This is a genomic window from Nostoc sp. NOS(2021) (assembly GCF_017115025.1).
GTDB lineage: Bacteria > Cyanobacteriota > Cyanobacteriia > Cyanobacteriales > Nostocaceae > Nostoc.
In genome coordinates this window covers 1-57,671 of record NZ_JABXKM010000218.1, presented here as the reverse complement: position 1 = coordinate 57,671, position 57,671 = coordinate 1, and the positions used below count along the sequence as shown (strand labels likewise).

40 protein-coding genes, 1 pseudogene and 1 CRISPR repeat array (1 of these 42 running past the window's edge) are annotated in these 57,671 nt (G+C 44.3%); of the genes and pseudogenes, 21 read left to right on the top strand and 20 right to left on the bottom strand.

The genetic code is table 11. The features are described from left to right. The 10 genes from HWQ41_RS23510 to HWQ41_RS23465 all read right to left on the bottom strand — a co-directional run. Positions 1–1,800: the 5' portion of an S-layer family protein gene (locus tag HWQ41_RS23510; protein WP_292768285.1), read on the bottom strand. It extends 669 nt beyond the left edge of the window; only the first 1,800 of its 2,469 coding nucleotides appear in the window; it begins with the start codon at positions 1,798–1,800; its stop codon lies beyond the left edge, outside the window. A 146-nt stretch (positions 1,801–1,946) separates the two neighbouring features. After that, positions 1,947–4,349, bottom strand: coding sequence for an S-layer family protein (locus HWQ41_RS23505; protein ID WP_292768313.1), 2,403 nt, complete (start codon positions 4,347–4,349; stop codon positions 1,947–1,949). A 132-nt stretch (positions 4,350–4,481) separates the two neighbouring features. Next, positions 4,482–6,281: a ShlB/FhaC/HecB family hemolysin secretion/activation protein gene (locus tag HWQ41_RS23500; RefSeq protein ID WP_292768282.1), complete on the bottom strand. Its 1,800-nt coding sequence runs from the start codon at positions 6,279–6,281 to the stop codon at positions 4,482–4,484. A 222-nt stretch (positions 6,282–6,503) separates the two neighbouring features. Beyond that, a CRISPR array of direct repeats spans positions 6,504–7,059; the repeat unit is 37 nt; unit sequence GTTTCCACTAACAAAATCCCCTCACGGGGACTGAAAC. A gap of 45 nt (positions 7,060–7,104) precedes the next feature. After that, a complete protein-coding gene (locus HWQ41_RS23495; RefSeq protein ID WP_292768279.1) occupies positions 7,105–10,227 on the bottom strand; it encodes an efflux RND transporter permease subunit in 3,123 nt (1,040 codons plus the stop codon). 258 nt (positions 10,228–10,485) lie between these two features. Continuing rightward, positions 10,486–11,466 (bottom strand): HEAT repeat domain-containing protein, encoded by a 981-nt coding sequence (locus tag HWQ41_RS23490; RefSeq protein ID WP_292768277.1) that lies wholly within the window; start codon positions 11,464–11,466, stop codon positions 10,486–10,488. A gap of 253 nt (positions 11,467–11,719) precedes the next feature. Then, on the bottom strand, positions 11,720–14,842 hold the full coding sequence (locus HWQ41_RS23485) for an efflux RND transporter permease subunit (RefSeq protein ID WP_292768274.1): 3,123 nt from the start codon (positions 14,840–14,842) through the stop codon (positions 11,720–11,722). Continuing rightward, positions 14,839–16,359, bottom strand: coding sequence for an efflux RND transporter periplasmic adaptor subunit (locus tag HWQ41_RS23480; protein WP_292768272.1), 1,521 nt, complete (start codon positions 16,357–16,359; stop codon positions 14,839–14,841). The genes HWQ41_RS23485 and HWQ41_RS23480 overlap by 4 nt, the downstream gene beginning before the upstream one ends. 179 nt (positions 16,360–16,538) lie before the next feature. Further along, positions 16,539–17,447 carry a hypothetical protein gene (locus tag HWQ41_RS23475; protein WP_292768269.1) on the bottom strand — a complete coding sequence of 303 codons (909 nt, stop codon included), beginning with the start codon at positions 17,445–17,447 and terminating at the stop codon, positions 16,539–16,541. A 282-nt stretch (positions 17,448–17,729) separates the two neighbouring features. After that, the gene (locus HWQ41_RS23470) at positions 17,730–19,010 is read right to left on the bottom strand and encodes a S41 family peptidase (RefSeq protein ID WP_292768267.1); all 1,281 of its coding nucleotides are present in this window, start codon (positions 19,008–19,010) and stop codon (positions 17,730–17,732) included. Positions 19,011–19,252: 242 nt separating this feature from the next. Next, positions 19,253–19,630: a hypothetical protein gene (locus HWQ41_RS23465; RefSeq protein WP_292768264.1), complete on the bottom strand. Its 378-nt coding sequence runs from the start codon at positions 19,628–19,630 to the stop codon at positions 19,253–19,255. A 538-nt stretch (positions 19,631–20,168) separates the two neighbouring features. Between HWQ41_RS23465 and HWQ41_RS23460 the strand changes: the two genes are divergently transcribed. Then, entirely contained in the window at positions 20,169–21,389 is a 1,221-nt protein-coding gene (locus HWQ41_RS23460) for a sensor histidine kinase (RefSeq protein WP_292768261.1), read from the top strand. A gap of 2 nt (positions 21,390–21,391) precedes the next feature. Beyond that, a complete protein-coding gene (locus HWQ41_RS23455) occupies positions 21,392–22,039 on the top strand; it encodes a response regulator transcription factor (RefSeq protein WP_292768258.1) in 648 nt (215 codons plus the stop codon). Between the two features lie 109 nt (positions 22,040–22,148). Here the strand turns inward: HWQ41_RS23455 and HWQ41_RS23450 are convergent, their stop codons facing one another. The 3 genes from HWQ41_RS23450 to HWQ41_RS23440 all read right to left on the bottom strand — a co-directional run bounded on the left by HWQ41_RS23450 (position 22,149) and on the right by HWQ41_RS23440 (position 23,849). Further along, a complete protein-coding gene (locus tag HWQ41_RS23450; protein WP_292760889.1) occupies positions 22,149–22,277 on the bottom strand; it encodes a hypothetical protein in 129 nt (42 codons plus the stop codon). Between the two features lie 375 nt (positions 22,278–22,652). After that, a complete protein-coding gene (locus HWQ41_RS23445) occupies positions 22,653–23,333 on the bottom strand; it encodes a tetratricopeptide repeat protein (RefSeq protein WP_292768255.1) in 681 nt (226 codons plus the stop codon). A 291-nt stretch (positions 23,334–23,624) separates the two neighbouring features. After that, on the bottom strand, positions 23,625–23,849 hold the full coding sequence (locus HWQ41_RS23440; RefSeq protein WP_366931698.1) for a hypothetical protein: 225 nt from the start codon (positions 23,847–23,849) through the stop codon (positions 23,625–23,627). A 661-nt stretch (positions 23,850–24,510) separates the two neighbouring features. Between HWQ41_RS23440 and HWQ41_RS23435 the strand changes: the two genes are divergently transcribed. From HWQ41_RS23435 to HWQ41_RS23400, 8 genes and pseudogenes are all read left to right on the top strand, one after another. Next, a complete protein-coding gene (locus HWQ41_RS23435) occupies positions 24,511–26,844 on the top strand; it encodes a GMC family oxidoreductase (RefSeq protein ID WP_292768252.1) in 2,334 nt (777 codons plus the stop codon). A gap of 74 nt (positions 26,845–26,918) precedes the next feature. Then, on the top strand, positions 26,919–27,968 hold the full coding sequence (locus HWQ41_RS23430) for an alpha/beta fold hydrolase (RefSeq protein ID WP_292768249.1): 1,050 nt from the start codon (positions 26,919–26,921) through the stop codon (positions 27,966–27,968). A gap of 13 nt (positions 27,969–27,981) precedes the next feature. Beyond that, a complete protein-coding gene (locus tag HWQ41_RS23425) occupies positions 27,982–28,908 on the top strand; it encodes an acetoacetate decarboxylase family protein (RefSeq protein WP_292768247.1) in 927 nt (308 codons plus the stop codon). Next, entirely contained in the window at positions 28,883–29,407 is a 525-nt protein-coding gene (locus HWQ41_RS23420) for a hypothetical protein (RefSeq protein WP_292768244.1), read from the top strand. The genes HWQ41_RS23425 and HWQ41_RS23420 overlap by 26 nt, the downstream gene beginning before the upstream one ends. Positions 29,408–29,507: 100 nt before the next feature. Beyond that, on the top strand, positions 29,508–29,927 hold the full coding sequence (locus tag HWQ41_RS23415) for a hypothetical protein (protein WP_292768241.1): 420 nt from the start codon (positions 29,508–29,510) through the stop codon (positions 29,925–29,927). Beyond that, complete coding sequence (locus HWQ41_RS23410) at positions 29,908–31,476, top strand: patatin-like phospholipase family protein (RefSeq protein ID WP_292768238.1); 1,569 nt, start codon at positions 29,908–29,910, stop codon at positions 31,474–31,476. The genes HWQ41_RS23415 and HWQ41_RS23410 overlap by 20 nt, the downstream gene beginning before the upstream one ends. A gap of 447 nt (positions 31,477–31,923) precedes the next feature. After that, complete coding sequence (locus HWQ41_RS23405) at positions 31,924–34,140, top strand: family 1 glycosylhydrolase (protein ID WP_292768235.1); 2,217 nt, start codon at positions 31,924–31,926, stop codon at positions 34,138–34,140. A gap of 330 nt (positions 34,141–34,470) precedes the next feature. Beyond that, positions 34,471–34,563, top strand: a pseudogene (locus HWQ41_RS23400) (dienelactone hydrolase family protein); the annotation flags it as partial. 374 nt (positions 34,564–34,937) lie between these two features. Here the strand turns inward: HWQ41_RS23400 and HWQ41_RS23395 are convergent. Both HWQ41_RS23395 and HWQ41_RS23390 read right to left on the bottom strand, forming a co-directional pair. Then, entirely contained in the window at positions 34,938–36,173 is a 1,236-nt protein-coding gene (locus HWQ41_RS23395) for a transposase (RefSeq protein WP_292768233.1), read from the bottom strand. Positions 36,174–36,277: 104 nt separating this feature from the next. After that, a complete protein-coding gene (locus HWQ41_RS23390) occupies positions 36,278–37,096 on the bottom strand; it encodes an SDR family oxidoreductase (RefSeq protein ID WP_292768230.1) in 819 nt (272 codons plus the stop codon). A 536-nt stretch (positions 37,097–37,632) separates the two neighbouring features. Here HWQ41_RS23390 and HWQ41_RS23385 point away from each other — a divergent pair. From HWQ41_RS23385 to HWQ41_RS23375, 3 genes are all read left to right on the top strand, one after another. Continuing rightward, complete coding sequence (locus HWQ41_RS23385; RefSeq protein WP_292768228.1) at positions 37,633–39,345, top strand: ATP-binding protein; 1,713 nt, start codon at positions 37,633–37,635, stop codon at positions 39,343–39,345. 108 nt (positions 39,346–39,453) lie between these two features. Beyond that, on the top strand, positions 39,454–39,642 hold the full coding sequence (locus HWQ41_RS23380) for a hypothetical protein (protein ID WP_292768225.1): 189 nt from the start codon (positions 39,454–39,456) through the stop codon (positions 39,640–39,642). Positions 39,643–39,704: 62 nt separating this feature from the next. After that, positions 39,705–41,183 carry a HAMP domain-containing sensor histidine kinase gene (locus tag HWQ41_RS23375; protein ID WP_292768222.1) on the top strand — a complete coding sequence of 493 codons (1,479 nt, stop codon included), beginning with the start codon at positions 39,705–39,707 and terminating at the stop codon, positions 41,181–41,183. A gap of 25 nt (positions 41,184–41,208) precedes the next feature. On the opposite strand, the gene HWQ41_RS23370 is transcribed toward HWQ41_RS23375, so the two are convergent. From HWQ41_RS23370 to HWQ41_RS23360, 3 genes are all read right to left on the bottom strand, one after another. Next, positions 41,209–42,762, bottom strand: a complete 1,554-nt coding sequence (locus HWQ41_RS23370) for a DICT sensory domain-containing protein (protein ID WP_292768220.1) — start codon at positions 42,760–42,762, stop codon at positions 41,209–41,211. 220 nt (positions 42,763–42,982) lie between these two features. After that, positions 42,983–44,485: a UDP-N-acetylmuramoyl-L-alanyl-D-glutamate--2,6-diaminopimelate ligase gene (locus HWQ41_RS23365; protein ID WP_292768217.1), complete on the bottom strand. Its 1,503-nt coding sequence runs from the start codon at positions 44,483–44,485 to the stop codon at positions 42,983–42,985. Positions 44,486–44,538: 53 nt separating this feature from the next. After that, a complete protein-coding gene (locus tag HWQ41_RS23360) occupies positions 44,539–44,820 on the bottom strand; it encodes a glutaredoxin family protein (protein ID WP_292768215.1) in 282 nt (93 codons plus the stop codon). A gap of 252 nt (positions 44,821–45,072) precedes the next feature. Between HWQ41_RS23360 and HWQ41_RS23355 the strand changes: the two genes are divergently transcribed. The 4 genes from HWQ41_RS23355 (at position 45,073) to HWQ41_RS23340 (ending at position 49,606) form a co-directional block, all read left to right on the top strand. Further along, a complete protein-coding gene (locus HWQ41_RS23355; protein ID WP_292768212.1) occupies positions 45,073–45,261 on the top strand; it encodes a DUF4089 domain-containing protein in 189 nt (62 codons plus the stop codon). A gap of 88 nt (positions 45,262–45,349) precedes the next feature. Beyond that, positions 45,350–45,964, top strand: coding sequence for a DUF4328 domain-containing protein (locus tag HWQ41_RS23350; protein WP_292768210.1), 615 nt, complete (start codon positions 45,350–45,352; stop codon positions 45,962–45,964). Positions 45,965–45,973: 9 nt separating this feature from the next. Then, entirely contained in the window at positions 45,974–47,374 is a 1,401-nt protein-coding gene (locus tag HWQ41_RS23345) for an AtzE family amidohydrolase (RefSeq protein WP_292768208.1), read from the top strand. A gap of 633 nt (positions 47,375–48,007) precedes the next feature. Continuing rightward, positions 48,008–49,606, top strand: coding sequence for a B12-binding domain-containing radical SAM protein (locus HWQ41_RS23340; RefSeq protein ID WP_292768206.1), 1,599 nt, complete (start codon positions 48,008–48,010; stop codon positions 49,604–49,606). 336 nt (positions 49,607–49,942) lie between these two features. Here the strand turns inward: HWQ41_RS23340 and HWQ41_RS23335 are convergent, their stop codons facing one another. Together HWQ41_RS23335 and HWQ41_RS23330 are read right to left on the bottom strand one after the other, a co-directional pair. Beyond that, positions 49,943–51,739, bottom strand: coding sequence for a hypothetical protein (locus HWQ41_RS23335; RefSeq protein WP_292768203.1), 1,797 nt, complete (start codon positions 51,737–51,739; stop codon positions 49,943–49,945). A 308-nt stretch (positions 51,740–52,047) separates the two neighbouring features. Beyond that, positions 52,048–52,311 carry a hypothetical protein gene (locus HWQ41_RS23330; RefSeq protein ID WP_292768200.1) on the bottom strand — a complete coding sequence of 88 codons (264 nt, stop codon included), beginning with the start codon at positions 52,309–52,311 and terminating at the stop codon, positions 52,048–52,050. A 41-nt stretch (positions 52,312–52,352) separates the two neighbouring features. Here HWQ41_RS23330 and HWQ41_RS23325 point away from each other — a divergent pair, with 41 nt between their 5' ends. The 4 genes from HWQ41_RS23325 (at position 52,353) to HWQ41_RS23310 (ending at position 57,506) form a co-directional block, all read left to right on the top strand. Continuing rightward, positions 52,353–53,396, top strand: coding sequence for a DUF2891 domain-containing protein (locus HWQ41_RS23325; protein ID WP_292768197.1), 1,044 nt, complete (start codon positions 52,353–52,355; stop codon positions 53,394–53,396). Positions 53,397–53,654: 258 nt separating this feature from the next. Next, positions 53,655–54,698: a type I glyceraldehyde-3-phosphate dehydrogenase gene (gap, locus tag HWQ41_RS23320; RefSeq protein ID WP_292768194.1), complete on the top strand. Its 1,044-nt coding sequence runs from the start codon at positions 53,655–53,657 to the stop codon at positions 54,696–54,698. Between the two features lie 223 nt (positions 54,699–54,921). Then, on the top strand, positions 54,922–56,352 hold the full coding sequence (pyk, locus tag HWQ41_RS23315; RefSeq protein WP_292768191.1) for a pyruvate kinase: 1,431 nt from the start codon (positions 54,922–54,924) through the stop codon (positions 56,350–56,352). A 149-nt stretch (positions 56,353–56,501) separates the two neighbouring features. After that, on the top strand, positions 56,502–57,506 hold the full coding sequence (locus HWQ41_RS23310) for a transaldolase (protein WP_292768190.1): 1,005 nt from the start codon (positions 56,502–56,504) through the stop codon (positions 57,504–57,506). The last annotated feature ends 165 nt before the right edge of the window (positions 57,507–57,671 follow it).

Sequence of the window (57,671 nt, the reverse complement as noted above, 5' to 3'; positions counted from 1 at the left end):
ATTACCTGATTCTGTTTGTGCTTGGATGCTTCCTTGACGGTCTAATCGGATGGTATTGGCTGTGATGTTGATACTGCCACCATTGCCGCTACCTTGACTGGTGACACTGACTGTCCCGCCATCTCTCAGCGTTAGGCTCGGCGTTGTGATGCTGATCGTACCGGCATCGGCTGTCAGTATATTAGGCAAACGAAGTAGCTTCTGGAATGTTGGGTTTATGTGCATGGTAGACGAGTCGATGGCGCTATTTCTTAACTTAGTGCCACCACTAATTTGGATGGATTCTGTAGCATTTACGCTAATATCTCCTCCATGACCGACAAAAAACGAGCCTGTGGTAATTGTTCCCCCATCTAGCAGTTGTAACCTGGCAGTATCTAGTGTTATGCTTTTGGCATTTCCTCTACTGAAGGCAGTTGAGCTAATTACAGTGGGGCTAGGTCGGGAGCTACTTCCCCTGATGATGGTATCAATGTTGTGAATGATAACTTCACCACTGTCACCAACACCCAGCGACGCTGAAAACAATGCTCCACCATTAGATATTAGTAAACTATCGCCATTGACGAAGATATTACCTGCGTTCCCGGAACCGAATGTACTAGTGTTAATAACGCTGGCATTTGAATTGGTCAGCGAGAAGCCAGATATCTCTAGGGCTGAGGCATCGATCTGAATATTGCCACTGGCAGATACTCCATAGGTTATGCTACTTAATGCCGCTCCCTGCTGGAGGCTGAATCGGGGAGTAATGACGCTGATGTTACCACCAGTTCCAATCCCCAAGGTTTCACTCCGAACTCCGCTGGTTGTACCAGTCAGATCGATTCCTGCCGATGCCTGAAGATGCAGGTTGCCACCAGGGAGATTACCGAGATTTTGTGCCAGCGCCAGCGAACTATCGGTAAATTGGATCTCTTTACCCTGAATTTCAACCGAACCTGCATTCATCCCACTCACATCCAGCAGCGATCGCCCAGTGAGTTTAACGTCACTAAAGCTTTGCCCATTAGCATACCCAAGCGTATAACCCTGAGCATCTGGTATCAAGTTAACTAGCCCGATGCCACTCACACTGCCCAATTCAATTTGCCCTTGTTCGGCAGTCAGGGTTGCCCCATTCAGATTTAGATTACCACCCACCAACGCCAGAGTTTTTCCAGGCTGTACTCGCAGTTCTGTCGGACTAGGAGTGCGAGTGATGGAAGCTAGATTATTGGCAAGGCCTAAGGTTAAGGCATGTCCTGTGCCTTGAACGTTGATCGATGCGGGATTGCTACCCATTTGCAAACCAATGGGAACATTGATACTCAACAACGGGGCTGATTGAGAATTAATTGCGCTAAACTCAATACCATCGGCAAATTTAATACTGTTGGCAGTTGTACCAATAAACGAACCCCCGATGTTCAGTTTGGCATTGGCTCCAAAGATTATCCCACTAGGGTTGATCAACAACAAACTAATGGGGTTGTTGCTGTTAATCGTCTGAATTAAGCCATCAATATTAGATATATTACCGCCAGTAACACGGCTAAAGATGGTGGAAATGTTGGGCGTATTGATTAAGTTAAAGGTAGCTGAACCACCAGTGGGAACCGAAAACTGCCTGAAACTGTGAAATAGGTTACTGTTGGCGGCACTACCGTTAGTAATGGTGAAGTTATTGCCACTTTGGGAGACTGTAGTATTCAAGGTGCCATCGGGAGTTACTTGGGCACTCACAGATCTGCACCAAAGGAGCATCCCACCTGTCAGCATTACATTGATCAAACCCCAGCAAACAGAGGGTATTTTCATCGCTCGGTTTCCATTAATACTTAATATAAACAGGGTTCCCTAAACGGCATTGTGTTTGAACAGCATTAACAGTTTTAATTTAATAGTCATCTTGGTGTCGTTCTGTGAAAACGAAACTTGCCACAGCCATCGCAATTGCTCGAACTTCAGTTCCTAAGCGCAGCACAGGTTAAAGATGGTTGTACGTGGGCTGGTTTAGCTGCAATTAACTCAACTTTGCCGTCAGCATTGCGATGCCAAGTTGTGGCTTCGACGAGAACCTCCGGTGATGCTGGGATCTGGGCATTTAGCTCACCCGTTTTGCGGTAAGCAGACAAATCTCGCACATCGTCCCAAGTGCGATCGCTCGTCACCTGTTGAAGGGGATTTTGCGGCACACCACCCCGACCCGTGGCGACAAAACTACTACCATTCGTATTAGAACAACCTGTAGCAATTTGCTGGGATGGATCGGTGACATTTGCTGGTAGTTCCACTAAGCCGGAATTTGGATCAACGCCGATAGTATTAACTTGAACAGTGCCACTCAACCCAAATTGCGAACTGGCGGTGATGTCACTATCAGGTGTGAGTTGATTGCGTAACTTCAGCCCAAAGATGCCTTGGGTGGTGATTTGAATATTGCCCCCCCGGCCTTTAATCGCATTAGCAATAATGTCACTGTTTTCTAAGCCGGCGATGATCGGTGCATTAATGTTTATATTACCTCCATCACCATTACCACCTGCTGTTGCGGCGATCGCGCTATGGTGACGCAGCAGCAACAACTTCCCAACTTGTAAGTTAATATTACCTCCATTACCTGATTCTGTTTGTGCTTGGATGCTTCCTTGACGGTCTAATCGGATAGTATTGGCTGTGATATTGAGACTGCCACCATTTCCACTGCCTTGACTGGTGACACTGACTGTCCCGCCATCTGTCAGCGTCAAGTTGGGTGTAATAACGCTAACATTACCTGCATTCGCCGTCAGTATATCTGGCAAACTAAAGAATTGACGCAATTGCGAATTCAAGCGGACGCTAGACGAGTTGATGCTACTTTTATTGTTACGACTGCTACCACTAATTGCGATCGATTCGGTAGCATTGATGCTTACATTTCCCCCATTACCAATAAAGAATGCGGATGAACCAACTGTTCCTCCATCCAAAATTTTTAAATTGGCAGTATCGAGTATCAAGTCTTTGGTATTTCCGGTCGCAAACGTAGTTATACTAATGTTGCTATAAAGTCCAAAAGGATTTTCTCCCATTACTGTGGTATTTTTATTGTGAATTGTAACTTTACCACTGGAGCCACTACCAAATGTCACCGAAGACAATGAGGCTCCACCCGATATTAGTAGACTATTGCCATTTACGAAAACATCACCAGCATTCCCAGTACCTAGTGTGGCAGTATTAATGGCGGTAACGCTAGTAGGATTAGTGGGTGGGAAGCCAGACAGTTCAATCGCGGTTGCATCGATGTGGATATTGCCACTGGGAGCAGCTCCAAAAGTTGAGCTATACAACAACCCTCCCTGCTTGAGAGTCAGCCTGGGAGTAATGACGCTGATGTTCCCACTAGCTCCGATACCCAGAGCCTCACTACGTACCCCGCTCGGAATTGTGCCATCAGCTGTTGTGCCAATCAAATCAATCCCCTCTGTAGCCTGAAGGCGAATGTCGCCGCCGGGGAGATTGCCGAAATTTCGCGCCAGCACCAGAGAGCCATCGCTGAATTGAATGTGTCGCCCCCGAATTTGAACCGAACCTGCATTCACCCCACTGATATCTAATAGCGATCGCCCTGCTAGCTGAATATCACCAAAGCTTTGCCCATTTTCATATTTCAAAGTATAGCCTTGTGCAGTTGGGATTAAACTAACCAACCCTGCACCACTCACACTGCCTAATTCTACTTGCCCTTGCTTGGCGGTGAGAGTTGCCCCATTTAGATCCAGATTGCCACCCACTAAAGCTAGGGTTTTTCCCGGCTGTACCCGCAGTTCTGTAGCACTCGGATTTTGAGTGACAAGAGCCAGTCCACCGGGATTGCTCAAGGAGTGTCCTGTGCCTTGAACGGTGATTGATGCGGGATTGCTGCCCAGTTGCAACCCAATGGGAACATTGATGCTCAACAACGGAGTAGCTTGGGAATTAATCGCACTAAACTCAATACCATCTGCAAATTTAATACTGTTGGCAGTTGTACCAATAAACGATCCGCCAATATTCAATTGAGCATTTGCGCCGAAAATAATCCCACTGGGATTGAGCAGAAACAGATTAGCGCTACCATTCGCCCGTATTAAACCATCAATTTGGGAAACACTGCCTCCAGTGACGCGGCTGAAGATATTTTGAATATCTGAGGCGTTGTTAAAGAAAGCAGAGCCGTTGGTAGGAACTGAGAATTGGCTGAAGCTGTGGAACAGGTTGTTGCCAACTCGATTACCGTTGGTTATGGTAAAGTTATTGCCAGTTTGAGAGACATTAGTATTGAGGGTGCCATCAGGGGTTACTTGGGCGTTGGCAAAGCCGCACCAAAGTGGCATTAACATCAACGGCACTATTCCACCGCACAGACCTAAACAAATAGAGGTTGCTGTCATCGCCAAGCCTTTATTTATACTTTGTATTTAGGATGCCCAAAACCGTATGGTCTTGAACCATCAACTGGGCGATCGCCTCGATCAAAATGGCGAATAATTCACCGAGAAGTACAGCCCATTTTCTTGGAGCGATCGCCTTTCACCCTCCACTGAAATCAGGGGAATACCCCAATCAAAACGGGCCCAGAAGCGATCACCTTGTTTCCACAACAGCCCCAACCCAGTACTAAGAAGCATACTCTGCGATGGATTTTCGCCCTTGACATTCCAGCCTTTGCCAAAATCAATGAAGGGTGTCAGTTGCAGCACCCCACCAATCTTGGCAGCGCGGACAATGGGTACTCGAAATTCTGCCGAAAATAACAGACCATTATCTGTGAGTAATGCGTCTTGGCGATAGCCCCGTACACTTAGCTGTCCACCAAGACCAAATTGCTCCAAAGGCACTAAGGAATCTGCTGCCAATTGGAAATCGCCCCTGGCTAAAAATAGAGTGTCAGGTGCTAATTGCCGCACCCACTGCGCCTGTCCCCGCCATGCGAAAAAGCGGCTATCTGGTTCATTATTATTGACATTTGCACCAAACCAATCTACACCAAGGCTAAATTGCGATCGCGCCGCAAATACATATTGGTTGCTTCGTTGAGTATATTCTTGGAAAAAGCGCAGGGCAGAAATATTGGTTTTTCCGTTCGCATCTGCACCGGGCGAGAGTCGAAACGGCCCAATCTTATCAATACCCAACTCAGTTTGGCTTTCCTGACGCGAGAATGACAGCCCGATTGCCAACTCTTGGCTTGGTTTTTGCAGCACTGGTTGGCGATAACCCAATTCGTAAGACCGGGTATTTGACTGAATATCAAGGACGCTGAATGGCTTTTCAATCACGCGGTTCCATCCTTGGCTAAAACCAAAGGATACAGTGCCATTATGGGCATTGACCGGCAGGGTGTAATTAGCATTGATTGTATTACTGCCATCGGTATTGGCGTATCCCACGCTCAGGGTATCGCCCAAGCCCAATAAATTGGCTTCTTCCAGATCAACTCCCCGGCGAAAACTGCCGACACTGGGCGATCGCCCATTATCCAGGCTTGTCGTCAGCTTAAAAGTTTCTGCTTCTTTAACCTCAACTTGCAACACATTGGTTCCCGGATGCACGCCTGTTTGCAACTCGGCTGACAGGTTTTGAATCCGCGGATCGAGGCGGAGTAGTTGCAGCTTTTCCAGTAAGTGTGGTACATTTAGGGGTTTGCCAGCACCAAGTTGGATGCGATCGCGAATGTATTGACTGTGCAATCGTCGATTACCGATAATCTTGATTTCTTGCACACTACCCTCGATCACCTGAATTTTGATCACCCCAGTTTCTACTGTCTGCGTTGTAATCAATGCTCCTGTGGTTACATAGCCGTTATCAGTGTAGAGCTTGGTGATCGCATCTCTAACTTGCAACAACTCTGCAAACGTCAGTTCGCGTCCCACAAAGGGAGCTGTGACAGTGGCAAACTGTTCTGCTTTGAAAACTGTACTACCAACGACTTCAATGCGATCAACCCGAAATCTGGCATTAGGGTCATCCTGTCCCGGAATTGGCTGATTCGGTACTTTTGGGGATGGAAGCAATTGATTGTTGTCTGGTAACTTCGGCAGTACATCCGAAGGTAAGGGGTTGACAGGAATATCGTCTAACCGACCTGGGGGTAATGTCTGAGGATTAGGAGTTTGGGCCACAGCTACGCCCGTCGTAGACATCGCATCCTGATAGTTGCACAATACTGCTATCACAAAGCTGAGTGTTAGAGATCCAGCAAAAATCCTCAGTTTGCCCACTAACTTAACGACCTCTGGCTGATTTATAACCAAGGTTTTTCTAATCATTATTTGTAATTAAATAAATTACAGATTGAAACCTTAATAATTGAAAAGTATAACTAAATACCTTGCAGGTACTATACTTAACTTAAATTTTCCGAGAATAAAATCGGTAACATTACTGTTATTTATGTAAATTTTTATTCAAAAGTTCGCGGCGATAGCGTTGAGGTTGACCACACAACAATATACAGATGGGTGATGGACTACGCACCAGAATTAGAGAAGAGAGCCAGTAACAAAATCCCCTCACGGGGACTGAAACCATCACTTCTTAAAGATTCATATTTTTTGGCCATTGTTTCCACTAACAAAATCCCCTCACGGGGACTGAAACTCATCTGGAATCCTCATGAACTGAGTTGCATCCGACAAGGTTTCCACTAACAAAATCCCCTCACGGGGACTGAAACGCACATCTAAATTCTGAATGTGCCAATTGTGCTTGAGTTTCCACTAACAAAATCCCCTCACGGGGACTGAAACCAGAGTTCTGATATTTGCCGTGCTGAAGGCTCATAAAGGTTTCCACTAACAAAATCCCCTCACGGGGACTGAAACTAGCGATCGCTAAAGTATTGTTCTAGCAATTCTTCACGGTTTCCACTAACAAAATCCCCTCACGGGGACTGAAACGCGCTTAACGCATCGGGAGAGACAGCCATCGAAGTTCGAGTTTCCACTAACAAAATCCCCTCACGGGGACTGAAACGACCAATTAACCTGGGAGAACCCAGATCCATTCTGGTTTCCACTAACAAAATCCCCTCACGGGGGCTGAAACCTCCATTATTGAAGTAGGTTATAGGCGATTTTGATATCAGTATTCTCAGCTGACCTTGGGCTTTTTGAAGAAAAAGCGGTAAAACTTAGGTTGGCCAAGGTTTTTCCGCAATGCCTCCATGTAAATGTAAAACACTGGAGTCAGATAGAGAGTCAATATCTGAGAAAACAACAATCCCCCAACGATCGCAATACCCAAAGGACGACGCGCTTCTGAACCAACTCCCGTCCCCAAAGCAATAGGCAATGTCCCAATTAAAGCTGCCATCGTCGTCATCATAATCGGGCGGAAGCGAGTCAAGCAAGCGGCATAGATGGCATCATAGGAATTTTTACCTTCCTTTCGCTGGGCTTCAATGGCAAAATCCACCAGCATAATGCCGTTTTTCTTGACGATGCCCACTAGCAGAATGATGCCGATAAAAGAGTAAAGATTTAAATCAACCTGGAAAATCAGCAGCGTCAGTAATGCGCCAAAACCCGCCGAAGGTAGACCGGAAAGAATAGTGATCGGGTGAATGAAATCCTCATAGAGGATACCGAGAATCAGATAGATGACTACAATAGACACCAACAACAGCGCACCTAAATCGTTGAAGGACTGTTGGAAGGTTTGGGCTGAACCCTGAAAGCTGGGGGTAATTGTTGAGGGTAGCAACTCACTGGCTGCTTGCTTGATGGCATCTGTAGCCTGACTTAGAGACGTTCCTGGGAGCGTGTCAAAAGAGATAGTCGAAGAGGGGAGTTGAGCAACGTGAGCGACGGTGAGAGGGCCGACATTCTGGGTGATATTAGCGATCGCACTCAGGGGAACCTGTTTGCCAGTACTCGATTGCACATATAGTAATGATAGGGCGCTGGGATCTCGCTGAAACTCCGGTTTCACTTCTAAGATTACATAGAATTGGTCATTTGGGGTATAGATAGTGGAAACCTGGCTGGAACCATAAGCAGCGCTGAGGGTTTGTTCAACCTGTTGGGCGGTAATCCCCAGAGTTGCAGCTTTGTTGTGGTCAACTTGGACTTGAATTTGGGGAGTGCTGAGTTGTAAATCGCTGTCAACGTCCCGGAGTCCTGGTAGGGTTTTGACTTTATCCACAAGTTTGGGAACGTATTGGCGCAAGTCTTGTAAATTCAAGCTCTGCAACGTGAACTGATAAGTAGAATTAGTTTGTTGACCACCGATGGGAATAGCTGGCGGAGAGCGGAGGAATGTTTTAATCCCAGTTGTGCGTCTTAACTTGGGGGTTAACTCTTGAATGATTTGGTCAGCACTGAGTTGACGTTGAGAACGTGGTTTTAGCCGAATGGTAATTCGCCCACCGTTGACTGAACCGTTCGGGCCACTTGCACCCACAATTGAGTCAACTGCTTCAATGTTGGGGTCTTTACGAATGATATCAACAACCGTTTGCTGGTGACGCAGCATATCATCAAAAGAAATATCTTGTGCGGCTTTCGTGTTCGCCATCAGTTGTCCGGTGTCTTCCGTAGGAATAAATCCTTTGGGAACGATGACGAACAAATAGACGGTCATTAGCAGCAGAATGCCAGAACCAATGAGTGTCATCAGGCGGTATTTTAAGATGGGCTTGAGCGTCCAATCATATCCCCGCAGTAGTAAATCAAATCCCCCTTCTAAGACTCGATAGAGCCGATTTGGTTTTTGCTGATGCGATGAACTTAAGAAACGACTGCACAACATTGGGGTGAGACTGAGGGAAACAAAACCCGAAACCAAAATTGCCACTGCGATCGTCACGGCGAATTCATGAAATAATTTACCGATTATTCCACTCATAAACATGATCGGGATGAACACCGCCACCAAGGAAAGGGTCATTGACAAAATTGTGAAGCTGATTTCCCTTGATCCCTTCAATGCTGCGTCTAGGGGAGATTCGCCCATTTCCCGATAACGGACGACATTTTCCAACACAACGATCGCATCATCCACGACAAAGCCCACGGAGAGGGTCAACGCCATGAGTGAGATGTTGTCTAGGGAGAAGCCCGACAGATACATCACGGCAAAAGTGCCAATGATGGCTACAGGTAGTGCCAAACTGGGAATCAGCGTCGCCGTGACATCACGCAAGAATAAGAAAATCACCAAGACAACTAGACAAATCGAGAGAACCAAGGTAAACTTCACATCGTTGACAGAGGCTCGGATGGTTTGGGAGCGATCGTACATAATCCCCATCTCAATGGATTTGGGAACTTGTTCGCGGAGCGTAGGTAAAAGTTCATTGATGGCATCAACAATATTTACAGTGTTAGCTCCGGGCTGCGGCTGCACAGCGAGAACAACAGAATGGCGGTTTGTCACCTTGTTATCGCTATACAAATTTGAGACTTTGACGTTTTGTTCACTGTCAATCACGTCCCCCAAATCCTGGAGGCGCACGGGCGCACCATTGGCGTAAGTTACAATAAGTTGACGATAGCCGGCAGCGTCGGTAAGTTGACCGTTCGCCTGAATCGTATAATTTTTGTAAGCGTCAGAGAGACTGCCGGTTGGCAAATCAACATTTCCCTGTTGAATTGCAGTTTTTACCTGATTTAGACCAATTCCCCTCGATGCCAACTCTCGCGGGTCAAGCTGCACGCGGACTGCATATTGCTGTTGACCATAGACCTGTACCTGAGCAACACCATCAATCATTGAGATTGGCTGACCAACTGTTACCTCTGCGTATTCATCTACTGTCGAGATTTGCTGTGTCTCAGAATACATATAGAGGTAGAGAACCGGTGAGACAGACGGGTTAACTTTGCGGTAGGTGGGCGGGTGAGGCATTCCGGCGGGCAGTTGTCCGGCTGCGGCTGAGATGGCTGCCTGTACATCTTTGGCGGCATCCTCCACTCTGCGGCTAAAGTCAAATTGTAGGGAGATGCTGGTGCTGCCAGTTGAACTGGTGGAATTGAATGAATTTAGTCCGGCAATTTCGGTAAACTGTCTTTCTAGGGGTGCGGCGACCGAAGATGCCATTGTTTCGGGCGTGGCACCAGGGAGACTAGCAGAGACAGAAATAAAAGGATATTCAACGTTGGGCAGCGCACTGATGGGTAACAATACATAACTCATCAGACCGAAAATGAGGATACCCATCATCACCAAGGTGGTCATGACTGGACGACGAATGAAGAGTTCTGAAAGGTTCATGGGTTTTATTCTCCCAGAAATGTGATGGGGATGCGATCGCTAAATAGCAATGCGCTTGGGTTAAGGCTTAACTCTTTGTCAAAGTCAATTTTTTAAACGTAGACGCGGAGCGGCTTGCCGCAGGCTACCGCAAAGGACGCAAAGAACGCAAAGGAAGAGAAGGAAGAGAAGGAAGAGAAGGAAGAAATGCTTAACTGAAACTGTATTGAAATATAATGTCAACGTGAGTTTGATAAATGCGTGATAGGTGCAACGGCTCTATCTCTGATTTTTAAACATCTCTAACGCCTCCTTCACTGCTTCTTGAACAACTGGATCTGGATCTTCTAAAAGCTGTGATACAAACTCCACAGCCTCAAATGCTTTTATTTTTCCTAAAGCAAACGCCGCTCGACTCCGAACCCATTTGCTAGGGTGTTTAAGTCCTTGAATTAATGCATCTACTGCTCGAAGTTCTTCGAGTACTAGTACTACAGAAAAGCCGGAATCATATTTTTCATCTTGCAGCAGATTAAGAAGAGTATTAACTACTTTAGTTTTCAGGCTACTTGGTGGAATTTCTATTCCATAGGTATTGCTCATATATAGGTCGTTATGAAGTAGTTGTACGGGTTTCCAAGAGGAATCTTCAGGAAATGTTTTCAGAAATCTTTCGAGAGCTAAGTCTGTAATTCCTGAGTTGTATTTTCGATATGCAGCAGCATACTTTTTCTCATCTTTCTCTATGTAACCTTTGCAATCGATGAACAACCCCCCAGTCTCGTAAGATTCTGCCAGAGTCAACATCATGGATGTTAAATTGGTGTATTGCAGTGAAATTTCGGCAATTTCAGAGATATGAATTACAGGAGAAGTTGTTTGTTCATCATCCGTTGCAGCAACTGCTAAAAACTCAATATCTGACATGCAGATTGGGAAGACAGGTTTACCTGCATACTTATACATCAGGGCTATTTCTTCATGTTCTTCTACCCAAGTTTGAGCCTCTTTCGCTGCTGACTCTAAACTTAGAAGAAACATATAATAAAATATCCAATCATCTGCACAATCATATTTGGGATATCCATTTGACCATTCATAAATTTCCTGAACTTCTTGGGATACTTTAAAAGATAGGGTACTCAACACATTATCTATTTCTAATGGACTTAAACCTGATGCCAATGATGCAATCTTTGCTGGATGATTTTCTTGAAACCAGTAATGAATTCGGTCTAATGCATCTTTAATATCTGACATAAGTGTTTAATTCGTAATTCGTAATTCGTAATTGAGAAAATCAGAAGTAGGGTGTGTTATGCCGTAGGCTAACGCACCTTGAATTGTTGACGGTGCGTTAGTTGAAAGCGTAACTATATTTAAATTTCTTAACTCTCTGTGTCCTCTGCGTCTCTGCGGTTCGTTTAAAAAATAATTAATTTTTACAACTCATTTAGGATTGCGATAGATTCTCTAACTCAGTCAGTTGTAAACTGCTATTGCTTCTTGAATATCACGATCGCCCGCCTGAAAATGAAAACACCCGCCGGAACTTAACTTGACTAAGCTTTTTCCGCCATGATTCCATATATATAAAGAACACGGGAGTTAAATACAGGGTCAATATCTGAGAAAATACCAGTCCACCCACAACTGCAATACCTAGAGGACGGCGGGATTCGGAGCCAGCCCCAAATCCGATCGCGATCGGTAAAGTTCCCATTAATGCTGCCATCGTCGTCATCATAATCGGGCGGAAGCGCACCAAGCAAGCTTGATAAATCGCCTCAGAGGGCTTTTTCCCTTCATTTCGCTGGGCTTCAATGGCAAAATCCACCATCATAATGCCGTTTTTCTTAACGATGCCCACCAAGAGAATTATGCCGATGAAGGAGTAAACATTCAGTTCGACATGGAATATGATCAGCGTTAACAATGCGCCAAAACCTGCTGAAGGCAAACCGGAAAGAATTGTAATTGGGTGAATGAAATCCTCATAGAGAACACCCAGGATCAGATAAATTACTAAGACTGCGATCGCTAACAATAAACCCAAACTCGGCAGTGAACTCTGAAATACCTGACTTGCGCCCTGAAAGTTCGTGCTAATACTCGCAGGAATCACCTGATTAATCAGTTCTTCAATCTCTTGGTTGGCATTTCCCAAGGACACACCGGGCGCGAGGTTAAAGGAAATCGTAGCGGCGTTCATCCGACCGTTATGATTGACCATTAATGGGCTGACTCCCTGAGATAGTTTGGCAAATGTCTTCAGAGGAACTGCTACTCCTGTGCTGGAGTTAATATATAATGTCAACAAAGCATTGATATTCTCCTGATATTGGGGTGCTAATTCCAGAATCACTTGATATTCATTGGTCGCTGCATAGATGGTTGACACTTGGTAAGAGCCATAGGCACTTCTTAAGGTATTTTCGATTTGCTCGGCGGTGATCCCATAAGTTGAGGCTTTATCGCGGTCAATGTCAATTTGAATCTTAGAAGCAAACTGTAAATCGCTGTTGACATCCTGGAGTTCTGTCAAGGTCTTCATCTTGAGAACAAGTTGAGGAACATACTCCTGCAAGGGTTTGACATCTGAACTCTGGAGTGCCAATTGATAAAGTCCCGTGCTTTGTTGAGCGCCAATGGGAATCGCTGGGGGATTTTGTAAGAATACTTGGATGCCGGGAACAGTGGCGAGTTTGATTCGCAAATTTTGCACGATTTCGTCGGCACTAAGTTGGCGCTGCGATCGCGGTTTTAACCGAATAAACAAACTACCAGAATTGGCTGCAACTGCTGCCCCACCGCCACTTCCACTCGCTCCCGCCCCAATATTGGAGTTGACTGCATCCACGTTCGGGTCTTGGCGGATCAGGTTAGCAACTGTCTGCTGATGCTGGACAAGATTATCAAAGGATGCATCCTGGGCTGCTTGGGTAATGCCTGTAATTTGTCCGGTATCTTCGCTAGGAATAAAGCCTTTGGGAACGATCACCAACAGCCCAACTGTCACCACCAATAGAAAGCCAGATAAAATCATCGTGGTGAGGTGATATTTTAAGACTTTTTTGAGACTCCAATCGTACAAACCGAGGAAGCGATCAAAGACATATTCGGAAGCTTGATATAACCGACTTTGATGGGCATGATCCACCGGACGCAGAAAACGACTGCACAACATCGGAGTCAGACTCAAAGACACAAAACCAGATACGAGAATTGCCACTGCGATCGTCACCGCAAATTCATGAAATAATCGTCCCAGCACTCCACTCATGAACAACATCGGGATGAAGACTGCAACTAAGGAAAGGGTCATTGATAGGATGGTGAAACCAATTTCTCTCGACCCATTCAACGCCGCTTCTAGTGGACGTTCCCCCATTTCCATGTGACGAACGATATTTTCCAGCATGACGATCGCATCATCCACGACGAAGCCCACGGAAAGGGTCAACGCCATCAGCGACAGGTTATCTAGTGAGTATTGCAGCAAATACATTACCGCAAAGGTACCAATCAGCGAAACGGGTAACGCCAAACTGGGAATCACCGTCGCCGAGAGGTTCCGCAAAAATAGGAAGATTACTAAGATAACTAGAGCGATCGTCAGAATCAAGGTAAATCTGACATCATCTACTGAGTCTCGAATTGACTGAGACGCATCATAGAGAATCCCAATTTCCACGGATGCCGGAATCTGCGATCGCAAATTCGGGAGCAATTTCTTAATCGTGTCTACGACTTGCACCGTATTGGTTCCGGGCTGTCTTTGAATGGTGAGAATAATGGCGCGGGTATTGTTGTACCAGCTTGCTAGCTTGTCATTTTCTACACTGTCAATGATCTGACCCAGTTGATTGAGATAGATGGGCATTCCATCTTTATAAGACACAATCAACTGGCGATAAGCAGCCGCATCCTGGAGTTGTCCGTTGGTTTGGACTGTAAAATTCTTGTGATTTCCCGAAAGGCTGCCGGTAGGCAAATCGACGTTACCCTGTTGAATCGCCGTCGCCACCTGATCTAGCCCAATTTGCCGTGTTGCTAATTGCTGCGGATCAAGTTGAATTCGAGCCGCATACTTTTGGGAACCGTAGACAGCTACCTGTGCCACCCCATTGATTGTAGATAGCTTTTGCGCCAGATAAGTCTCAGCATAATTGTCTACCTGAGAAAGGGGCAGAGTGGGAGAGTCCAGGTAAAGGTAGAGAATCGGTTGATCGGCGGGGTTAACCTTGCTGTAGGTGGGAGGATTGGGTAAATCGGTCGCAATTTGCCCCGATGCTCCCGATATCGCTGCTTGCACATCCTGCGCCGCGTCATCAATATTCCGACTCAGGTTAAATTGCAGGGTAATTTGAGTCTGTCCCAAGGTGCTAGTTGAGTTGAGCGAATCGAGTCCAGCAATGCTGGAAAATTGCTTCTCTAGGGGACGAGCAACCGATGCTGCCATCGTTTCCGGGCTGGCTCCCGGTCGGGAGGCACTTACCTGAATTGTGGGATAATCCACACTTGGTAAATCGCTGATTGGCAGTAAGCGATAACTCATGAAACCGAAGATCAAAATTGCCGCCATCACCAGAGTCGTCATGATCGGGCGGCGAATAAATGGCTCTGAAAGGTTCATGAATCACCTCCGCCTGACTTCGGCGCATGATTTCTTTTTGACTTCGAGGAATTTCCATCGGCATTTGAGTTATTGCCGGCTGTTTTGATGCGGATTTTGCTACCGGAAACGAGATTCGCTTGACCATCGGTGACAATTTTATCGCCTGGTTGCGGCCCTTTCTGAACCACATCTAGCCCATCAATGCTGCTGCTGACTGTAACTGGAACATTTTCCACCGTCATATCTGGCTTAACGACAAAGACAAACTGTCCATCTGGGCCATTCTGCACGGCTTGGGAGGGAACAACCGTTGCATTCGGTTCTTCAGTCAGCGTTAGGGTTGCATTCACAAATTGACCGGGAAACAAATGTCCCTGAGAGTTGTCAAAGTCGCCAATCAGTTGAATTGTCCCCGTGGTGTTATCGACCGTATTATTGACAAATGTCAAAGTACCGGGTACAGAATGAGCTTGATCGTTGGGAAACGTCACATCTACCTTCAGCTTGCCATTCTGCATATACTTTTGTACCTGGGGCAGATTTGTTTCGGGAATGGAAAAAGCAACTTGAATCGGGCGAATTTGGGTGAGGGTAACAAGTGGAGTCGTGCTGTTGGCTTGCACCACATTGCCCTGAGTCACCAGAATATTGCCAGCGAGACCATTAATCGGCGCATAAATTTTGGCGTAAGACAATTGCACTTTGGTATTGTCCAATGCTCCCTGGTCGGAACTGACAACAGCTTGAGCATTCGCGATCGCAGCTTGATCGCCCTTGACAACTGCGCCAGCATTAGCCAGCGCCACTTGATCGCTTTTCAAAACAGCCTGAACATTAGCGATCGCTTCTCGATCTGCTTGCAGGGTTGCTTGAGCTGTGCGGATGTTGGCAACGTATTGCTGTGCTGTATCCAAACTGATCGCGCCCTTCTTGTACAATGCACCATAGCGATCGCTCTGTCCCTGAGCAAAATCTACTTGTGCTTGATCCTTCCCCACAGTCGCCTGGGCTTGTCGCACAGAGGCTAGGTCTTTAATTAAAGTCGCCCTGGCTTGGTCTACCTGACCCAAGTCTCTAGTTAATGCAGCTCTTGCTTGTTGTACCGAAGCTTGGTCTTTGGCGACAGTTCCTTGAGCTTGCTGGATTGCAGCAGTTTGCGATCGGTCATCCAGGGTAAACAAAAGTTGTCCCTTTTTCACTTCTTGACCTTTCTTGAAATAAACTCCAATGATCCGTCCACTGGCTTCGGGCGTAATCGATACCGTAGACCCCGATTGCACATTGCCGATCGCCTGCAATTGTATCGGAACCGTTTTTTGTGTCACCATTGCCACGGTTACAGGTGTCACTTGCTGCTTATTACGATCAGCTTTTCCCGTTTTCTCTGTCTTAGCTGCACCCGCATGGATACCAAGAAAAACCAGCCCAGCCAGCACCATCACGCCCAAAATTACCAAAATAATCTTTCTTGGCGATCGCGGTAGCTTCGGTTCTATCCTGTTCTCAGTCAAATCGTTAGAAATTTCATGGTTCATTAGAACCTCCAGTGGATTTTAGTCGGGGTTGAAATCCCTTTATGTAACTCTCTTCTCTACGAGACGCTACGCGAACAATTTTGAATTTTGAATTTTGAATTGTTATGACTTACTTGTTGTATTACTAACTTTGGTATTTGGGAATGTTAAGTTACTCATAGTAAGTTAGCCTCCGTCTATTAACTAGGGTATTTTGTATTAGCGAAAAACCGCAGATAGTGACTCGACGCTCCATAAAGGTTTTTATATAAAAACCAGGTATCAAGCACTAACTCCAGGAGAGCAATCAACACCCAAATTGCTAGAGAAACAGTTACAGGTAGGCTGAGATCGGGAAACTTCCTTTGCAAATCGATAATCCCAAATAACAGCAAAAACAGGAGCGAAACTCCCAACAGAAAGGACAACTTGACGATCGCCAGAATGAAACGGCTCATCTCTAGGATGCGATTGTAAAGCCTGGAAAATCCCTCTAGGATTTCTTCCATGTTATTGATGACAAGTAAAATTTGTTGTCGGTGCAGATGGGTAGCTAAGGAGCATTGTTGCTCCACTTGCGCCCATTCATATTCATTCTTGAAATTATCTAAAAGCTTGTCTAAAGGTAGCACTTGAGAGCTAGTTGCCCAGATTGGTAAATCCTTTAAATGCAAGGGGACTAAATAGTTAATCAGCGCTATCAGAGTTTCATCAAAATTACTGAGTTCGGCGGGAAGAGACTGAGTTAGACGAATAAGTTGGTCAATCTGAATCTGAAGTGTATAGTAGTCCTCATGCCGCCTTTGAGCGATCAACTGACTATTAAACGTGAGGAAAACAATTAACACCCCCAATAAAGCAGCTAGGGACTGGGATACAGCAGAAAAGAATTCAATCGCCACCTGTTTAGGCACTGTCAGCCAGGGAGCGTTTTCCCGCATAGCAAAAGCCAAGGTGGCAACAAATACAACCCCTACGATCGCTAGCTGATGGCGGGTAACAGTAACTATGACTGTCCGCACTAGGGGAGTGTTACTGAGTTGAACCAGGATTTGGAGACCTGGGACTGGTTCACAAATTTGAAGTCGTTGGGCTTTGCGGGTTGACATGATTGAAATATACAGTTCCTGACCTAGTAATTCGTAATTCGTAATTCGTAATTCGTAATTAAGAATTAATTAATTATGAATTCTTAATTAATTGAGGGTACAGAGCAAATCAATTTATTCATGAAAAAAAATAAATTTGATTCCTTATTCAGAGCCACCTGCATTTATGCGTCGGTTAATAATTACGAATTACGTTAGCGTAGCGGTAGCGAAGACCGAGCGTCATTACGAATTATCATGACTTGTTGACGATACTAGATATTGTCAAAAGTAACCGTATATTTATTGGCCACGCTGTAAACTTACATGATTGGCCCCGGACTGAATCAATTTGCTCAAATCAGCAACGGCGCTAGCATACTGAGGATCAGCTGGTGTCCCCAAGGTTCGGTTTTGCACTAATGCTTTCTGTTGTGCCTCGGTTAACTCCACGGTAATATCTGGTGCAATGCCGACATGATTGATATCTCGACCTTTCGGTGTGTAGTATTTGGCGATCGTTAGTTTCAGCGCCGAACCATCCTCCAGTGGCTCTACGGATTGAACTAAACCTTTACCAAAGGTGCGAGTCCCTACTAACCTGGCGCGATTGTCATCTTGCAGCGCTCCCGACAGAATTTCGCTGGCGCTAGCAGATCCCTTATCGACCAGTATTACTAAGGGTTTGTCGGTGAGAGGATGTCCCGACGCATTGTAGCTATCTTTAACTTGGTCTCGATTTACCAAAGACACGATCGCCCCTTGCTTCAACCACATACTGGCAATTTGCAAACTCGCATCCAGCAGTCCACCTGGATCGGAACGCAGATCCAAAACGTAGCCCTGCACCTGCTGTTTTTCTAATGCTTGAATTGCCCGATGCATCTCTGCTGCCGCAGTTTGCGTAAACTCTGGCAAACGGATGTAACCAATCTTACCCACTGCCGTTGTTTGCGTGTTGTAAGTTACAGGATGGATCGCAATATTTGCGCGGGTAAGTTTGAAAGTTTGCGATTGGCTACCCCGTTGAATCGTGAGTACTACCTTGGTTCCCACTGGGCCGAGAATCCGCTTAACGGCATCCTCAATTTTCATTCCCTGAGTTATTTGACCGTTAATCTGGACAATTACATCGTCGGGCAAAATACCCGCTTTAAAAGCAGGCGTTCCTTCAATCGGGGCAATAACGGTTAAGGCTTTGGTTTTTTCATTCTGTGCCAGTTCCAGCCCGACACCACTAAGGTTGCCAGAAAGGTCGTTATTTAAGGCTTGAAATTCCTGGGGGTCGAAAAATTCTGTGTAGCGATCGCCTAATTTAGCCACCATTTCTTGAATCGCCCCATAAGCCTGTTTCTTGGAAGTATAGGAACGGCTAATATACTGCTGTCGAATTGCTTTCCAATCTTGATGGTTAAAGCTGACATCAACATAGTTTTTATCGAGGATTTGCCACACCTCATCCACCATTTGTTTAGGGCTAGGTTGGGGTTTACCTAGAGCTTTTGAAGTGTAGAGACTAGTTCCTGCCAGGATTGTTGCTATAACAACGAGTTCTATCTTGACGATCAATTTTTGCTTGAACATAGTTTAACTATTGAAGAAGAATACACAATTCAGAATACAGAATACAATCAGTGGGGGACTGAATACCCTCAGTCGTAGATAATTCATGCCTTTATTCTGACGACTGAACGCCAGTTGCTCCACTTGGGGAAACCCCAGACGCTCGTTCGCCCTTGGCGTCTCCCCTTGGGAGATGACTCGCTAGCGCCAAGGGAGAAGACCGCACTGGCTCCTTCCTGCTGAATTCTGTTTTGATAAAACTACTAGGAATTATTTGGGGATTGCCCTTTACGGTGGGGATAGGCAGTCTTAAAAATATCCTGAATTTTAGTCTTTTGGTCAGCCGTGAGATTCAGGCTGAACACTGCTTTACGCATTTTTTCACCATTTTGCAATTTCGTTGACAATTGCTTTACCTGATCTGGGGTCAGAACTGCCTCAACTTGCTTGCGAACTGCTTCGCGCTTCTCGGCGCGTTCCGGCGTATTCGATGCCGGAGAGTTTGTCGTATCTGATACCTTTGTGCCAGAGTTATCCCCTTGAGACACATCTGGAGACTTAGAACTGGTGCAACCTGTCATTCCTCCAATGAGGATACTTGCAAGTAGAAGGGTTGGTAGAATTATCTGTTTTTTAATCATTTACTTCTCTTGTTTTTGTTGGATGTAATACAACTGTTCTGACTCAATTTCGGTTTATGACTGTTTAGAAGATGTTTGAAAAGTTACTGCTTTACTCACACCAATTAATCTTAGAAGTTGGAATGGGTTTGTGCATGAGCTAGAATTCCTAACCTGACAGTAAAAAAGTACTCAAGTTATTGTGACTTTTTTCCTAATTTAGAAATAGTTAATCAGTCGGAACGGCTCTAGCGATGCTAGAGACAGATTCGTTATATAGAAAGAAGAGTTTCATCATTCACCTGACTTTTCACGCCATCTGGAAAAGGAAAAGCTAACGATTAACCTAACCCCTAACCCCCTTCCCGACACTCTAAGGGGGAAAATTCAAAGTCTCTCTCCTTTTAGGAGAGAGATGAAGAAGAGAGGTTTTCCAGATAAGGTGAAAAGTCAGCATCATCCACAGCGCCCAGATACCCGACTTATTCAACTATTTCCCTCTAAAATTGTGAAAATACCTATGGTTTTGTTACAAAGGCCATTGAGTTGGAACAGTTCTATGCTTCGCTTGACCTACCCATCGTTTCGTCTGTTACTTTACCTAGAGTGGTTGTTATTAGCCACGGCAGTGTTCATGGAAGTTCTGCTACCGTTTCAGTTGTCCTGGTCGTTGCTGCTACGAGTTCTCGCGATCGCAATTTTCAGCTTGATGGGCTTGAGACTACCAATGGTCAAGCTGGAAACAAAATTACTTTATACAGCCCTGGAATTCGTTTTAATTTTGCTGCCAGCGACTCAACATATTTTATCTCCTCGCTCCGTTTTCCTGCTGTGTCTGGTACTGGTGATGCGGAGTTGTCTAATATTTAAGCAATCGGGACAGTTGGTTGTCTTGGGTTTATCTCTGCTTTCTTATGGAACACTGCTTTTGTCAAGACCGATTGCACCTGAGAATTTTATGCGAGATAAGGTGATCGCCATGTCCTGGGATTGGCGATTAAGTAATATCTTATTGTTTAGCTTAACGTTAGTATTCGCTTTATTGTTAATTAATGCCCTGCTTGCAGAGCGCCAAAGTCGAGAGCAATTAGAAATTGCCCATCAGCAATTAGAGATCATCAATCAACAACTGTGCCAGTATGCGCTACGGATTGAAGATCAGGCAACTTTGCAGGAACGCAACCGAATTGCCCGCGAAATTCATGATGGGTTGGGACACACTCTCGCCGCCCAAACCATTCAGATTAATAACACTTTGTTGTTCTGGCAATCAAATAATGATAAAGCATTGACATTTCTCAAACAGGCAAAGGAACAGGGGGCTGAGGCGCTGCTGGAAATTCGGCGATCGCTTTCTGTTTTGCGTTCAAATCCTTTGCAAGGGCAATCTCTCAAACCAGCCATTGAAAAGCTGCTGACAGATTTTCAGCAAACCACAGGTATTGAACCGTCCTGTAAAATTGATCTACCGCAGACTTTACCAACAGAAGTAAACACAGCCCTTTACCGCATTGTGCAAGAATCGTTGACAAATATTTGCAAACACGCTCAGGCAACGAGTGTCACCGTTGGACTAATGGCTCACGCTGGGATGATTCATCTGTCAATCGAAGATAATGGAAAAGGGTTTAACCCCACTCAAAATACAACCGGGTTTGGGCTACAAGGGATGCGAGAACGGGCGGTTGCACTAGGCGCTCAGTTGAATCTCCACAGTCAGCTAGGAATAGGTTGTTGTATTTCTGTTTCTTTGCCACTATCAAAGCTGTTGGTGTTTTAGCTATGATTCGGATTTTATTAGTTGACGATCAGCATCTGATTCGCCAGGGACTTAAGAGTATGCTTGAGTCGAATGCCCAGATGCAGGTAATCGGTGAGGCGGAGAATGGGCAACGCGCACTCGAACAGATTGCTGCACTGCAACCCGATATTGTGCTAATGGATATCCGAATGCCCGTAATGGATGGAGTTGCCGCCACAAAGGCGATCGCTCAAGATTATCCTGAGATTAAGGTTCTCGTCCTCACCACCTTCGATGATGATGAGTATGTTTCCCAGGCGATGCGGCTGGGTGCAAAGGGCTATTTGCTCAAGGACACCGAACCAGATGAACTAATGTTGGCAATTCGATCCGTCTACAAGGGACAAACCCTACTTGGCCCGGGATTGTTTGAGAAAGCACTCATGCCTATTCCCGCACCTGTGTCGTCCGTGGAACCCCGTCCAGAATTGGCGCAACTCACACCCAGAGAATTAGATGTATTGCGGTTAATTGCTTGTGGAGCCAATAATCGGGAAATTGCCGAATCGCTGTTTCTTTCAGAAAACACTGTTAAGAATTATGTTACCAATATTCTGAGTCGGTTGAATTTACGCGATCGCACTCAAGCCGCTTTGTTTGCTCATTCGTTGTTTGGTGGACTTAACTAACGTTCTTCCATGACTCTTGCTAACTAAAAATCGAAGCTAACTTCTAACTAATTAGATAGGCATAAATAAATATATAGAACTAGCCCTTTCAAGGTGAGCAGATGTACTATCACGGTTTTTGCGGCATTTTAGCCATCGGCTGGAATTGAATAAAAAATCTATCCTTTAAACCCCAGATTTTTGGACTGTAAATTAAGCGTAAGCGATCGCCAAAATCCCAGAATCGGCTGAAAAACATGATTTTCTCATAGTACAAAGGTTCACCTTGAAAGGGCTGGTCCTAAGTAGTTCAACCTAAAAAAAGTAAAACGTTTGTAGTAGCGCTTTAGCGCCAAGACTTACGCAAAAGATAACGACAGTAGCGGTAATTCATGAATTACCGCTACGCAAGAATAAGGTTTTCGGTCACATCTTGCGTAAGTCCTGAGCGCTAAAGCGCTACTACGAGCCTGAAAGCATTTTATGTTTAATTAAGTTGACTTACTTAATATAATATGAACTGTCATTGCGATTGCTTCGTTCCTCTCTACGAGACGCTACGCGAACGCAATGACATATTACATTTAATTCTGCCTGCCTACTTAATTACGAATTATTGTGAATAATATGATTTTCATGAAACACTAGGCTGATCAGCAGTTTTGATCTCTCGTAAGATTCGTTCGACTTGGTTAACTTTTTCACCTCTATTCTGGGCTTTGAAAATATTTAAAGCTTTTTCTAGAGAAGATAGTGCCTCATCTCGTTTATTTGTTTGCCACAATGCCAGTGCAAAATTAGTCAGCGCCTCGCCATAATTAGGATTAATTTCTAGAGCTTTTTGATATTCAGTAATGGCTTCTTGCCAGCTACTTTGGCTAGCATAAACCATACCGATCGCATTGTAAGCTAGAGCGTATTTTGGCTGGAGGCCAATGGCTTCTCGATAAGAGCTAATTGCTTCTTCTGGTTTCTTTTGCCGAAAAAGCACGTTTCCCAGTTGAAAGTGTGCGAAAGCGTCTTCTGGAGATTTTTTAATGAATTTGCGTAAATTTTCCTCTGCACCTGTCAAGTCTCCCTGATTGTATAAAGCATTGGCTTGTTGCAGGAGTTGCGATCGGTCTGGTGTATTTGTGTCTGAAAACTGTGCTAGTTTTTGTGGTTGTCTCTGTGCATCCTGTTCTGGCGTATGCAAAGAAACTTTTGCCGGAACCGCTAACACTAATGGTGATAGACCAATTACAGTTATGATACTCAGTGTCATGCCGCTAAAAGATTGAACAAATGCTGATTTGGGTTTGCGTTTCACGTTCATCGCCCTGAGTGCCTCAATAATGTTCTAATCTTTATGATAAATTGAGGTGCGTTAGCGTGTAATATCATGTCCGGGTAATTAGTTATGATTCCATAGTCATTGCACCCCACACGCCAGATGCTCCACTTGAGGAGACCCCTTAATCCCCTCCCCGCAGGCGGGGAGGGGAGACAAAGCGCAGCTTTGGCGGGGTGGGGTTCTTCGGGTTTAATAAGTAATCAAGCGGACATAATATAACGCACCACAAGTAGGGACGCACTGATGTCATTGGGTTTTCCCAATATTCAATCCCTAATCCCCAGTACGTCGCATACCACCCAAAATAAATTTAACTGCTGCTTGAGTATGCTGCTCAATCATTTCTGGACTCAACAGTTGCAAATCGGGTCTAGTATGCTTGATGTTTTCGTAAGCGTTGAAGTATAAATTACAAACGCCAATAATATGGAGGGTGGTGAGAAATGGATCGATCTGACGGAAACAACCTTCCGCCATCCCCCGCTCTAAAATTTTGATCAGATACGTGAAATTTTCTTGCCAATTCCCCTGTTGGAAATACTTTCCCTGATTTTGGTTTGCTTCTTGAAACCAAAGCTACGCAGAAAAACTCTACCGCGATTGGTAATTTGGATTTACACAGCCTAACTGTGCTTTACTAACGATTCCCTTAAATTCTAGTTTCCGCCAGCTTACCCTGATGATTGCAACTCGCCTCTTTATACTTATGTCATTGCGAGCGGAGCGTGGCAATCCGCTACCCAACTCTTAGAGAGGCTGCGCCAACGGGAACGCCAAGGACGAACATTCCACTTCGTTGCATAAAGCCCTTCGGGCATATCGTAAGTGATTTGCCAAACTTGATATGAAATTTTGTACTTAGGAACGTGGATTAAATAAAATGCAAAACTTCATCCTGTATCTAGCTTCCCTCTCCAATATATCGGAGAGGGATTGAGGGTGAGGTAAGCCAGAGACATAAATTGTATGTTATTTAATTCTTATTCCTTAGTGCTATTCGTGTTTAAAGCATAACTCCCTGGTGCGTCCCCAAGAGTACCCTGTGGGGTACTGTCAGCGCTTGAGGAATTTATCTAAGCTTTAAAAAAGAGCTATAGGACTAGTATTTGATTTTTGAAATCCACGTTTCTCATATTCATAATTGTCAAGGATTGATATAATGACTCGTTTATCCAGCCCGATTGAAAATTTAAAAAATCATTATATGGTTGTGATTATTGGTTCTGGCTATGGTGCTAGTATTGCCGCGTCGCGTTTAGCACGAGCTGGACAGCAAGTGTGTGTGCTAGAAAGAGGCAAAGAATTTCAAGCGGGTGAATACCCTAATACTGAAACCAAAGCACTGGTAGAAATGCAGGTAGATTTACCTGAAAAGCGTCTTGGTTCGCGCACAGGCTTGTACGACTTTCATCTTAATAAAGACATTAACGTATTCGTTGGTTGTGGACTAGGTGGAACATCTTTGGTCAATGCCAATGTGTCATTAAAAGCTGAACCTCGTGTCTTTGCAGATCCACGCTGGCCCAAGGATTTGCGTGATGATGTAGATACCTTATTGGCAGAGGGGTATCGTCGTGCGGAGGAAATGCTTAAACCTACCCCATATCCCCAAGATTTTCCTCCTTTGCCAAAATTACAGGCTTTAGAAAAGTCGTCTAAATACTTGAACGAAAAATTTTATCGCCCACCGATCAACGTGACATTCAAAGATGGGGTGAATCATGTAGGTGTGGAACAGAAACAATGCAATCTCTGCGGTGATTGTGTTTCAGGCTGTAATCATAAAGCCAAAAATACCGTGTTGATGAATTACCTACCTGATGCTAAAAACCACGGTGCAGAAATCTATACGCAAGTTTCGGTGCAGCGAATCGAACGCCAGGATAATCGCTGGCTTATTCACTACCAATTGTTGAATGCTGGACAAGAAGACTTTAACGCTCCCACAATGTTTGTGAGTGCCAATATTGTTATCCTGGGTGCTGGGACATTGGGATCTACAGAAATTTTGCTTCGTTCTCAAGCAGCCGGTTTAGCAGTATCTAAGCAGTTGGGACACAACTTTACAGGTAATGGTGACGTACTAGCTTTTGGTTATAATACCGAGCAAGTGATTAATGGTATTGGTTTTGGCGATCGCCCAGCGAATACACAAGAAGCAGTAGGGCCATGTATCACAGGTATCATCGATATGCGAGAACAGCCCCAGCTAGATAATGGCTTGGTGATTGAAGAAGGTTCACTTCCCGGTGGATTGGCTGGGATATTACCCCAAACATTTGCGGTGGCTGCCCAAATTTTAGGCAAAGATACTGACTCTGGCATCAGCGATCGCATGGAAGAAAAGATCCGCGAAGTCGAGAGTTTGACTCATGGTGCTTACACTGGTGCAGTCCGCAATACTCAGACCTACTTAGTTATGACCCATGATGATGCGGCTGGGCAGATGTACTTAGAAAATGATCGTCTCCGCATTAAATGGAAAGGTGTAGGGAGTCAACCCATTTTTCAACGAGCGAATAATCGTCTCACAGAAGCAACTCAAGCCTTGGGTGGGACGCAAATTCCCAACCCCATCTGGAGTAATTTCTTTAACCATGACCTAATTACAGTCCATCCCTTGGGTGGCTGCATTTTAGCAGAGGACGCTGAACACGGTGTCGTGAATCATAAAGGGCAAGTCTTTGCCAGCAACCAAGGAACAAAGGTCTACGAAAACCTTTATGTTGCCGATGGTTCAGTAATTCCCCGTACATTAGGCGTAAATCCTTTATTAACAATTTCTGCTATAGTCGAGCGTTGCTGCGCCCTGATCGCCAAAGACCGGGGTTGGACAATTAATTATGATTTCACTACCCTGCCCATAGCCACAGATGTTACTACTGCTCCAGCCACAGTCGGAATTCAATTTACTGAAACCATGCGCGGCTACTTTTCCACAGCCGTCACAGACAAAGACTATCAGCGTGGATTCGAGCAAGGCAAAGAAGGCAACTCCCCCCTAGAGTTTACCTTGACAGTTATTGCTGATGACTTAGAAGAACTACTCAACAACCCCAACCACCCTGCCAAGATAGTTGGTATAGTAAAAGCTCCCATTCTGGCTGCGGAACCGCTAACTGTTACTAATAGCGATTTCAGTCTGTTTGTTGTGGAACAAGACCAAGACAAAACCCGACAAATGCGTTATCGCTTACACATGACTACTGAAGGCGGGCAAAGCTACTACTTGAAAGGTTTCAAGCAAATTCACGATGACCCAGGGTTTGATATCTGGTCTGACACCACCACGCTGTATATCACCGTTTATACTGGCGACAGTGAAAATAATCCTGTGTTGGGTCAAGGCATTCTCAAAATTCAGCCCTTAGATTTCATCAAGCAAATGACCACCCTGAAAGTCATTAATACTAAAACCATTGGGGAACGTCTGCAAGCAATTGATCGTTTCAGTCGTTTCTTTGCTGGCACATTGTCTGAAATCTACATTTAACCCAGAAACAGTATATGCAAATTGATTTTCATGCACTCGTTGTGTGATTGATCTCGTCGGGTTTTAGTTTAAAAATGGACACAAAATTTTATACCCCATCTTTACAAGAACGAATAGTTTCTTTTACTAGCAAAGATGGCTTCCCCTGCAATTTGATCAACATCAGGGGTGAAAAAACTCCATCTAAACCGCCTGTCCTATTGGTGCATGGCGCAGGAGTACGAGCCAATATCTTTCGCGCTCCTGTCCAAACCAATTTGGGTGATTACTTAGTTGCTCATGGCTATGACGTATGGTTGGAAAACTGGCGTGCCAGTACTGACCTCACGCCTAACCATTGGACGCTTGATCAGGCGGCAGTTTATGACCATCCGCAAGCGGTCAAAACAATTGTTCAAGAAACAGGTTGCCAAGAAATCAAAGCCATAATCCATTGCCAGGGGTCTACCAGTTTTATGATGTCTGCGATTGCTGGCTTAGTACCACAGGTGAAAACTATTATCAGCAATGCTGTATCACTGCATCCGATTGTACCCTTGCCTTCATCTATCAAAATCAAGTGGGCACTACCATCAGTCAGATTGCTCACCGATCACTTAAACCCTCAGTGGGGATTACACTCGCCTACCTTGGTGGCGAAATTAATTTCTCTCTACGTTTCTCTCACCCATCATGAATGTAACAATCCAGTTTGCAAACAAGTCAGCTTTACCTATGGCAGTGGCTTCCCCGCTTTGTGGGAACACGAAAATCTCAACGAGGCAACCCACGAATGGCTGAAGCAGGAATTCGCCTACGTGCCGCTAAGTTTTTTCGCACAGATTTCTCACTGCATCAGTCGCGGACACCTAGTATCTGTTGAGGATCTACCCAACTTACCCCAAGACTTTATTGCCCAACCTCCGCAAACCGATGCCCGCATTGCTTTTTTTGCAGGGAAGCTTAACCGTTGCTTTCTACCGCAAAGTCAGATAGAAACTTTTAAATATTTCAACGCCATACGTCCTAATTACCACTCTCTACACCTCCTGCATAACTATAGTCATTTAGACATATTTATGGGTAAGAACGCGGCTATAGATGTCTTCCCATTGATGCTTGCAGAATTGGAAAAAACTATTTGAAAAGTGCAAATTTATGATCCCCCAACGTCAGAAACAACAAACAGGTCTTTATGCTCTAGTAGATGGAATTCCGTTTCAGTTACCTGTAAATTCGGAAAAAACCCCAGCATTAATCGCAGTATTTCCGATTAACGCGGATCGGGCTAAAAAGCTGATGCCAGGAAAGGAAGTACATCCATTTCGCCTCTGGAATCAAGGCTTGTTGGTAATCACGGTTATTGATTATCAGATTACTGACATTGGTAGTTACATCGAATTCAGCATTGCCATTGCCTGTACTCATGGTGCAAAACCAGCCCCCAGATTGTTACCTGCTTTGTTTATGAAACAGTACGGCACTGGGCAGTATGTATTTGATTTGCCAGTCAGCACCGAAATTTCTGTCAAAGGTGGTAAAGGGATTTGGGGAATGCCTAAACATCAGGCTAATTTGGACTTTTTGATTGGCGATCGCACTGTCAGCAGTCAATACGATTTGGATGGGCAACTAGTCATGAAAATTGAAGTTGCCAAACCTGCAAAAGCTTGGTTTCCCCTGAAATTGGGTGCTGCGAACTACTGTGCATTTCGCGGAATGTTGATGAAATCCTATATCTATTTCCAAGGGAAATTGGGATTTTCTCTGTTTAAACCAGGTTCAGCCAGACTGATCCTGGGCGATCATCCCTGTATCCAACCGCTGAAAGAATTGGAGATTAGCCCCGAACCTATATTTACAGGCTTTTTTCCAGAAATCACGGGCATTCTAGATGACCATTTCGAGAACTGGTTTCTCGGCTACGACAAACCTCCCAAACAAAAACCAGAGGGTTTGGAGAGTGTGGTCAATTTAGGCTTGGGTAAAGAATGGTTATCACCTCCCAAGGCTTTGCCCAAAGATGACGATGAAAACCTTAACAATGGAATCGAGAAATATGAAAGCACTTCTGTTAATTCTTAACCACGCCTATATTTTCTTTGGTACAAGCCTATACGTGGGCGTTTTGTGGGCGCTACACTTCTTCTGGTTTCCCACTTGGACGAATTTAACTGTTGATAATTACTACAACCAGTTTATTCCCCAAACCACTACGGCCACAGAGTTTTTCACGATTGTCGTACCGCTAATGTTTCTGGCACTAGTGGTGTTGGTCGTTACGGAATGGAAAACTGCCTTTCGTTGGGTGGCACTTGCTGCCCTGGTCTGTCTCAGTACTGCTACTTATGTAGGGCAGTTACATATTATTCCCGTTAACAAAATTTTAGCCGCAGGAATTACCGATCAAACTCTGCTATCTCAACTCTTGCAAAAATGGATGTTCCTCAACGATATTCGCTGGGTTTTGCTCACCGCGATGTGGTTAGTGATGATGTACTATTTCTCTGCTAAAGGCGACTTGTTGCAAAAGCTTTCTCCAACTAAAGCTGAATCATACAAAGTTTTGAATTCTGAATTTTGATGATGAAATAGACAACATAGCTAATTAGTCAAATAACTGTAGGGCAGGCATTTTGCCTGCCAGATGTCTTTAACTTTTATCCCCATTAGCTCAGGAAAATATGATGAATAAAGGTAAAATACTTGACTTATCCTTGTTTGCCATTGCCATTATCACCATTGTTAGCGGATTGTTGCAATTAATCATGCCTAGTCTGGTACTCCAAATTGTCTCAGCAGAGACAACCCCGACTAGCCAACATTTCTTTGCGATCATCGGTATGTTTATGCTGCTATTTGGCGGCGCACTGCTACAAGCATTAATCAGCCCACAACCCCAAGCTGTTGTGCTGATTTGGGCTGGATTACAGAAATTTGGTGCGGCGATCGCCGTTGGTTTGGGTGTCATCAAGCTGATTTTCTCGCCGTTTGCTTTGCTAATTGCCGGTTTTGACCTGTTATCGGGGGTATTGATTTTCTGGTACTTGTTTGGCTTTCGTAGTTTCGCCCCAGGATACACTTATGAACAACCTACCTCATAAACCTTACGGCATTCCTGAGCCAGCATACTCAGGGCCGAAACGTTCCTTGATTTTAGCAGGTGGTGGGATGCGTGTTGCTTACCAAGCTGGAGTCATCCGTGCCTTGATCGAGTCGGGACTGTGTTTTACTCACGCGGATGGCACTTCCGGCGGTACGATTAACTTGGCAATGTTGCTGTCTGGACTTTCACCCATTCAGATGTGCGATCGCTGGCGAACTCTGAATGTCAAAGATTTTGTCTCCTTCGTACCTCCAGAACAATACCTCAAAGCCTGGAACTTACTGGCGATGGGAGATGCAGACGGCATTATTGATCACGTTTTCCCACACTTGGGAATTGATGTAGAAAAAATTAACGCTGCTGTGGGAATTCAAGGTACGTTCAATGTCTGCAACTTTAATCACAAAACCAATGAAGTCATTCCCCACGATCGCATAGATTTAGATTTGTTGGTTGCTGGTATTTCTTTACCCATCTTCATGCCACCTGTAAAAAAAGGGAATTATCTCTATACTGATTCCGTGTGGATCAAGGATGCAAATCTTATGGAAGCAGTGCGCCGGGGTGCAGAAGAACTTTGGGTAGTGTGGTGCATTGGCAATAGCAGCGAATATCAGACGGGGATTTTTCATCAATATGTTCAGATGATTGAACTCAGTGCGAATGGGGCACTGTTTGAGGAGTGCGATCGCATCAATGAAATCAACCAGCGTATTCTGCAAGGGGAGACAGTTTACGGACATACTAAACCCATCAAACTGCACCTGATCAAACCAGCCTATCCTTTGCCTCTCGATCCCGACTACTATTTAGGCAACATCGATGGTGCCACCTTGATTGATATGGGTTATGCCGATGCCAAACAATACCTGCAAACCATGTCGCTGGAAGGATTGCCCTTTCAGCCGGACATTACCCAAATGCAGGACAATTTACCCGGAATGACTTTTATAGAAAGAATGGCAGGTGGGTTTGTTTTAGATGAAACTGACCCCATAAAGGGTGCAGCACAGGGCAAAGCTGACAATTCCCTACTTTCAATCCAACTAACAATTAACATTCATGACTTAAAGCGTTTTCTTAGTGATGCCAATTTCACGGCTAGTGTTACTGGTTGTATCAGCTTCCCCGCTTTTGGCGAAAACATTCCCATTAAAAGTAGTGTATTTAACCTGTTTGCTTCCACCAATAATTCTCAATATAAATACATAGTTTATGAACTCGCCTTTGAACATGCCTCCCAGGATTATTACTTGGTTGGCAATAAAGAACTACATGACGATCTGGGATTTGATATGTGGAAAGATATTACAACCGTTTATATTTGCTTATATCAAGGTACAGATCGCCAGAGTCCTATTATCGGCTCAGGAATTTTAACCCTTGATGTGGGAGACATAGGAAAGTTGGTTTCCGGGTTGCAAATCACTAATGTTAAGTCATTAACGGAGAAAGCCACACTTTTAGCAGAGTTTGGTCGCTTTTTCTGGGGAAATATTTGGGAAACCTACCAATCCAGTTTGAGGTCAGACAATTTTAGATTTTAGATTTTAGATTGAAAAGAGCAATCAAGTCATTGGCTCTGTCATTTAATTTTAGACTTCGGCCTGAGCGCTACTTCTCTACGAGAGGCTGCGCCAACGACAAAGCTCAGTACAAGTCAGTTGAACGCTTTTGAATCTTCAATTCCATTATCCAAAATTTAAATAGGACTTACGCACTCAAAACCTGAAATCTCGATCCCCCCTAACCCACGCCAGTCGCTCCACTTGGGGAGACCCCAAGACCGCGCTGGCTCCCCTTAAAAAGGGGGGATTAAGGGGCGTAATTTGACTTGTGTGTACACCGTAGCCTTAAAAAGGGGGGGATCTAAAAAGCCCCCTTTTTAAGGGGGTTGGGGGATCTCTTATGCGTAAGTCCGATTAAAATCTAAAATTCGGTCAGCCTAGAGTTTACTTGAGCGTTTTTTTAGCAACTTTTCAGGAGACATAAAAATGAGCGATCGCTTTACACCTTTACCCCCATCATTCTTATTCGGTGTCGCTACTGCTGACCATCAGTGCGAAGCTTACGACTCCCGTTATCAAGACATCCGGGATGTCTGGGAGCATCGTCGCGCTCTCACCGTCAGGGGTCAAGCTACTGACTTTTGGAATCGCTACGCCGAAGATATAGCCTTAGCAAAGTCCCTTGGTTGCAGAGCCTTCCGTTTTTCTATCGCTTGGTCGCGGGTAGAACCTGAACCTGGCCAATTCAGTGAGGAAGCGTTTGCACATTATCGCCAAGTGATCGAAACCATCAAATTGCATGGTATGGAACCGATTGTTACTTTACATCACTTCACCCATCCCATCCATGTAGAAGCACGAGGCGGGCTAATTGCCCCAGAATTTCCAGCAATTTTTGCTAACTATGTCACAGAAGTTGCCAAGCGTTTGGGTCATTTGGCACGCTATTGGATTAGCTTTAACGAACCTAGTCAACTGATTTATGGCTATATCAAACCTTGGTGGGAAAGAGCCTACTTTATGCCTCCAGGTTTGGATCGCGGCGCTACCATTGCCGATCAAATGACCGCCATCCAAAAACTGATGCGGAATTTGTTTGTGTCCCATACGACAGCGAGATATATCCTCAAGCAGTTCAACTCAGACGCTCAGGTGGGAGCAAACCCCATGTTATTGGGTCTTCCTTTATGGTTGCAAAGATTAGTGGATCGCAATGTAACTAATCTCCGTCGTCCCGAAGATATGATTTCCCAAGGAAAACGTTTCACGGAGCGCACTTTATTAGAAAAAGGAAAGGTAGATGTCGTTATTGCCACTTTAACTGTTACCCCAGAGCGACAAAAGCAAGTTGCTTTCTCGGAAGCTTACTATCAGGCGGGGCAATTTCTGTTAGTGAAATCAACCAGTTCGATTCAGCAAGCAGAAAATCTGGGTCAGAAAGCGGTAGCAGTCGTCAAAAGTACTACTGCTGAATCGACAGTAAACTACTTATTACCGACAGCTAATCTCAAGGTAGTAGAAAACTACGCTGATGCCCTGCAAGCATTGGATTACGAGCAGGTTAGTGCAATCCTTGCAGATGACACAATTCTCTTGGGAATCATAGAACAGCACCCAGAGCAATATCGGCTGGTGGGTAAAAATGGTGAAAGGCTGACCGAAGAAAACTATGGGGCGGCTGTAGTCAAGGGCGATCGCGCCTTGCTGAATGCTGTAGATATAGCTGTACGGCAGTTCAAAGAATCCGGCGCTTGGGAAGCTAGCTATAGTCGTTACTTCCCCAATCAACCCGTGCCAAATTTACCTAAAATAGGCAGACGTTCTACCCTGGCTGACATCAGTGCTGGGGCATCTTCTAGTACAACTATCGCCCAGGCTCTACCCCTTGCTAAACCTGGTACACCACTGCGACGCATTAAAGACCGGGGTTATTTAATTGTGGCAGTGAAAGACAACGTACCTGGGTTTGGCTACCGCGACCCCAACACGGGAGAATTTAGCGGCTTAGAAATTGATTTAGCTCGTGCGGTAGCCAAGCAAATTTTCGGCGATCCCAGCAAGGTGAAATTTGTCGCAGTTTCCTCTCAAGAACGCTTGTTGGTATTGCGATCGCTTACACGAATCTTTGACCCCATTTTCAAGATTTTCAGCGTGCTTTCCACATCACTGACAAGTAATTGGTGGCATCTTGGCATGGCTGGGCAGTTACCAACATTTCTCTGTCCTGAAGAGTGTGTAGGTCAGCAAGATTTTGTTGGGTTTGACTATTATTGGGGGATTAGCAATCTACGACTCAATCGCATTCAGCAGTTGATGGATGCCGCTTTTGGGCGTTTCGGTAATGCGCCAGTTTCGGCTGGGTTATTATACGATATGCTCAAGTTCCATGCCAAGCTATTCCCAGATCAGGAAATCTTGATTATTGAGAATGGCTGTGTTGATGTGGCTGATAAAGTCGTCAACCGCGAAGACTACATTCGCCAGCATCTCCAACAGGTGCAACGCGCTCGTCAAGATGGTGTGAATGTGGTAGGTTATGTTTGCTGGTGCATCACCTCCAACCGCGAGTGGGGTTTGAAGTTTGGCCCAGATAGCGATTTTGGTCTATATCATATTGACCTAGATACTGACCAAGAATTAAAGCGCCGACCAACCCCTGCGGCAACTTTGTACCGCGATATTATCAAACAAGGTGGCGTGTGAACCAGGGCGATCGCCTCATGTCAACAAGAGCAGTATATTTTCAATAGGGTCAAAATTAATAAGATTAATTTCGACCCTATTGCTAAAGGTTTAAGCGCCACCGAACAGTTTTAAAACAGGCCCTAGTCGGGAAATTAACTTTTAGTTTCTAGTGGCTGGCGATCGCATCTTCAGGTAATTAGAAAAGCCACTGCTACGGGAAAACTTAAAATCAGAATATGGGAAATCGAGCGCTGCTGGTCATTTATTGAATTGTTCCCAGATTACTGCTCAGTTCTAAGGAGAAGAGAAATAATAAAAGCAGTTATGACGCAAAGATAAACAGTACAAATCACTAAACGCAATATCGAGTTGAGAATAGATGACAGCTTAATGCGTGTTTATGTAGCGGCTCCCAAAGCAGCAGGAAGTTACCCAAGTATTGGCAACTGCTATAACTACTTTCACTTTAGGTATTGTTGCCAGTCTGGCAATTAACCGCCGCGTGCTACGCCTGAGTTTACCCTGGCGAATAGGAATATCCCCAATACTGCGTAGGTTTTGCCTAAAAAATAAAAATGTGTAGGTTGGGTAACGCAAAGCCTCAACCCAACCTACGAATATTCTTAACCGAGCAGTATTGAGAATATCCCAGTCTCAAGAGCGCAGATATTTTCACAGAAATGAGCAAATCTGACGGATGATCACTTGGTAGCTGTCGCTGGTGATATTCTCCTGCAACCAAAAGTTGTTGGGGATAAATGGGAAGGAGTTGACATACTCCTCGGCGTAAACGCACGAGGATTCTAATTCATGGTTCACAGAAATCCGCTTGCTATATCAAGTTTCCCATCAATAGTATTGGCGGTCTTCTCCCCATGCTTTCCATCTTTCGATGCAGATTCTTCTTGCCCAGAAGTACTGTTTTGCCACTCCATACCCAACATTTTCATTCCTTTCTTCAGGATATTAATCGCCGCATTTGTATCGCGGCATATTTCAACCCCACAGGATGAACATGAATGAGTTCGGGTGCTGAGTGACTTTTTTACTCTATGTCCACAATGGCTACAGTCCTGAGATGTATAGTTAGGCGATACCGCGACTACTGCTTTATCCCAGATTTTCCCGTAGTATTCTAACCATTGAGTGAACTGATACCAACTAGCGTCAGAAATCGACTTAGCCAAATGGTGATTTTTGACCATGTTCGCAATCTTCAAATCCTCATAGACAATCACATCGTTAGAGTGAACCACGCATCGGGCTTGCTTTATAGCCCAATCTTTACGCTGTCTAGTGATTTTTAGATGAACTCTACCTAATTGTTTCCGGCAAGAGTGATAATTGATTGACTGAGGTTTTTTGCCTAAAACATACTTTTTACTCAACCGCTTCTGAGCTTTCTTAAGTCTCCGTTCTGACTTTCTCAAAAATTGAGGATAAATTACAGCATTGTCATTTTGGTCTTTGGTGAAATATTTTAACCCCAAGTCCAACCCAACAACCTTGCCTGTATATACCCCTGTCTCCTTGCGGTCAGCATCAAAACAGAATTGGGCATAATACCCATCCGCTTTTCTTACTACACGAACGCGGTTGATTTTAAGTGTTAGGAGGTCTTCTCGTGTGGATGAATTACAGAATACAGATAAAGAACCAACTTTAAATCCATCCGTGAAAGTAATACGGGTGCAGTCATCAGATAGTTTCCAGCCCGATACTTTGTACTCTACTGAACGACAATGCTTTTTAAACTTGGGATAACCTTTCTTTTTCTCCTGCTTTTTACAACGCTTGTAGAAACTTGAGATAGCAGCCCAAGCTCTTTCGGCACTGGCTTGACGCGCTGCTGAGTTTAACTTCAAAGCAAAGTCAAATTCAGACGCTAAGTCTTTGCACAGGTTGTATAAGTCACTTTTACTAACCCCTTGATTATCCATCCAATAACGAACCGCTTTATTTCTAATAAACTGGGCAGCGCGAATGGCATCATCAAGAGCTTGATATTGCTCCTTAGTTCCGTTTAGTAGCTTGGCTTCTCTTACTATCATTTCTATATTTTATCATGGAATATTGCAGATAAAATAATACAATATAATAAAAGCCGTGCTAGAAGCACGGGGCTTTAAACCCAATTTTTCGGTAAAATTTATGATTAATGCGAGGAGAAAAGAGTTTCCCAGTCAATCACAGGCGGTCTTTGTCCCTGGTTGATTATTTCAAAAATTTTCCTAGAACTACTTGGGTGAAAAAGGCATTCCACACAAGCATTTGCTACGTCAATCCGGCTGGCATCACCTGAAAGTGTATCCCCAGTGCCTACGACCACACCGGATTTACCCCCTGTTTTTGCCTTGAGGAGGGTATTGAGGTCGTAGGAGGTATAGGGGCCGTCAATCAAGCGTCCTGGGCGGATAATGGTGTAGGGTAATCCTGAATTAATAATGGACTCCTCGCCCTTTTGTTTGGCATCCAACACGCCAAAAGCATTAAGAATACTAAAAGGAAACTGATTTTTACGGAGAATTCCGCAGGAAGAGACGAAAACGAACCGCTGCAAATTCCGGGGTGCTGCTGCCACTAGGTTGCTGACACCTTGGGCATCGACCTTTGCCGGACTATTCTTTGCTTTTGCTTGACTAGATTTGGGGTTAAGGAAAGTGATTCCCCATTCAATCAAGTTTGGGGGTTGGTCAAACTCCCATCGTGCAGAGGGAAAGGCGGTGGTTCCGGTACAACTTATGATGTGGGTGATATCTGGCGTTGCGGCTGGCAGTGTAGCTGGCTCGCGGATGTCACCAACGGCAATTTCCACTCTCTGGTTAAACATCTCTTCAGCTTTTGCGGGATTGCGTGTCAGGACACGAACTTTCAAACCCTTTTCCAGCAGTTTGCCTACCACCAGTTGCCCTACTCCACCAGTAGCACCAGCAACTAGTACCAAATTTTCAACTGACGTTTCAAAAGAAGTCATAAAGTACCTTTGAGATAGTCTATAGCGGTTCTCAGTCGCGTGGGCGGGTCTCCCGACTTGGGCGAACTGGCGTCCCACTCGTAGGGGCACAGCAATGCTCATTAGTGTCAACTTAAGGTGAAAGCCTTTTAAAACCTCGTTTCCAGCCAGAGGCTGGAAATGCATCTCATAGCGGCTCTGCCGCAAGTCTTGAGGCGGAGCCTCTCGGAATGCATTCCCAGTCGGAGACTGGGAACGAGATAATCTCTAAAAGCTGCTTCTAGACTAACTTTCACGTTAAGTTGACACGTATGAGCAATGCTGTGCCCCTACCATATCTTGCATCCCAGCGAGAACTGCTATATTGCTAATCTACTAAAAAAAATGCGTAGGCGTAGCCAGCCGTAGGCATCGCCAAAATTGGCCCAGATTAAAGATTTTGCTAATGGCTGTTGACTCTGTAGCTTACAGGCTGACAACTGGGAATTTTAGGATCAGGGCAAACTCCCTAAAACTAAATCAGCACAGTAGCAAGCACTTGAGGTTTCGAGCAAGGAATGAAAATTAGTCAAAAATTAATTTCGGGTATTCTAGGAATGGTTACTCTCTCAGGAACGATTGGTGCGATTAGTGCTCATCAACAATTGAAGATGGCTAAGTATCTTGCTCAACAAGAGGCTGAAGAAGTTGCGGGACTACTGGGATATTTCGTAAGTCATGAGTTTGAATACCACGAAATGCGATCGCGAGAGGAGATGGTAGCCCATTTGCGAGAGGAAGTTCAAGCACTACATAAGCAACGTCAGCGTGATCTGGAGATTGTAGACCGCAATAAAATCATTTTGGCAGATGTAGTTCCCGAAGACATCGGTACGCGATTAGATCACGATCGCAATAATGAAGTTGGTCAAACTATTCACGATGGCATACCAAGAACATATATTGAGACTAGTTCTGAGTACCCAAAGGGGATTCTATTGATTGCTGTTGCTTTTAAGACTAGCAAGGGTGAAACGATTGGTGCAGTAATTCTGGAATATACACCGCTTTACAAAGCCGCGCTAGCAATAGCCCATAAAAATATTGTTGTCACGTCGGTTATTAGTTTGGGATGTGGCATATTTGCATTAGCAGTAGGTTATCTGCTCTCCAGAAGCATCTCAAAACCGATTAAACAACTCCAGCAAGCTGTGGTAAATCTGGCTGAAGGTAAGCTGGCTACTAGAGTTAGTATTCGCTCCCAAGATGAGATTGGCGAGTTAGCTACCTCGTTCAACAAAATGGCGGACGATCTACAACATTCCAGAGATGAGTTGGTCAATGCCAACGAACAATTACGAGACGAGATTGCCGAGCGGCAGCAGGCAGAAGCAGAACTTCAACAGGTTCTCAAAGACCTGCAAAAAACCCAAATCCAATTAATTCAATCTGAAAAAATGTCGAGTTTGGGTCAACTAGTGGCGGGAGTTGCCCATGAAATCAACAATCCGGTTAATTTCATCTATGGCAACCTCCAGTACACTGATGATTACACTCAACAGATGCTGCTGTTAATTAAGCTTTATCAGAAATATTACCCCAACCCAGAGCCAGAAATTCAGAATGCTAACAAAGTGGCCGATATTGAGTACCTAATAGAAGATTTGCCTAAGATGTTAACCTCAATGAAGATGGGGGCTAAACGCATCCGTGAAATTGTTCTCAGTCTACGAATCTTTTCTCGTTTGGATGAAGCTGAGTTCAAAACGGTTGATCTGCATGAAGGAATCGACAGTACCCTATTAATATTGCAACACCGTCTTAAGGTACAAAATAATCGCCCTCAGATCAATGTGGTCAAAGAGTATGGTGAAATGCCTAAGATTCACTGTTTTGCAGGGCAACTGAATCAGGTTTTTATGAACCTCTTGGCAAATGCAATCGATGCTTTAGAAGAGTGTTTCCAAAAAGAACTTTGTCCAAATCCCTTGATTCGCATTTCTTCTGAACAGGTAAATGAAAATGTCGTCATTCGGATTGCGGATAATGGAGCAGGAATTCCAGAAGAAATCCAGTCGCGTCTATTTGACCCTTTTTTCACTACTAAACAAGTTGGTAAGGGGACTGGTATGGGATTATCGATTAGCTACCAGATAATTACTGAAAAGCATGGTGGATCTTTGCAATGCATTTCATCACTGGGACAGGGTGCAGAGTTTGTAATTACAATCCCGATTCGAGCAGTGAAATCAGCACAATTATCAATCAGCGATCGCAATACCCATCGGTAAAAGTCAGCGCGAGTGTTTTTCAGCCACTAAGCTCGACTTTATCCAAAATTAACAACTCGGTTTTCTTTATCCGGCAAAAACCCTGGCTTTTTGGCAAATACTTTTTCCATGTCACAGATTATCGATGAAGTTAAAAAAGTAAAACTACCGTCCCACAAAGGTTTCAGCGATAGCGATCGCATTGCGAAAAAAATGGATCAAGTCGAGCTAAGTGCGATCGCACTTAGAGGGGAAATTGCGCCCGAATTGTTCGGTTCTACCACTGTCATCAGTACACAAATAGCTATAACCTCTTAGGTAGTAGTGAAATGTCTACCCTAGACGCTGTTAGTCGCTCTTGAATTAAGGGGTGAAAACCTGTGTACAAATGGATATTGCCAAGTCTGAGCGAAATCTTGGCTGAAAATCAATCAAGTGTAGCTGAATGTTCACCTGCTAAAGCAGAACGGCAGTGGCGTGTCAGCCTAGCAGCGACAGAACATTTGCTATTAAATACTTTAGCAAATCTTTCACCTGCCACAACCCAAGGATTAGTTTTAGCTGCACCAGCACCCTTATTTAGTCAGCCAAAACTGACTCAAAGCTTACAAACAGTAACTTTTACAGCAAAACCATTTAATCCCTTGGCGCTGATGCCATTTCAGATGCCAGGTGCGATGCCTGAGTTGGGCTATGCCAACGCATCTGTAAATGAAGAAATTGCTCCCCATGAATCGGTACTTCCCTTACTAGCTGCCGATCCGCTAGGGACAGAACAGTTTTGTTTAGTTTTTACAGATAAATTTAGATTAGTGCTAGTTTTAGCAAACCACAAAAACGGTAAAAAAACCTTTTCATTTTCTTTTGAGCCAGAAGTAGTGCAGCAGGCTTGGCGATCGCTAGGATCAAGGGTAATGCTGGCTAATCCAGAATTTTTCGCCCGCTTGGACGCATTAGTAGAACAGTATTCTCCGGTAGCACCAGATTACCGCATCATGATTGAGTTTAGCCAGTTGTTGCTTCAGGAATTAACAGAACCAGAAGAGACTAGGGACTCTTTACTAGGGACTGGGGACAAGGAGGACAAGGAGAATAACCCATGCCCAATGCCCAATCCCCAATGCCCAAATCCTGATGTAGAATTGCTCCAAGCCTTCGCTCACGAAGTCCGCACACCTTTAACAACTATTCGCACCATGACTCGTCTGCTGCTGAAGCGGCAAGACTTAGATGCTGGCGTGATCAATCGCTTAAAAATTATCGATCACGAGTGTACCGAGCAAATTGACCGGATGGAGTTGCTGTTTAAGGCAGCAGAACTGGAAACTACTGCCTCAGCAAAACCCTCAAAAACTCAACTCACGCCGATGTCTTTAGATCAAGTGTTGCAGCAGAGCATTCCCCGTTGGGAACAAGCAGCGCATCGGCGGAACTTAACTTTAAATGTTATTTTACCCCAGCAACTACCAACAGTGGTGAGTAATCCCACGATGCTGGATCAGGTACTCACTGGTTTGATGGAGAATTTCACTCGCAGCTTACCCGCTGGTAGCCATATTCAAGTACAAGTTATCCCGGCTGGCGATCAACTGAAGTTACAATTGTCGCCCCAATTCGGGTGCAAAGATTCCAATAAAGCCGCCACACCTGCAACGCCACCAATTCGTAAAGCGCTTGGTCAATTGCTGATGTTCCAACCAGAAACGGGTACGATTAGTTTGAATATCGCCGCAACCAAGCATTTGTTTCAGGCGATCGGTGGCAAACTGATTGTGCGCCAGCGTCCACACTATGGGGAAGTTTTGACAATTTTCCTGCCTTTAGAAGTTAGCAAGCAGAAGCCGGGAGTTAAGAGTTAGGAGTTAAAAATGCATAATTCATAATTCATAACTCATTTTCTGTAGCGATCGCTCTTGGGGTATCGCCAATACTTGCCAGTTGCACTGTAAATGTGGAACCTTCAGCTAATTTACTTTTTACAGAAATAGATCCGCCACAGCGCAGCAGCAATTGCTGTACAATTGTTAACCCCAACCCAGCACCACCATAATCTTCAGTTGCGGCTGTCCGCACACGATAAAACCGATCAAAGATTTTGGGAATTTCGTTTTCGGCAATACCGATACCTGTGTCGCGGAATTCTAATTGGACATAATCGCCTTGAATACGGGCACGCACCCATACTTGACCCCCATTAGGAGTAAATTTAATGCTGTTATGCAGCATATTTATCACAATTTGCCTCAGCCCACCACTCACGCACCAAACAGATGGGAGTTCAGTAGGTACTGAGTAGGCTAAGATAATCCCTTTTTCTTGGGCTAAAGGTTGGTAGGTACTGACTACTCCAGGTACAATATCTGAGGGACGCACCAACTCCAAAGTTGTCCCCTCCAAATTCTGTTCTAGCTGCACCAGTTCCAACAAACCAGTGATCAGGGAATTTTGCTGATCGCACTGGGTATTTAACATCTGTAAATAACGTTGTCGCTGGGGGGGTTTAAGATTAGGGGAATTCAATAACGAAAGTGCTGTCTTCATATGCGTCAAGGGTGTACGCAATTCCTGACACACATTTTTCAGGTATTCATCTTTGAGTTTCTCTTTGTTGTGCAGTTCTTGATTTTGCTGCTGCAACTTAGTGGTACGTACTGTGATGATTTGATGATTAATTTCATCTTGTCGCAGGAGTTGTTTTGCCAACAGTTGATTCATAAGTGCGGCTTGGGGCGCAGTTGGACAAATAAAACTAGCAGGTAAAATTGGGGATGATTCCGGCGCGTAGACGCCCAGCGGTGAGGGGGTCGCAGTCTTGGCGCTTGGCGTCGATTGGGACCCCCCGAACCCGAAGGGCTTGTCGTCAGACACCGCTTTTTGGATACCATCTAATACTTGCTGAATTATTCTCCCCTCAACAGTAGTTATAATCAGCAACGGCTGGTTTTTATTAGTATTTACCTTCGCTGATACCTTCCCCGATGTCTGATTTTTGCGTTTTTTAAGTGGTCGATAAGCCAAAATTAAACTGCAAAACTGGGGCGATAACACCATCAGAAAGTTTTCCCGTCGCAGTTGGCTATCTGGTGGGAGGTGAATAGAGACATGATGAGAGGATGAGGGGGATGAGGGAGACAAGAAAGTATTTTCTTCCTCTGCTCCCTGCTCTCCCCCTTTGCGCCTCTCCTGAATCTGGCAAGTATAAATGAAACTAGACGCACCTACCGAGGATTGATAACGCACTAATTCTGATTGCCAAATTTTATCTGGTGGTAGCTTCACCCATAAAGTGGCTGCAATTTGCTGCTCAATTAGTAAGTCAATTTGCGCTCTTAGCAGCGATAGCAGAGTAGCAGGACTGAGGGACAATGGTTTAGGAGGCACTTGCACTCCCATAACCAGTTGATAAACAGACAGATCCTTAGCCAGAGATACATTCATGAGTCAAGCACAACAAGGATGAAGCAAGAAATAATTCTGTCTTCGATTTTCACCTTTATGCGTGCATTTTTTACAAAATCCCCACGGAAATAAATATGGACTAGTTAAAAACTGCACCCATAAGGGAATGGGGAAGAAGCAGGGGAGCGGGGAGCAAGGGAGAATAGTTTTCCCCTCTGCACCCTGCCCCTCTGCCTCTTTTCAATGCCCAATGCCCAAATTAAGGTTGTATATTCAGTCTTTGGTGTAAAGCGTCGCGTGCGTGTTCTCGGTCGTCAAAATGGATTTTTTCAGTACCAAGAATTTGATAATCTTCGTGACCTTTACCAGCAAGCAAGACTCCATCACCGGGTTGTGCTTGTAAAATAGCGGTACGAATTGCGATCGCGCGATCGCAAATTACAGTTGGCTGCACTGTGTCAGGAATTCCCGCCAAAATATCTTTCAAAATCTTTTCTGGGTCTTCAGTCCGGGGATTATCCGATGTCACCACCGCTACATCAGCTAACTGAGCAGCAATTTTACCCATTTTTGGGCGCTTAGTGCGATCGCGATCGCCTCCACAACCAAACACGCAAATCACCTTCCCAGGTATAAACGGACGTGCCGCTTTCAGCAAATTTTCTAAACTATCGGGTGTGTGGGCATAATCCACAATCACGCTAATGTCTTGTTCAGGAATAATCTGTACCCGTTCCATCCGTCCGGGAACTCCTGGAAACTCAGGTATCACAGATACGAGCAATTGTAAATCTAGCCCTAAGTGTAAAACTGCTCCGACGGCTGCAAGAAGATTTTCTAAATTATATTGTCCGACTAGGGGCGATCGAAAAGCTACGTCACCCTTTGGTGTATGTAATGTCCCACTGACACCATTCGGCTGATAATTTAAATCACTCATCCATAAATCAGCGCTGTTGTCGTTGACACTGTAACTCCAAACCCGTTTAGAATCTAACGAGGAAATTAACCTTTTGCCAAAGGAATCATCAGCATTAATTATTGCCCGTCCCTTGAGATAATCAGGGCTAAACAACAACGCTTTGGCAGTAAAGTAATCTTCCATATCGCTGTGATAGTCGAGATGGTCTTGGGTAAGATTACTAAATACCGCCACCTCAAATTCACAACCCAACACTCTACCTTGGGCCAAAGCGTGAGAACTTACTTCCATCACCCCAAACTCACTACCAGCCTTTACAGCCTCAGCTAGCTGCTGTTGCAGTTCCACCGCAAAGGGCGTAGTGTGGGCAGCAGTTTGCTCAAAACCTGCCCAACGAGTGTACAGAGTTCCCATCAAAGCTGTAGCTAGATGAGCTTTGAACAGCAGAAATTCTATTAGATGAGTAGTTGTAGTTTTGCCATTTGTACCAGTCACACCTACCAGCTTGAGTTTTCGCCCAGGATAACCGTAAAAAGCACTGGCTATCTGGGCACAAGCTTGAGTTATGTTACTTGCACTGATCACCACAGCCTGATTTGTGGGAGGATTTTTTTGTGCAGCTTCGGGAGAGACGATCGCAGCTACAGCACCAGATGCGATCGCACTTTGCCAAAATTCCCCACCATCAACCCGCGTTCCTGGCATCCCAATAAACAAATCTCCCACAATACAAGCATGGGAATTTGTCTTCAAACCCCTAACTTCCACATCCTCAAAAGTCGGATGGCTAGGCAATTGCTCAACACTATCTACCGCCGTTAGTAATTCCCGCAATTTCATTTTGTGAACCTCGCCACATTCTTAATCTTGCGCTTATTCTGCATTATTTTTTTCTAATTGGCTAAATACTTACGCAACATTTGCTCTAACTGCTGCACAGTAGCACGAGGAGAAGGACGTGGCAATAATTTCTCACTCCCCTCTGCGCCCTCTGCGCCTCTGCGGTTCGATAAATAAATTACTGGCACCTCATACTCATACGCAGCAAACCAATCATCACGAGTCGTAATATCCCTAATTTCCAACTCGAAACTGATATTTTGGATTTGTTCTAGCTTTTCTTGCAAGCCTTCACATAAATGACAGCCGGGTTTACTGTATAAAATTAATTGCATTGTTTATTTTAGTTGGCGTAAGAACTTATCTGACTTTTCACGTTATGTGGAAAAATCCACCAAAAACCTAACCCCCTAACCCCCTTCCCGACGCGGGAAGGGGGGAAAATTCAAAGTCTCTCTCCTTTTAGGAGAGAGATTTAGAGAGAGGTTTTCCAGATGCATTGAAAAGTCAGGAAGTTATAAGTTTAGAATAACGTAGACGCTTCGGCTTGCCGCAGGCTACCGCAGAGACGCAGAGGACGCAGAGAGATGAGAAGAGAAGATTTTAATCTGGGTGAGTATGTTGATCAAATGGCGTTGTTGTTGGATTTGGAGTTAAGAGATGAGTATCGTGATGGTGTGGTGGCAAATTTTGAGAGAATTAGGGCGATCGCTAATCTTGTAAATTCTTTCCCTCTACCAGAGGATATTGAAGTTGCACCAGTTTTTGAACCATAATAGCTATGTTGATGCTTTAGTAATTTTACCGAGTTGCAATATAACCAATAATACTAAGATATTAGCCGACTATACCTTGTAAAATCAGATGAATAATTTCAATGCTGCTAGTTCATTGAAGTCTGCGGGTGTCGGTAGATTGTTGGTGCGGTTGCTTTGGGTGTTGCTAGGATTTGGTATTGCTTCTACGCTATTATCTTTGTTGCAAGTCATAGCACAGCCACTTTATCAGCTACTTGCTTCTCTTGATGCACTGATATCAATAGTTACCTCACTGTTCAATTTAACTTCAATCATTGTTTTTTTGATTTGGCTATATCGTCTCCATGCCGATTTAAGGAATCTCTTCAAGGAATATCCGATTACGCCAGGAGGTGCGATCGCACGATTTCTAATTCCTATATATAGTCTTTGGGGAATAGCCAACACCTTGTCTACTTTTGCTGATCGATTTAAAGTGGAAGGTGATGATTTCACACGTTTGAGTGAACAAGTGCGATCGTTAATAACGCCGCTATATGTTTTTATGATGGGGTCAAACTTTGTGAATCGTATCGCTGCTAAAAATCCTCAAGATAAATTTCTGCCCTTTTGGTTTTTATTATCTTGTATTTTAGATTTAGGTTTTACAGCTGTTTTGCTACAGCTAGCAAAAACTATGCAGACTGCTATTACTCAAAAAGCTAAACGCGCTATCTCCTAATATTCCAGCATGAATTTTGATTCAGCCGATGCCATAACAATATCAACTGCTGTGCGCGAAGGTAAAGTTAGCGCGGTGGAAGTTACTCAGAATGCGATCGCCCGAATCGCCGCGCGGGATAATCAACTCAATTGTTTTACGGCTGTGACTGCTGAAACAGCTTTAACAGATGCAGCCCGCATTGACACCGAAATTGCCCAAGGTAATAATCCTGGAATGCTGGCTGGTGTGCCTTTTGCGGTGAAAAATCTCTTCGATATCGCTGGTTTAACGACTCTGGCGGGGTCGAAAATCAATGCAGAAAATCCAGCAGCTAACCAAGATGCAACAGCAGTAGCGAAGCTGAAACAAGCGGGTGCTGTGCTGGTTGGCGCTTTGAATATGGATGAGTACGCCTATGGGTTTGTGACGGAAAACTCCCATTACGGTGCGACTCACAACCCCCATGATTTACAGCGAGTTGCTGGTGGTTCGTCGGGTGGTTCGGCGGCGGCTGTTGCTGCTGGGTTAGTACCCCTGACGATGGGTTCTGATACTAATGGTTCTATTCGCGTTCCGGCGGCGTTGTGTGGGGTTTTTGGTTTGAAGCCAACTTATGGACGCTTATCTCGTGCTGGAGTAGCTTTATTTTCTAGCAGTTTTGACCACATTGGATCTTTTGCGCGTTCGGTGCAGGATATCGCCACAGTGTTTGATGTGCTTCAGGGAGAAGACGATCGCGATCCAATTTGTACAAAGCGTCCGCCTGAATTATGTTTACCACAACTTAAACAAGATATTTCTGAGATCAGAATTGTAATTGCAGCTGATTATTTCACCAAAGGCGCAGAAGCAGAAGCTTTAGCAGCAGTCCAAAAAGTAGCTGATGCTTTAGATGTCACTGCATACGTAACCATACCAGAAGCACACCGCGCCCGTGCAGCAGCTTTTGTGATTACAGCTAGTGAGGGCGCAAATCTGCATTTGGGAAAACTGCAATGTCGTCCCCAAGATTTTGATGCAGCAACACGCGATCGCTTTTTGGCTGGGGCGTTAATTCCTAGTAGCTGGTATCTCCAAGCACAACGGTTTAGAAAATGGTATCGCGATCGCGTTCGGGAAGTCTTCCAAAATGTCGATGTAATCCTTGCTCCAACTACACCAATTTCCGCACCGCTAATTGGTCAACAAACCATGATTTTGGATGGCGAAGAAATTCTTGTCCGTCCTCATTTAGGGCTATTTACTCAACCATTATCTTTTATTGGTTTACCCGTTTTATCAGTACCAATTCAGCGCCAAAATGCATTACCTTTAGGTGTGCAATTGATCGCAGCACCATATAATGAAGCGTTAATTTTACGGGTTGCGGCTGCGTTAGAGGCAAAAGGTATAGTTTCAGCACCAGTAATTTTCAACGCTCTCAACTAAAGCTACGGAGAATAGGACTTTTCAAACATCCTCTGAGGCTGGAAACGAGATTTAAAAGGGTCTGGCGATAAATAAAGACGGGTTGCAGCCCGTCTAAATAGCTTGAAAGTGCAAATACACCTTGTATAGTATTGAAAATAACACAGTTATTTTTCTCAGAGTTGCCAATTTGCCAATTCATAAAAAGAACAGACGTTAGATCCATCCTACAAGTCCTGGTCTTTCCGGCTAAATCATTTACCCATAAATGTTTGAGGATTTCCCGAAATTGCGATTGAACTCCTCACATTAGACCTCTTGCATAAATGCTTAAATTCTCATGTTGAGCGGAACAAAACATCTGTGAGATTCTTCTTGTACACTGCGTTCCTTACCCTGTGGGAACGCTGCACGAACAGAATGACATTCCTGATTTTTTGACTTTTGCAAGAGGTCTATTCATTGAGCAATTTTGAGCTACTCTCTGGTCTGAAAACAGTAATAATCGCCCTGACAAGATATTGCTTTGTCTAAATAAGTCATAGTAGAGGTTACAACTACTGTATACAGAAGCTCCTCTAATCTGTTGTCAGACTGGTTTAGTTTGACGTTAACTCAAGTAGCAGCAAACATCAAGGGTTATAAGCATCGAATATGAACGTTTTACTTCTATATCCCCGTTTTCCAAAAAGTTTTTGGTCTTTTGAAAAAACACTGGCTTTATTAGACCGTAAAGCAATGCTACCGCCTTTAGGCTTAGTAACTGTAGCCGCGATTTTACCCCAAGAATGGGAATTCAAGCTAGTAGATCGAAATGTTCGCGTCTGTACAGAAGCGGAATGGGCTTGGGCAGATTTGGTTATTATGTCGGCGATGATTGTGCAAAAAGAGGATTTGCTCTCTCAGATATTGGAAGCAAAGCAGAGAGGTAAGCGGGTTGCTGTGGGTGGGCCGTTCCCGACAGCGCTACCGAATGAAATGACATCCGCTGGGGCAGACTACTTGATATTAGACGAGGGGGAAATCACCCTACCTTTATTTGTAGCAGCGATCGCACAGGGCGATCGCACAGGCATTTTTCGCTCTGATGGTGTAAAACCAGATGTCACCAATACTCCGATTCCTCGCTTTGACTTGCTAGAATTTGAAGCCTATGCGGAGATGTCGGTGCAATTTTCCCGTGGATGTCCCTTTCAGTGTGAATTCTGCGACATTATTGTACTCTACGGTCGCAAACCTCGCACTAAAGACCCAGATCAATTATTAGCAGAACTTAATTATCTCTACAAACTGGGTTGGCGGCGCAGTATTTTTATGGTGGATGACAATTTCATCGGTAATAAGCGGAATGTCAAATTATTTTTGAAGTCCCTTCTGCCCTGGATGGTGAAACATAATTATCCCTTTTCCTTTGCTACAGAGGCTTCAGTTGATTTAGCTCAAGACCAAGAACTGATGGATTTGATGGTAGTGTGTAATTTTGGAGCCGTTTTTCTGGGAATTGAAACCCCAGACGAAGAAAGTCTCACTTTCACTCAGAAATACCAGAATACCAGAGACTCGCTCAGTGAAGCGGTGCATAAGATTACCCGCTCAGGGCTGCGAGTCATGGCAGGCTTTATCATTGGGTTTGATGGTGAGAAGATAGGAGCAGGCGCACGAATTGTCAAGTTTGTCGAGCAAACAGCAATTCCCACAGCCTTATTTAGTATGCTGCAAGCGCTTCCAGATACAGCCCTCTGGCATAGATTAGAAAAGGAAGGACGACTCCGCAACAAATCAGCCAACATCAACCAAACCACGTTGATGAATTTTGTCCCAACTCGACCGTTAGAAGACATCGCCCACGAATATGTGCAAGCGTTCTGGGATTTGTATGAGCCAGAGCGGTTTTTGGAGCGTACATACAAACACTTCCGTCTTTTGGGGGAAGCAACCTATCCGAAAAAGGGCAAAGCTGCCAAGAAACCATTGAACTGGAAAGTACTCCGGGCGTTGCTGGTGATTTGTTGGCGGCAGGGTGTACGTCGTCAGACGCGCTGGCAATTCTGGCGCAATTTGTGGAGCATGTATCAGCATAATCCGGGTGGGGTGAGTAGCTACTTAGCTGTTTGTGCCCAAATTGAGCATTTCTTGGAGTATCGCCAGATTGTTCGGGATGAAATTGAGGCTCAAGTAGCTGGATTTCTGGAAGCAGAAGCTAGGGTAAAACCGGAAGCAGAAGTGATGGAAGTGTTAGGAAGCTTAAAATAATAACTCATATCACAATACGCTTGGGTTAAGACCTGACTTTTTACTCTAATCTGGAAATCCTCACTTACATTCCTCTCTCCTGCAAGGAGAGAGGCATTGAATTCTCCCCATTCCCTTGTAGGCAAGGGAATGGGGAGTTAGGTTTCGCGTTACCTTATTCGCCATTGGGAAGTGGTCAAAATCTCCATTTGGTTACATTGCGAATTTCTGGTTACATTGCGAATTTAAAACTTTGCGTCTGCTAACTTCCACAGGATTAATATTGATTAATCTACCCCCGGCATAATTACAAGGAATATCTGGTTTATCCTTGTCATCAAAAGCTTCTTCATGAACTTATCCAGAAGAGTCAATTAAATGCTTGAGTGAGTTTGTATCAATATATTTAAGATTTTTATTATTATCAAGTTCTTGCCGAAACGATAACCAATATGGTGCTATTGCTCCAGTAGATTTTAAGGATTTATTAAAAAGCTCAATAAAGATTCCTGGACAGGCATAAGAACCATGTATCTGACTATTGTCACAAAATGCCTTTAAAATATACTGCCACTGAGTTGGATCGAGAAACTCTATTACTCTGATAAGCAATTTTGCATTATTTGCAGCATTACTGAAAGAATGAGATTCAATAAATTTTTGGACAATGGTTGTAATATTCTCTTTTAATATCGGCTCTAAAATTTCATCTGGAATTTCATTCCAATAATTATATTCTTTTAACAAGTCATCAAAAGTGACTGTACTAATTAATTTTATAATTGAACCCTTAAATAACTCCATTATTTCATAATTTATTTCATCAATGGATTTATATCTTGCATTTGCTTCAAGTAACTCTTCTAAAGAAGCATAGGTGATTTTTTCTCTTAGACTAGATTCAATCATCTGAATAAGTGGCATATCTGTATCTGTTGCAGTCTTTAATATTTGATAAACTAGAGTCTCTATTGGAGCAGCTTGAATAGCTTCTTGAAGGCAAGGTTGAATGGCTACACTCAATAGCTGATCAGCATTTTTTGTCATTCTAAGTAATTCATTTAAATCCGCTTGGGGCAAAGAATCTTTAAGAATCGGATCGAGAACCTTTTCTATAAATACTTTGTCTTCACAAAGTACTTTAGCCGATAAAATATGACTTACTGAAATCTGAAACTTACTAACTACAACTTCGGTCAAGAAACTAACATACCAACTTTTAACTAAAATATCTAAATTTTCTGCTGATAAACGGGCGCCCCATTTATTTTCATCAAAAATATTAAGCTTTTCAATAAATTTTTTTGCTTTTAATTGGCACGGCTCATTAAGATATTCCCAAGCGCTAATAGTACTTAAGTAAATAATTACTTTATCCCATTTTTCATCCGTTACTTTATTAAGAATAATATCAGAAAGCCCATCGTTAAGTATTTCTCCAGCTTGTTTTGAATATAGCTTTAGTACAGCATTCAGCGCACAAAATTGACGTGTTCGTTCATCAATTGGGCGATTGTCAATTAATAAGTCAATCGTTAAGCCACGGACGATATCTTTAATTAAGGTAGGACGTGCACGGGCTAACAGACTTTTTTGGAAATACTGAACTGCTAATTCTACTTCAATAGGAAAGTATTCTGACTTAATATCTTGGAAAATTCGTTCTTTCGCAGCTCGTCCTTGAACTGGTGGACGTTGCAACAAGTGTGTAACAGCGCTTCTCAAATGATAACGAGCTAATTCTGCGGTTGCTTCAAAAGGTTCTTCTAATGAAGTCATTGATGGGTGAGCGCATCGACTTCGATCCTCAAATAGCCTTTGAATGTCTGACTGCTCAACTGGAGAAATAAGTTCAAATTTTTCGATTGCCCAATTGGGAATGCTGGACTCAAATTGCCATAACTCTTTGACTTTTGCTTCTGAACTAATCTTTTCAAAATCCTTTAAGAGGTTGGCAGCTTCTCCATTTCCAAAAAGATCCAGTTCTCTTAATTTATGTAAAAACTCAAAAACCACTGCATTCCACGTTGCCACAATGCAAGATCGATAAGCACCTGCTCGGTAACAAGCCACGGCTTCTTGAATTAATTGTTTTGCTCGTTTATCCCGACACATAACTATTAATTCGTCCAGGTCAATAAAATTACTTTGCATAGTCATTATGTTGTTTATGACATATTTAAATATTAGTATTACTTATTACAAAGTGGAATGTCCAGTAGAATTTAGATTAGTTGCTATTTATATACAAAGTATACGTAAAACTTTTCCTTAATCTAATGCCGCTCAAGAAAGCAGCGCGGTTGCATCTACTCTACACTCTTCTCTCACACTGGTTTACAGCTTTATATCTTTTGCTGTTTCTTAATTACTGCTTAACGCTTTTTTATGATTTTGGACAAAGAATAATTGAGACTAAATGATCAAAATCATATCTGGTAAGCAAATTAGCGATCGCTGTGTTAAGCGGTTCCACATTTAACGTGTATAATTTTTCGTTTGAAACTTTTGGTTGTCTTGATGGCAATACCTTGCAATGCCAATGCATCGCAATACAATGTTAATGCGTCCCGATGCAATGTTAATGCATCCCCTTGCAATGCCAATGCATCACAATACAATGTTAATGCGTTCCCTTGCAATGCCAATGCGTCCCGATGCAATGTTAATGCATCCCCCTGCAATGCCAACGCATCCCAATACAATGTTAATGCGTTCCTCTGCATTAAAAACGCTACACTTTTACGCAAAACTGTACTAAGTGACCATGCCAGCCGATAATTTGGAGATTAATGAAACGATCGCGGCACAATTTGCTCAATTAGTGCTGGATTGTATCGCGCGGGAGTATCCCAACAGTAATCTGTATTGGGCTGATAGCGACGAGGATATAAAACCACCGCGTAAATTGACTCCTGCTTTTTATGGCTGCTTAGATTGGCATTCAGCCGTACATGGTCACTGGTTGCTGGTACGTCTGATGCGTCACTTTCCTGAAGCCTCTTTCAATGCCGCGTCAAAGCAAGCACTTGATCAGAGCCTAACACCTGAGAAGATTCAAGGAGAGATTGCCCATTTTCAACGGCTACCCTTTTATGAATTTCCTTACGGTGTGGCATGGCTTCTGCAACTGGCTGCGGAACTTCACGAGTGGAATCATCCTCAAGCGAAAGAATGGCGGCTTGTATTGGAACCGCTAGAAAAGTTGATTGCAGCTAATTTACACCGTTGGATTGACAAACTAAAACTTCCAAATCGCACCGGGATGCATAGCCAAACAGCTTTTGCATTTGGTTTGATGCTAGATTGGGCAAGGATTACCGAAAATACTGACTTCACTCAGTTAGTGGAGAACAAAGCACGGCAATTCTATCTTAGCGATCGCAATTACTCGTTACAATTTGAGCCGCTTGGCTACGATTTTGTCTCTCCTGGACTTGCTGAAGCAGACCTCATGCGGCGAATCCTCCCAACAACAGCTTTCACTGACTGGCTGACCGATTTTCTTCCCCAAATACCGATTGAGAATTCAGCAAATTGGTTAGAACCGAACATAGTAGATAATCCTCAAGATTATATGCAATCCCACTTCTATGGTCTTAATCTCAGTCGTGCTTGGATGCTTGAGGGGATCATCTCTAGATTAGCAAATAGCGATCGCCGCATAGAAACACTTCGCTCTGCTGCCGTTCACCATCGTCACAATGGACTAGCAAATGTTGTCACTGAACATTATGCAGCTAGTCACTGGCTAGGAACTTTTGCTGTTTACCTCTTAACTAATCGTGGGTTGCAAAAGCAAATTATTTGAACAGTCTGGATCTAATAATGTATCAAAACTGTTTAAATCGGGGTTTTCCCAATTCCCAATGCCCAATGCCCCATGCCCAATGCCCAATGCCCAATGCCCAATTCCCAATGCCCAATTCCCCAATCCTTAAAAGATGCCAAGTAAACATGGCTTAACCGACTGAGACTGTCAGGATCAAAGAGTAAAGAGTAAAAGGCAATCTATTTTGACTTTTAACTTTCTCCTTTTGTTCAACTTTCCACAACGGGAGGTTTAATTTTGACTAAATTAAAAGTTGGTATCAATGGCTTCGGTCGAATCGGGCGACTTGTGCTTCGCGCTGGCATCGATAACCCCAACATTGAGTTTGTCGGCATTAACGACTTAGTACCACCAGATAACCTCGCTTATCTATTAAAGTACGATTCAACCCACGGTAAATTAAAGCTCAAGGTTGAAGCTAAGGAAGATGGCATCCTCGTTGACGGGCGCTTCATTCCTTGTGTGTCTGTGAGGAATCCCGCAGAGTTACCTTGGGGACAATTAGGTGCAGATTATGTCGTGGAATCTACGGGACTCTTCACTGGCTATGAAGGGGCGGCAAACCACCTGAAAGCAGGTGCAAAGCGAGTGATAATTTCCGCTCCCACCAAAGACCCAGATACAGTTCCTACCCTACTAATGGGTGTAAATCATCACTTATTTGACCCCAGCAAAGATATAATTGTCTCCAATGCTAGCTGCACTACAAACTGTCTAGCTCCGATCGCTAAGGTGATCAATGACAACTTTGGGTTGACCGAAGGGTTGATGACCACAGTTCATGCCATGACTGCCACCCAGCCAACTGTAGACGGCCCCAGCAAGAAGGACTGGCGGGGTGGTCGAGGTGCAACTCAGAATATTATTCCCTCCTCTACAGGCGCAGCTAAAGCCGTTGCACTGGTTTTACCAGAATTGAAGGGCAGGTTAACTGGTATGGCATTACGAGTTCCGACTCCCGATGTCTCTGTAGTTGATTTAACTTTCAAAACTGCCAAAGCTACTAGTTATAAGGAAATCTGTGCTGCCATGAAGGAGGCTGCCGCAGGTTCACTAGTGGGTATCCTGGGCTACACAGATGAAGAAGTAGTTTCCACAGATTTTCAAGGCGATACCCATTCCAGTATCTTCGACGCAGGTGCTGGGATTGAGTTGAACTCCAACTTTTTCAAGGTAATTGCTTGGTATGACAACGAGTGGGGCTACTCGAATCGCGTGATTGACCTGATGTTGTCTATGTCACAAAAGGAAAAACTCGCACCGACAGCGGCTGTGGTTTGATTGGTCATTAGTCATTGGTCATTAGTCATTGGTCATTAGTCATTAGCTTTTGACTTTTGACTTTTGACTTTTGGGATTTGGGATGGTAAATACCCTGAAAGCAAGACTAAATAAAGTAACTTTTTTAGCAAACCAGTGATATGAAGCACATGTGAATTTGGATGCTTGGCGCGATCGCTCAAAGCATTCAAATTTGCAGGTTATTCCTCAACCCCCAATCCCTATGCGTCGAACCAAAATCATTTGTACTGTTGGGCCGGCTTCATCTGCGCCTGAAAAGCTGCAAGCCTTAGTAGAAGCTGGAATGAATGTGGCGCGGCTGAATTTCTCCCACGGAGCCTATGAATTCCACGCCCAAACGGCTCAGTATCTCAGGCAAATTAGTACTGAGCAGCAAAAGCCGATCGCAATTATGCAAGACCTGTGTGGCCCCAAGATTCGCTTAGGAATTTTACCACCAGAAGGGTTAAATCTGGAAGCTGGTAGTGAAGTTACCTTTGTTTTGCAACAAAAGGGTGAGAGTATCGACGAGCTACCTCTACCATTGCCGACTTTATTCGCAATGATGCGACCAGGCGAACCAATTTTGATTAATGATGGTCGTGTTAAGTTGATTGTTACCGATCGCGATGCCGATCGCATTCGGGCAGAAGTGAAAATTGGCGGGTTAATTTCCACACACAAGGGAGTAAACCTGCCACAAACTCCTTTACCTGTGAGTTCGATCACCGAAAAAGACTTGCTGGATCTGCGCTTTGGGATTCAGTTGGGTGTAGACTGGGTAGCAGTGTCCTTCGTGCGATCGCCACAAGATTTAGAACCCGCCCGAAGGATGATTGAAGCAGCTGGTGCTTCCATCCGTTTAATTGCCAAAATCGAAAGAGCAGAGGCCGTAGAGAATTTTGATTCCATTTTGCAGGTTGCCGATGCAATTATGATTGCCCGTGGCGATTTAGGGGTGGAAGTGCCAATTCACGAAGTACCCCTAATTCAAAAAGATATTATTCGCCGTTGCAATCGTGCTGGCAAGCCGGTGATTACAGCCACCCAAATGCTAGAGTCCATGATTAGCGCCCCTGACCCCACCCGCGCCGAAGCAACCGATGTTGCCAACTCCATCTTAGATGGAACAGATGCGGTAATGCTTTCTGGTGAAACGGCTGTTGGACAATATCCCATCGCCGCCGTCCAGATGATGCACAATATCGCCGTGCGAACAGAACAAGCTCTAGATGAGGGTAGCAAACATTCCTGGTGTCATGAAGCAGGTAGCCTCAGCGTTACCGAATCCGTAGCAGAATCGGTGTGTCGCATCGCCTATGAAACAGGCTCACGAGCAATTCTCTGTAACACTTCATCAGGGAATACGGCGAGAATGGTGTCTAAATATCGGCCAACTTCTCCCATTATTGCCCTCACCTCTGACATCACCGCTTATCGCCAGCTAGCGCTTTCTTGGGGTGTGGAAGCTTTGCTGATCCCACCAGTCCACAATGCCGAAGAGATGTTTACCAATGTGGTGAACACGGTTGTAGACATGGGTCTAGCGAATAAAGGCGATAAGGTGGTAATTACCTCTGGTGTTCCAATTGGTAAATCAGGAACAACTAGTTTAATCAAAGTGCATTCCATTGGACAGCCAATTTCGGCATAACCCACCTAGAATAGGGCTGTGGCTGTGGATAGTAAGCAAACTTAGGCAATGATTCCGAAAAATTGTCAGAATCAGAATTGAAGGAACAGTAAAGAGTGTAAAGAACTGGGGAATTAAGTAAATCCTAAACAAACATCACGGAGTATTTTATGTCTAAGAATTTACTGGAACAATTGCGGAAAATGACTGTTGTGGTCTCAGATACAGGGGATATTCAGGCAATTGAAAAGTTCAAACCCCAAGACGCCACCACCAATCCTTCTCTGATTACTGCTGCGGCGCAGATGCCGGAATATCAGGGAATTGTCGATCAAACTTTACTCCAGGCCAAGAAAGATGCTGGAGCCGGAGCCACCCAAACACAGATAGTTTCTCTAGCTTTTGACAGTTTGGCAGTTGCCTTTGGATTAAAGATTTTACAAATTATTCCCGGTCGCGTGTCTACGGAAGTGGACGCTCGCTTGTCCTACGATACTGAAGCTACCCTGACTAAGGCACGGGAATTAATTGCTCAGTATAAGGCCGCGGGAATTGGCTGCGATCGCGTTTTGATTAAAATTGCCTCCACCTGGGAAGGTATTCGCGCTGCGGAAATTCTGGAGAAAGAAGGTATTCACTGTAACCTTACCTTGTTGTTCGGTCTGCATCAAGCGATCGCCTGTGCCGATGCTGGTGTCACTCTAATTTCTCCCTTCGTCGGTCGGATTCTCGACTGGCACAAAAAAGATACTGGACGCGATAGCTACCCAGCAGCCGAAGACCCAGGAGTTTTGTCTGTCACCAAAATCTACAACTACTACAAGAAATTCGGCTATAAAACCGAAATTATGGGAGCTAGCTTCCGTAACATTGGTGAAATTACTGAACTTGCAGGTAGTGATTTGTTGACAATTTCCCCCGCACTTTTGGGTGAATTGCACGCAACGATTGGAGAACTGCCACGCAAACTCGACCCTGCTAAGGTAGCAAACTTGGAAATTGAAAAGATATCCGTTGACAAAGCTACCTATGACAAATTACACGCTGCTGACCGCATGGCAACTGACAAACTAGACGAGGGCATCAAAGGTTTCACCAAGGCATTAGAAGACCTTGAGAAACTTTTGGCAGACCGACTAGTTCGCCTGGAAACAGAGGTAGTAGCAAGCCATTAGGGACTTCCAATTAAAAAAATATCCAAGCAGTAGGGTGCGTTAGGCTAAAGCCGTAACGTAAAGCCAGGTTATGGATAATTGATTTTTTGGTATTCCCTTATAGCGTTTCCTAATCACATGAGGTACATCATAGCCCCCTCTCGAAGAGCGGGGAGGGGGTTAGGG

Coding starts and splice junctions, on each gene's coding strand:
- HWQ41_RS23505 (WP_292768313.1), bottom strand. CDS start 4,349: ATGTTAATGCCACTTTGGTGCGGCTTTGCCAACGCCCAAGTAACCCCT.
- HWQ41_RS23500 (WP_292768282.1), bottom strand. CDS start 6,281: ATGATTAGAAAAACCTTGGTTATAAATCAGCCAGAGGTCGTTAAGTTA.
- HWQ41_RS23495 (WP_292768279.1), bottom strand. CDS start 10,227: ATGAACCTTTCAGAACTCTTCATTCGTCGTCCAGTCATGACCACCTTG.
- HWQ41_RS23490 (WP_292768277.1), bottom strand. CDS start 11,466: ATGTCAGATATTAAAGATGCATTAGACCGAATTCATTACTGGTTTCAA.
- HWQ41_RS23485 (WP_292768274.1), bottom strand. CDS start 14,842: ATGAACCTTTCAGAGCCATTTATTCGCCGCCCGATCATGACGACTCTG.
- HWQ41_RS23480 (WP_292768272.1), bottom strand. CDS start 16,359: ATGAACCATGAAATTTCTAACGATTTGACTGAGAACAGGATAGAACCG.
- HWQ41_RS23475 (WP_292768269.1), bottom strand. CDS start 17,447: ATGTCAACCCGCAAAGCCCAACGACTTCAAATTTGTGAACCAGTCCCA.
- HWQ41_RS23470 (WP_292768267.1), bottom strand. CDS start 19,010: ATGTTCAAGCAAAAATTGATCGTCAAGATAGAACTCGTTGTTATAGCA.
- HWQ41_RS23465 (WP_292768264.1), bottom strand. CDS start 19,630: ATGATTAAAAAACAGATAATTCTACCAACCCTTCTACTTGCAAGTATC.
- HWQ41_RS23460 (WP_292768261.1), top strand. CDS start 20,169: ATGCTTCGCTTGACCTACCCATCGTTTCGTCTGTTACTTTACCTAGAG.
- HWQ41_RS23455 (WP_292768258.1), top strand. CDS start 21,392: ATGATTCGGATTTTATTAGTTGACGATCAGCATCTGATTCGCCAGGGA.
- HWQ41_RS23450 (WP_292760889.1), bottom strand. CDS start 22,277: ATGTTTTTCAGCCGATTCTGGGATTTTGGCGATCGCTTACGCTTAATT.
- HWQ41_RS23445 (WP_292768255.1), bottom strand. CDS start 23,333: ATGAACGTGAAACGCAAACCCAAATCAGCATTTGTTCAATCTTTTAGC.
- HWQ41_RS23435 (WP_292768252.1), top strand. CDS start 24,511: ATGACTCGTTTATCCAGCCCGATTGAAAATTTAAAAAATCATTATATG.
- HWQ41_RS23430 (WP_292768249.1), top strand. CDS start 26,919: ATGGACACAAAATTTTATACCCCATCTTTACAAGAACGAATAGTTTCT.
- HWQ41_RS23425 (WP_292768247.1), top strand. CDS start 27,982: ATGATCCCCCAACGTCAGAAACAACAAACAGGTCTTTATGCTCTAGTA.
- HWQ41_RS23420 (WP_292768244.1), top strand. CDS start 28,883: ATGAAAGCACTTCTGTTAATTCTTAACCACGCCTATATTTTCTTTGGT.
- HWQ41_RS23415 (WP_292768241.1), top strand. CDS start 29,508: ATGATGAATAAAGGTAAAATACTTGACTTATCCTTGTTTGCCATTGCC.
- HWQ41_RS23410 (WP_292768238.1), top strand. CDS start 29,908: ATGAACAACCTACCTCATAAACCTTACGGCATTCCTGAGCCAGCATAC.
- HWQ41_RS23405 (WP_292768235.1), top strand. CDS start 31,924: ATGAGCGATCGCTTTACACCTTTACCCCCATCATTCTTATTCGGTGTC.
- HWQ41_RS23395 (WP_292768233.1), bottom strand. CDS start 36,173: ATGATAGTAAGAGAAGCCAAGCTACTAAACGGAACTAAGGAGCAATAT.
- HWQ41_RS23390 (WP_292768230.1), bottom strand. CDS start 37,096: ATGACTTCTTTTGAAACGTCAGTTGAAAATTTGGTACTAGTTGCTGGT.
- HWQ41_RS23385 (WP_292768228.1), top strand. CDS start 37,633: ATGAAAATTAGTCAAAAATTAATTTCGGGTATTCTAGGAATGGTTACT.
- HWQ41_RS23380 (WP_292768225.1), top strand. CDS start 39,454: ATGTCACAGATTATCGATGAAGTTAAAAAAGTAAAACTACCGTCCCAC.
- HWQ41_RS23370 (WP_292768220.1), bottom strand. CDS start 42,762: ATGAATGTATCTCTGGCTAAGGATCTGTCTGTTTATCAACTGGTTATG.
- HWQ41_RS23365 (WP_292768217.1), bottom strand. CDS start 44,485: ATGAAATTGCGGGAATTACTAACGGCGGTAGATAGTGTTGAGCAATTG.
- HWQ41_RS23360 (WP_292768215.1), bottom strand. CDS start 44,820: ATGCAATTAATTTTATACAGTAAACCCGGCTGTCATTTATGTGAAGGC.
- HWQ41_RS23355 (WP_292768212.1), top strand. CDS start 45,073: ATGAGAAGAGAAGATTTTAATCTGGGTGAGTATGTTGATCAAATGGCG.
- HWQ41_RS23350 (WP_292768210.1), top strand. CDS start 45,350: ATGAATAATTTCAATGCTGCTAGTTCATTGAAGTCTGCGGGTGTCGGT.
- HWQ41_RS23345 (WP_292768208.1), top strand. CDS start 45,974: ATGAATTTTGATTCAGCCGATGCCATAACAATATCAACTGCTGTGCGC.
- HWQ41_RS23340 (WP_292768206.1), top strand. CDS start 48,008: ATGAACGTTTTACTTCTATATCCCCGTTTTCCAAAAAGTTTTTGGTCT.
- HWQ41_RS23335 (WP_292768203.1), bottom strand. CDS start 51,739: ATGCAAAGTAATTTTATTGACCTGGACGAATTAATAGTTATGTGTCGG.
- HWQ41_RS23330 (WP_292768200.1), bottom strand. CDS start 52,311: ATGCAGAGGAACGCATTAACATTGTATTGGGATGCGTTGGCATTGCAG.
- HWQ41_RS23325 (WP_292768197.1), top strand. CDS start 52,353: ATGCCAGCCGATAATTTGGAGATTAATGAAACGATCGCGGCACAATTT.
- pyk (WP_292768191.1), top strand. CDS start 54,922: ATGCGTCGAACCAAAATCATTTGTACTGTTGGGCCGGCTTCATCTGCG.
- HWQ41_RS23310 (WP_292768190.1), top strand. CDS start 56,502: ATGTCTAAGAATTTACTGGAACAATTGCGGAAAATGACTGTTGTGGTC.